43 protein-coding genes and 1 tRNA gene (1 of these 44 only partly in view) are annotated in these 47,367 nt (G+C 59.5%); 16 read left to right on the top strand and 28 right to left on the bottom strand.

What is annotated here, in order from left to right; genetic code table 11:
• Window positions 1-408: 408 nt before the first annotated feature.
• On the bottom strand, window positions 409-1,296 hold the full coding sequence (locus tag ACYVI2_RS27725; RefSeq protein WP_415819690.1) for a methylglyoxal synthase: 888 nt from the start codon (window positions 1,294-1,296) through the stop codon (window positions 409-411).
• Window positions 1,297-1,341: 45 nt separating this feature from the next.
• A complete protein-coding gene (locus tag ACYVI2_RS27720) occupies window positions 1,342-2,370 on the bottom strand; it encodes a LacI family DNA-binding transcriptional regulator (protein ID WP_415819689.1) in 1,029 nt (342 codons plus the stop codon).
• A 208-nt stretch (window positions 2,371-2,578) separates the two neighbouring features.
• On the opposite strand from ACYVI2_RS27720, the gene ACYVI2_RS27715 reads away from it, so the two are divergent.
• Both ACYVI2_RS27715 and gudD read left to right on the top strand, forming a co-directional pair.
• Window positions 2,579-3,550, top strand: a complete 972-nt coding sequence (locus ACYVI2_RS27715; RefSeq protein WP_415819688.1) for a Bug family tripartite tricarboxylate transporter substrate binding protein — start codon at window positions 2,579-2,581, stop codon at window positions 3,548-3,550.
• Between the two features lie 237 nt (window positions 3,551-3,787).
• The gene (gudD, locus tag ACYVI2_RS27710; protein WP_415819687.1) at window positions 3,788-5,137 is read left to right on the top strand and encodes a glucarate dehydratase; all 1,350 of its coding nucleotides are present in this window, start codon (window positions 3,788-3,790) and stop codon (window positions 5,135-5,137) included.
• Window positions 5,138-5,391: 254 nt separating this feature from the next.
• On the opposite strand, the gene iscX is transcribed toward gudD, so the two are convergent.
• From iscX to uvrB, 10 genes are all read right to left on the bottom strand, one after another.
• Window positions 5,392-5,586, bottom strand: coding sequence for a Fe-S cluster assembly protein IscX (gene iscX, locus ACYVI2_RS27705; RefSeq protein WP_415805914.1), 195 nt, complete (start codon window positions 5,584-5,586; stop codon window positions 5,392-5,394).
• Window positions 5,586-5,927 (bottom strand): ISC system 2Fe-2S type ferredoxin, encoded by a 342-nt coding sequence (fdx, locus tag ACYVI2_RS27700; RefSeq protein WP_415805915.1) that lies wholly within the window; start codon window positions 5,925-5,927, stop codon window positions 5,586-5,588. Before fdx ends, iscX begins: the two co-directional genes overlap by 1 nt.
• A gap of 3 nt (window positions 5,928-5,930) precedes the next feature.
• A complete protein-coding gene (gene hscA / locus ACYVI2_RS27695) occupies window positions 5,931-7,844 on the bottom strand; it encodes a Fe-S protein assembly chaperone HscA (RefSeq protein WP_415819686.1) in 1,914 nt (637 codons plus the stop codon).
• Between the two features lie 64 nt (window positions 7,845-7,908).
• Complete coding sequence (gene hscB / locus ACYVI2_RS27690) at window positions 7,909-8,421, bottom strand: Fe-S protein assembly co-chaperone HscB (protein ID WP_415819685.1); 513 nt, start codon at window positions 8,419-8,421, stop codon at window positions 7,909-7,911.
• 2 nt (window positions 8,422-8,423) lie between these two features.
• Entirely contained in the window at window positions 8,424-8,747 is a 324-nt protein-coding gene (gene iscA / locus ACYVI2_RS27685; protein WP_415819684.1) for an iron-sulfur cluster assembly protein IscA, read from the bottom strand.
• 3 nt (window positions 8,748-8,750) lie between these two features.
• Window positions 8,751-9,176: a Fe-S cluster assembly scaffold IscU gene (iscU, locus tag ACYVI2_RS27680; RefSeq protein ID WP_415819683.1), complete on the bottom strand. Its 426-nt coding sequence runs from the start codon at window positions 9,174-9,176 to the stop codon at window positions 8,751-8,753.
• A 31-nt stretch (window positions 9,177-9,207) separates the two neighbouring features.
• Complete coding sequence (locus ACYVI2_RS27675) at window positions 9,208-10,419, bottom strand: IscS subfamily cysteine desulfurase (protein WP_415819682.1); 1,212 nt, start codon at window positions 10,417-10,419, stop codon at window positions 9,208-9,210.
• Between the two features lie 16 nt (window positions 10,420-10,435).
• Window positions 10,436-10,972 carry a Fe-S cluster assembly transcriptional regulator IscR gene (iscR, locus tag ACYVI2_RS27670; protein WP_415819681.1) on the bottom strand — a complete coding sequence of 179 codons (537 nt, stop codon included), beginning with the start codon at window positions 10,970-10,972 and terminating at the stop codon, window positions 10,436-10,438.
• A gap of 246 nt (window positions 10,973-11,218) precedes the next feature.
• Window positions 11,219-11,710: a low molecular weight protein-tyrosine-phosphatase gene (locus tag ACYVI2_RS27665; RefSeq protein ID WP_415819680.1), complete on the bottom strand. Its 492-nt coding sequence runs from the start codon at window positions 11,708-11,710 to the stop codon at window positions 11,219-11,221.
• A gap of 327 nt (window positions 11,711-12,037) precedes the next feature.
• A complete protein-coding gene (gene uvrB / locus ACYVI2_RS27660; RefSeq protein ID WP_415819679.1) occupies window positions 12,038-14,065 on the bottom strand; it encodes an excinuclease ABC subunit UvrB in 2,028 nt (675 codons plus the stop codon).
• Between the two features lie 76 nt (window positions 14,066-14,141).
• On the opposite strand from uvrB, the gene ACYVI2_RS27655 reads away from it, so the two are divergent.
• Together ACYVI2_RS27655 and lexA are read left to right on the top strand one after the other, a co-directional pair.
• Window positions 14,142-15,344 (top strand): amino acid aminotransferase, encoded by a 1,203-nt coding sequence (locus ACYVI2_RS27655; protein WP_415819678.1) that lies wholly within the window; start codon window positions 14,142-14,144, stop codon window positions 15,342-15,344.
• Between the two features lie 848 nt (window positions 15,345-16,192).
• Entirely contained in the window at window positions 16,193-16,894 is a 702-nt protein-coding gene (gene lexA / locus ACYVI2_RS27650; protein ID WP_415819677.1) for a transcriptional repressor LexA, read from the top strand.
• Between the two features lie 116 nt (window positions 16,895-17,010).
• On the opposite strand, the gene lon is transcribed toward lexA, so the two are convergent.
• From lon to ACYVI2_RS27615, 7 genes are all read right to left on the bottom strand, one after another.
• Complete coding sequence (lon, locus tag ACYVI2_RS27645; protein WP_415819676.1) at window positions 17,011-19,470, bottom strand: endopeptidase La; 2,460 nt, start codon at window positions 19,468-19,470, stop codon at window positions 17,011-17,013.
• A gap of 198 nt (window positions 19,471-19,668) precedes the next feature.
• The gene (gene clpX, locus ACYVI2_RS27640; RefSeq protein ID WP_415819675.1) at window positions 19,669-20,967 is read right to left on the bottom strand and encodes an ATP-dependent Clp protease ATP-binding subunit ClpX; all 1,299 of its coding nucleotides are present in this window, start codon (window positions 20,965-20,967) and stop codon (window positions 19,669-19,671) included.
• Window positions 20,968-21,070: 103 nt separating this feature from the next.
• Window positions 21,071-21,724, bottom strand: coding sequence for an ATP-dependent Clp endopeptidase proteolytic subunit ClpP (gene clpP / locus ACYVI2_RS27635; protein WP_415805927.1), 654 nt, complete (start codon window positions 21,722-21,724; stop codon window positions 21,071-21,073).
• A 3-nt stretch (window positions 21,725-21,727) separates the two neighbouring features.
• Window positions 21,728-23,038 (bottom strand): trigger factor, encoded by a 1,311-nt coding sequence (tig, locus tag ACYVI2_RS27630; RefSeq protein WP_415819674.1) that lies wholly within the window; start codon window positions 23,036-23,038, stop codon window positions 21,728-21,730.
• Window positions 23,039-23,263: 225 nt separating this feature from the next.
• On the bottom strand, window positions 23,264-23,470 hold the full coding sequence (locus tag ACYVI2_RS27625; RefSeq protein ID WP_094821944.1) for a cold-shock protein: 207 nt from the start codon (window positions 23,468-23,470) through the stop codon (window positions 23,264-23,266).
• A 292-nt stretch (window positions 23,471-23,762) separates the two neighbouring features.
• Window positions 23,763-23,966, bottom strand: coding sequence for a cold-shock protein (locus tag ACYVI2_RS27620; RefSeq protein ID WP_012249703.1), 204 nt, complete (start codon window positions 23,964-23,966; stop codon window positions 23,763-23,765).
• 268 nt (window positions 23,967-24,234) lie between these two features.
• Window positions 24,235-24,552, bottom strand: a complete 318-nt coding sequence (locus ACYVI2_RS27615) for a hypothetical protein (protein WP_415819673.1) — start codon at window positions 24,550-24,552, stop codon at window positions 24,235-24,237.
• Window positions 24,553-24,767: 215 nt separating this feature from the next.
• Between ACYVI2_RS27615 and ACYVI2_RS27610 the strand changes: the two genes are divergently transcribed.
• On the top strand, window positions 24,768-25,091 hold the full coding sequence (locus ACYVI2_RS27610) for a DUF2513 domain-containing protein (protein WP_415819672.1): 324 nt from the start codon (window positions 24,768-24,770) through the stop codon (window positions 25,089-25,091).
• An 84-nt stretch (window positions 25,092-25,175) separates the two neighbouring features.
• Here the strand turns inward: ACYVI2_RS27610 and ACYVI2_RS27605 are convergent, their stop codons facing one another.
• Window positions 25,176-25,466: a hypothetical protein gene (locus ACYVI2_RS27605; RefSeq protein WP_415819671.1), complete on the bottom strand. Its 291-nt coding sequence runs from the start codon at window positions 25,464-25,466 to the stop codon at window positions 25,176-25,178.
• A 108-nt stretch (window positions 25,467-25,574) separates the two neighbouring features.
• On the opposite strand from ACYVI2_RS27605, the gene ACYVI2_RS27600 reads away from it, so the two are divergent.
• Window positions 25,575-26,198, top strand: a complete 624-nt coding sequence (locus tag ACYVI2_RS27600; protein WP_415819670.1) for a TetR/AcrR family transcriptional regulator — start codon at window positions 25,575-25,577, stop codon at window positions 26,196-26,198.
• Window positions 26,199-26,261: 63 nt separating this feature from the next.
• Complete coding sequence (locus ACYVI2_RS27595) at window positions 26,262-27,140, top strand: NAD(P)-dependent oxidoreductase (RefSeq protein WP_415819669.1); 879 nt, start codon at window positions 26,262-26,264, stop codon at window positions 27,138-27,140.
• A 33-nt stretch (window positions 27,141-27,173) separates the two neighbouring features.
• Here the strand turns inward: ACYVI2_RS27595 and ACYVI2_RS27590 are convergent, their stop codons facing one another.
• Window positions 27,174-27,710: a PaaI family thioesterase gene (locus ACYVI2_RS27590; RefSeq protein WP_415819668.1), complete on the bottom strand. Its 537-nt coding sequence runs from the start codon at window positions 27,708-27,710 to the stop codon at window positions 27,174-27,176.
• A gap of 172 nt (window positions 27,711-27,882) precedes the next feature.
• Between ACYVI2_RS27590 and ACYVI2_RS27585 the strand changes: the two genes are divergently transcribed.
• Entirely contained in the window at window positions 27,883-28,434 is a 552-nt protein-coding gene (locus tag ACYVI2_RS27585; RefSeq protein ID WP_415819667.1) for a TIGR00645 family protein, read from the top strand.
• Between the two features lie 252 nt (window positions 28,435-28,686).
• On the opposite strand, the gene ACYVI2_RS27580 is transcribed toward ACYVI2_RS27585, so the two are convergent.
• Window positions 28,687-28,773 (bottom strand) — tRNA-Leu (locus ACYVI2_RS27580).
• A gap of 44 nt (window positions 28,774-28,817) precedes the next feature.
• Here ACYVI2_RS27580 and dapC point away from each other — a divergent pair.
• From dapC to ACYVI2_RS27555, 5 genes are read left to right on the top strand one after another with little or no spacing between them, the layout of a single operon-like run.
• Entirely contained in the window at window positions 28,818-30,014 is a 1,197-nt protein-coding gene (gene dapC / locus ACYVI2_RS27575) for a succinyldiaminopimelate transaminase (protein ID WP_415819666.1), read from the top strand.
• Window positions 30,015-30,042: 28 nt separating this feature from the next.
• Window positions 30,043-30,864, top strand: a complete 822-nt coding sequence (gene dapD / locus ACYVI2_RS27570; protein ID WP_415819665.1) for a 2,3,4,5-tetrahydropyridine-2,6-dicarboxylate N-succinyltransferase — start codon at window positions 30,043-30,045, stop codon at window positions 30,862-30,864.
• Complete coding sequence (gene dapE, locus ACYVI2_RS27565) at window positions 30,864-32,003, top strand: succinyl-diaminopimelate desuccinylase (RefSeq protein WP_415819664.1); 1,140 nt, start codon at window positions 30,864-30,866, stop codon at window positions 32,001-32,003. The genes dapD and dapE overlap by 1 nt, the downstream gene beginning before the upstream one ends.
• A gap of 6 nt (window positions 32,004-32,009) precedes the next feature.
• A complete protein-coding gene (prmB, locus tag ACYVI2_RS27560) occupies window positions 32,010-32,900 on the top strand; it encodes a 50S ribosomal protein L3 N(5)-glutamine methyltransferase (protein ID WP_415819663.1) in 891 nt (296 codons plus the stop codon).
• On the top strand, window positions 32,897-34,852 hold the full coding sequence (locus ACYVI2_RS27555; RefSeq protein WP_415819662.1) for an ABC-F family ATP-binding cassette domain-containing protein: 1,956 nt from the start codon (window positions 32,897-32,899) through the stop codon (window positions 34,850-34,852). Before prmB ends, ACYVI2_RS27555 begins: the two co-directional genes overlap by 4 nt.
• A 133-nt stretch (window positions 34,853-34,985) precedes the next feature.
• Here ACYVI2_RS27555 and ACYVI2_RS27550 read toward each other — a convergent pair whose 3' ends face one another.
• The 4 genes from ACYVI2_RS27550 to ACYVI2_RS27535 form a co-directional block, all read right to left on the bottom strand.
• Window positions 34,986-36,962, bottom strand: coding sequence for an aconitase family protein (locus ACYVI2_RS27550; protein ID WP_415819661.1), 1,977 nt, complete (start codon window positions 36,960-36,962; stop codon window positions 34,986-34,988).
• Window position 36,963: 1 nt separating this feature from the next.
• A complete protein-coding gene (locus ACYVI2_RS27545; protein WP_415819660.1) occupies window positions 36,964-37,938 on the bottom strand; it encodes a Bug family tripartite tricarboxylate transporter substrate binding protein in 975 nt (324 codons plus the stop codon).
• Between the two features lie 117 nt (window positions 37,939-38,055).
• Window positions 38,056-38,958 carry a LysR family transcriptional regulator gene (locus ACYVI2_RS27540; RefSeq protein WP_415819659.1) on the bottom strand — a complete coding sequence of 301 codons (903 nt, stop codon included), beginning with the start codon at window positions 38,956-38,958 and terminating at the stop codon, window positions 38,056-38,058.
• Between the two features lie 73 nt (window positions 38,959-39,031).
• Window positions 39,032-42,526 (bottom strand): indolepyruvate ferredoxin oxidoreductase family protein, encoded by a 3,495-nt coding sequence (locus tag ACYVI2_RS27535; protein ID WP_415819658.1) that lies wholly within the window; start codon window positions 42,524-42,526, stop codon window positions 39,032-39,034.
• 114 nt (window positions 42,527-42,640) lie between these two features.
• On the opposite strand from ACYVI2_RS27535, the gene ACYVI2_RS27530 reads away from it, so the two are divergent.
• The gene (locus tag ACYVI2_RS27530; RefSeq protein WP_460490382.1) at window positions 42,641-43,546 is read left to right on the top strand and encodes a LysR family transcriptional regulator; all 906 of its coding nucleotides are present in this window, start codon (window positions 42,641-42,643) and stop codon (window positions 43,544-43,546) included.
• Between the two features lie 130 nt (window positions 43,547-43,676).
• Here ACYVI2_RS27530 and ACYVI2_RS27525 read toward each other — a convergent pair whose 3' ends face one another.
• Both ACYVI2_RS27525 and ACYVI2_RS27520 read right to left on the bottom strand, forming a co-directional pair.
• Window positions 43,677-44,534: a fumarylacetoacetate hydrolase family protein gene (locus tag ACYVI2_RS27525; RefSeq protein WP_415819657.1), complete on the bottom strand. Its 858-nt coding sequence runs from the start codon at window positions 44,532-44,534 to the stop codon at window positions 43,677-43,679.
• A gap of 34 nt (window positions 44,535-44,568) precedes the next feature.
• Window positions 44,569-45,315 carry an SDR family oxidoreductase gene (locus tag ACYVI2_RS27520; protein WP_415819699.1) on the bottom strand — a complete coding sequence of 249 codons (747 nt, stop codon included), beginning with the start codon at window positions 45,313-45,315 and terminating at the stop codon, window positions 44,569-44,571.
• A 263-nt stretch (window positions 45,316-45,578) separates the two neighbouring features.
• On the opposite strand from ACYVI2_RS27520, the gene ACYVI2_RS27515 reads away from it, so the two are divergent.
• Window positions 45,579-46,424 carry an IclR family transcriptional regulator gene (locus tag ACYVI2_RS27515; RefSeq protein ID WP_415819656.1) on the top strand — a complete coding sequence of 282 codons (846 nt, stop codon included), beginning with the start codon at window positions 45,579-45,581 and terminating at the stop codon, window positions 46,422-46,424.
• A 198-nt stretch (window positions 46,425-46,622) separates the two neighbouring features.
• A protein-coding gene (locus ACYVI2_RS27510) for a TAXI family TRAP transporter solute-binding subunit (RefSeq protein WP_415819655.1) crosses the window boundary here: on the top strand, window positions 46,623-47,367 show its 5' portion. The gene runs 218 nt beyond the window's last position; only the first 745 of its 963 coding nucleotides appear in the window; the start codon lies at window positions 46,623-46,625; the stop codon falls past the right edge of the window.

Genomic DNA, 47,367 nt, shown 5'->3' with positions numbered 1-47,367 from the left:
ACTGCGCCATATAAAAACCCCCGAAGGTTGGATTTTTGTCCAACTTCTGGGGGTCAGTTCACAGGGCACGCGCGAATCGCAGCCCTGCAAGATCTTTCTCTTTACAATCAGAGCAGCATAAAAACGCCAAGCAAGAGACTCGTGCCAGCGGTGTGATGAGCTTGAATTACTGCGAGTCGAGCCGAGGCAATCGGGCCGTGGGGGCGCCTCAAAGCCGAGTGGAGCGGATGCTGAAGGTAGGCCCGAAGGGGCCGGACGAAGCGAGCGAACACGGTGTCCGGCCCCCGCGGGCCGGACCGGCTTTGTGAAGCCCCCACGGCCCGATTGCCTCGGCTCGACGTCCATAAGCATGCCACCCGCCCATAAGCACACCCCCACCTATTCAACCAGAGCCAACAACGCAAACGCTCATATCCCCTGATGCTTGCGCACCGCCTCTGCCCAACGTCGCGCAACAGAAGGCGAGGTAGCGCACGTCGCGCTGGCTGTCACAACACGAACAGCACGCTCCAGCAGCTGGATATCGGCCTCGTGCTGGCGTGCCACGTGCGGGTCTTCGAAGAAGATCACGCGCTGGCATTGATGCTCCAGCACCAGCTCGGCGATCTGCGCATCGCCGCCGAGCGGGCCGCTCAGGTAACGCGTCACCCAGGGCGTGTCCTTGGGCCAGCCTCGCGACCATGCCAAGTCATTCAAGCGGCCGCCCGTTGTCCCCGTCGCCACACGGCGCGCATACTGCGACAACACTTCGAAATGCTCGTCGGCGAACGCCACCATGTCGTCTTTCAAGGCATCGTGGGCAATCAATGCCAAGGTCTGCCCCTCGAAATTGAACAACCGCGACAAGGCAGGATCCGGCGGCAAATCCGCCAACACGCGCTCGACCTCGATCCATTCAATCGCGCCAGCCAGCGTCGAAATGAACGGTCGGCCGTGCGTGATGCATTGACGCTTCAACGCCAGCGCTTCGGGGAAAATCGACGAAGGATCGACGGGATCAATCAGATAAATCGCGCCATCAAACGGCGCCTGCCCATCGCGCCCTTCGGTCACGCGGGCGACGAGTTTCATCAACCCGCCTTCGCGGCCATACGGATAGCGGATCAGCCCCCGATAGCCTTGCAACATACCCTCGCGCACGATGGCATCATGCGTGCGGCCTACCGTGTGCAGCTCGATCCCCATCTCGCGAATAGTGGCTCCCGAGGCACGCAGCCAAGTAAATAACGCCGCGTCAGGCGTCTCGTGATGAAGCCGGTTGGCCGCCAGGCCGAAGCGAAGATGAGGCACAGTCATATTGCTAGCAAAATAAGGTAGGTAGAAGAGAAATCTTAAGCCATATTACGTGCTTTCGCGCGCAACGATATGAAAGCCGATCTCCACGACCTGCTGCGCGGGCCATAGTCCATTGGCGCGAGCATCGATCATCTCGGCGGCCTGCTCGCCTATCGCTACGCCATCGACATGCACCGACGTGATCGACGGCGACATCGACGCGGCAAAATCCATGTCGCCAAATCCCACGACGGCCAAATCATCCGGCACGCTCAGCCCCTGCACGACAGCCTCTGTCAGCACACCGGCGGCCATCAGATCAGACGAGCAGAACACGGCATCGATGTCTTTCTGCAGGGCTTGCAATTGACGCAATCCCTCTCTGCCCTGCGCATGCGTGGTCGGCGCAGGCATGTGAATTACCCGCGGCTCCGGCAATCCGAGCGCCATCGCCGCACGCACGAAACTCTGCGCGCGCAATCGTGCACGCTCGTCGTCGCCGGCAAGCACCGCCTGACGCTTTTTACCGCGCTCATGCAGATACCGGCTGACTGCGGCGCCAATCGCATCGTGCGACAGGCTCAGCAGCATATCGATGGGGGTAGGCGTCGCATCCCAGGTCTCGACGATCGGGATGCCCGACGCCTTGAGCAATTGCCGCCCTTGTTCAGAATGCATCACACCCGTCAACACAATGCCATCTGGACGCCGGCCGATGATGGCGCGCAACAAGGCGTCCTCACTAGGCATGTCATAGCCGCTCTGCCCCACGATCAGTTGATAGCCCTTTGCCCCCAGAGATCGCGTCAACGCGGTAATCATCCCGCTGAACAAGGACCCCGCGATCGTCGGCACCAACACCGTCACCAAATGACTGCGCGACAACCGCAAACTGCCCGCCATCAGGTTCGGCACATAACCCAGCGACTGAATCGCCGCATTGACCTTTTCCAGCGTCTGGGGCGACACCGCCTGCGGCGTATTGATCGCCCGCGACACCGTGATCATCGCCACGCCAGCCACCCGAGCCACATCGCGCACCGTCACACTGGCACGTTCGCTGGAGCGGAGAGGATTCGGTTTCTCAGATGACATTTTCAATGTGGAAGTGACAAGGCCACCAAGCCTAACCTCTAGCTCCTCGAATGGGGAGGCGAGAGACCTAGGGTTTATACGGATATTCTGCCAGAGGCAGATATCCGTATTCTATAAAACTCAAATGACAACGTTACCAAATCACATGGCAACGTTACCATCAAATATGGTAACGTTGCCATCGATATAATACTTACCGGAGAGACACATGCATCAGCATGCACGTAAATGGCTCACAGGCCTCACCCTCATGTTGGCCGCGGGCGCCGCACAAGCCTGGCCCGACAAACCCGTCACCATGGTTGTCCCCTTCCCGCCGGGCGGCGCGACGGACTCCGTGGCCCGCGCCGTCGCCAACAAACTCGGCGAACAACTGAAGCAATCGTTTGTCGTGGAAAATAAAGCGGGCGCCACCGGCACCATCGGCGCCTCTCAAGTCGCCCGTGCCGCACCTGACGGCTACACCTTGATGGTGACCTCGCTCGCCCCCTTGGTCGTCGCCCCCCATCTGATGAAGGGCCTGAGCTACGATCCGGCAAAGGATTTCACCTACCTGACCGTTGCCGTGCAAACACCGAACGTCCTGGTCGTCAGCCCGAAACTGGCGCCCAGCATCAACTCGGTCCAGGACGTGCTCGCCCTGCTGAAGTCCAAGCCCGGTGAGATCAGTTTTGCGACCTCCGGCTCGGGCTCCTCCGATCACCTGACGGCTGAACTGTTCTGGCAAAAAACCGGTACCAAGGGCCTGCATATCCCGTACAAAGGCGGCGCACCGGCCATCTCTGATCTGCTGGGCAGCCAGGTCGACATGTCGTTCCAGAACGTAAACGCCGTGCTGCCGCACATCCAATCGGGCAAACTCAAAGCCATCGCCATCACCGGCAACAAGCGCTCACCTGTGTTGCCGAACGTGCCCACCCTTTCCGAGTTGAACGTCCCGGGTGTCGAAGTCTATGCTTGGCAAGGCATTGTCGCCCCCAAGAACCTGCCGGCAGATATCCGCGACAAGCTCTCCGCAGCGCTCACCACTGCCATCAAGGATCCAGCCGTCAGCAAACCCTTTACCGACGTCGGCCTGGAAGTCGTCGCCAACACTCCAGAGACCTTTACGAAATTCCAGCAAGACGAAAGCAAACGCTGGAAAACCGTGATCGAAACCGGCAACATTACCGTGCAATAAATCATCTTTGGTCGCGGTGAAAATAGATCGCTACCCGGGCCTGCCTCGCACGTGGCGATCTATCATCCCGCTGCTCGTTTAAATGCGCCATCCGGTCCGCTCGGGTAGCCGTCTGCAATACCCGGCCCGTGCACACCAGCATCTGCCAACGCCGTCCCACTACGCACCTCGATTACCGCTCGCCGTTATTTTCTGCCATCCCGTTTCCCGCAGCAGGCTTTGTTTCAAGAGATCACCATGTCGACCACTGCCACTCCCTCTCGCCACACCCCCGTCATCACTCACATGCGCGTCGTTCCCGTGGCGGGCCAGGACTCGATGCTGCTCAACCTGAGCGGCGCCCACGCCCCATACTTCACGCGCAATCTGATCATTCTGACCGACAGTGCAGGCAACACAGGCGCGGGCGAAGTTCCTGGCGGAGAAAAGATCCGCGAAACCCTGGAAGACGCACGTGACATCATCGTCGGCAGCGCCATTGGCGACTACAACCGAACGTTGAATAAAATGCGCCAGGCCTTCGCCAATCGCGACAGCGCGGGACGTGGGCAACAAACCTTTGATTTACGCATCGCGATTCACGCCGTGACGGCCGCAGAATCAGCGCTGCTCGACCTGCTGGGCCAACACCTGCAGGTCCCGTTGGCCGCCTTGCTGGGCGAAGGCGTACAGCGCACGTCGGTGCAAATGCTGGGCTATCTGTTCTACGTCGGCGACCGCAATGCCACGCCCCTGCCCTATCACAGCGAACCCGACGCCGCGGACGACTGGCTGCGTCTGCGTCACGAAAAGGCCCTGACACCCGAAGCCATCGTCAAACTCGCCGAGGCATCCTACCAACGCTATGGCTTTGAGGACTTCAAACTCAAAGGCGGCGTGCTGCGCGGCGAAGAAGAAGTCGAAGCCATCCGCGCCCTGCACGAACGTTTCCCGAAAGCGCGCATCACATTGGATCCCAACGGCGGCTGGCTGCTGCAAGACGCGATCCGCCTATGCCGTGACCTGCATGGCGTCATGGCCTACGCAGAAGATCCCTGCGGCGCCGAAGGCGTATTCTCCGGCCGCGAAGTGATGGCGGAATTCCGCCGCGCCACAGGCCTGCCCACCGCCACCAACATGATCGCCACCGACTGGCGCGAAATGGCGCATGCGCTTTCACTGCAATCCGTCGATATCCCGCTGGCCGATCCGCATTTCTGGACGCTGCAGGGCTCGGTGCGCGTCGCGCAGACATGCCAGGCATTTGGCCTGACCTGGGGCTCGCATTCGAACAATCATTTCGACATCTCGCTGGCCATGTTCACCCACGTAGGCGCAGCCGCCCCAGGACGCGTCACCGCGATCGACACGCACTGGATCTGGCAAGACGGCCAATACCTGACGCGCAATCCCTTGCAGATCAAACAAGGTCACATCGAGCTGCCACAGACCGGCGGATTGGGCATCGAGCTCGACATGGATGCCATCGAACGCGCACACCAACTTTACCTGCAACACGGTCTGGGCGCACGCGACGACGCCATGGCAATGCAATACCTCGTGCCGGACTGGAAGTTCAACAACAAACTGCCTTGCTTGGTACGTTGATACACCTACATGCAGCCGGCTCGCTGCTGACAAAGCACTCGAATTCGTCAGGCACCGAGCATTCAGCAAAGGCCGTGCTGCAGGTAGGCTGAGCTTTAGGCAGCCCAGCAACGGCAGGCTCCACGCTTCGCCGTGCTCCTCAAAAAGGACCTTTTCGTCTCGGAGACAGCCTACAGTAAAAACCCCGGCCACTGAGTGCATGCCTCAGTGCCGGGGTTTAATCGTCAACATGGCCTCTCAGGCCGTACAGAAACTCAATCCGCCTCTTCGATCCAGGCCATCTGGATCGCCTCGAGGATCTTTTCCCCGCTGCGGCTGGGATCATCGTCAAAGCCCGGCAAGGCTATGACCCATTCACGCAGTTGCGTAAAACGCACGGTGTTGGGATCGACGTCCGGATGCGTATCCACCAAGGCGGCGGCGATATCGTATGTATCTACCCACTTCATCAGTGTGCCTCTTTCGCGTGATTGATCGTGTATTTGGGGATTTCGACCGTCAGGTCCGTGTCTTCGACAATCGCCTGGCACGACAACCGAGAGGTCGAGCTCAATCCCCAGGCCTTGTCCAACATGTCTTCTTCGCTATCCGACGCGTCCTCCAACGAGGAAAAGCCTTCGCGCACAATCACGTGACAGGTCGTGCAGGCACACGATAATTCGCACGCATGCTCGATATCAATGTGATTGTTGAGCAAGACACGGCAGATAGACTGGCCCTTGGGCGCGTCTTCGATGACGGCTCCCTCGGGGCACAATTCCGGGTGAGGCAATACGGTGAGTTTAGGCATACGTCAGGCGAGTTCGTCTAATTTACGGCCAGCCAGCGCTGCACGGATACCACGATCCATGCGACGGGCGGCAAAGTCTTCGGTGGCATCGGACAAGGCTTGAACAGCAGCGCGCACGACATCGACATCGTCAGCACCTTGCGCAGCGGCAGCCGCCGCGACACGTTCATCCACCAACTGTCGTTCCGCTGCGTCCAGCAAATCGCCGTCGGCCGCCAGCGCTGCCTGCACGGACTCAACGAGCTGACGCGCCTCGACCTGCTGCTCACGCAGCATGCGGGCTCGCGCATCGCTGTCCGCCTGCGCCACGCTGTCGGCCAACATGCGGGTAATCTCATCATCCGACAGGCCATACGAGGGTTTGACCGACACAGAGGCCTCGACGCCCGTGCTTTGCTCGCGCGCCGTCACGCTCAACAAACCATCGGCGTCGACCTGGAACGTCACGCGAATCCGCGCCGCGCCCGCCACCATCGGGGGAATGCCCCGCAACTCAAAACGGGCCAGCGAACGGCAGTCGGACACCAGCTCACGCTCGCCCTGCACCACATGCACACTCATGGCGCCTTGACCGTCTTTGAACGTGGTGAACTCCTGGGCACGCGCCACAGGGATCGTGCTGTTGCGAGGAATGATGCGCTCGACCAGCCCGCCCATGGTTTCCAACCCCAGCGACAAGGGCGTCACATCCAATAGCAACCAGTCCTCGCCGGGCATGCGGTTGCCAGCCAGCAAGTTAGCCTGCAACGCCGCGCCCAGGGCCACCACTTGATCGGGATCCAGATCGACCAGAGGCTGCGTTCCAAACAGATCAGCCACCGCCTGGCGGATCACCGGCATACGAGTGGCCCCGCCTACCATCACCACGCCTTTGACATCGGACACGGTCAAAGCCGCATCACGCAACGCAGCACGGGCACGATCCAACGTACGGCGCACCAGCGGCTGCGCCAACTGTTCGAACTGGGCACGGCTCAATGTGACGTTCAACGCACGGCCGTCTTGCAACACCGCGCTCAGTGTCGCGCTGTCAGCGTCAGACAAGGCCTCACGCGCCGCACGGGCGGCAACGAGCAAAGCACGACGGTCGGCGGGGACCAACGATCTGAGCGACGATTGACCGTCAGATGCATCGGACACTGCTCCCGCAGCGCCCTCACCCGCCAAAGCCGCGTAGGCATACTCGCCAATGAGCCAATCGAAATCGTCGCCGCCCAATGCGGTATCGCCTCCGGTCGCAACGACCTCGAACACCCCTTTGGTCAAGCGCAGGATGGAAACATCAAACGTGCCTCCACCCAAGTCATAAACGGCGTAAGTACCCTCGGCAGCCTGATCCAGGCCATAAGCAATTGCCGCGGCGGTGGGCTCATTCAACAGGCGCAGAACATTCAGGCCCGCCAAACGGGCGGCATCGCGCGTGGCCTGACGCTGGGCATCATCGAAATATGCCGGCACCGTAATCACGGCGCCGACCAGGTCATCGCCCAATACGTCTTCGGCGCGTTGGCGCAACGTGGCCAATATCTGTGCCGAGATCTCGACCGGGCTCAGGTCGCCCTGCACCGTCCGCAGCCGCACCATACCCGGCGCGTCAACAAACTCGTATGGCGCCCCGCTGGCCACAGCCTCATCGAGCGCACGCCCCATGAAACGCTTGACCGATACGATGGTATTCAAAGGATCTGCGGCCTGCTGCACCAATGCCTGCCGGCCAATGTTGACCTTGCCATCGGCAAAATAGCGCACGGCCGACGGCAGCAAAGCCTGGCCATCGGCATCGAGCAAAACCTCTGAAGCGCTGCTGCGTACAGCGGCGACCAGGGAGTTTGTCGTCCCCAGGTCGATACCCACTGCCAGCTTGCGTTGGTGTGGCGCCGGCGATTCGCCTGGCTCGGAAATCTGCAATAAGGCCATGATTATGCTTCGAATCGAAAAGCGAAAAAGCGGCGCAAGCCGCGCGACGCTGGCACGATGACCGCTAGTGGGTCACTTGCACCGCGGCGAGTTCTTGGGCCAGTTTCTCGACGAACATCCACTCGCGCACCTTGATGCCGGCGGCCGCGTAGTCGTGGCGCTCGTCGAGCAATGTCGTGAGTGTGTCTTGCATCTGCCGGCGAGCCTGAGTCAACTCGGCCTCGAGCGCTGCGTACGCATCAGGATCGTTGCGCGCGTCGTCCAGCATTTCGCGCCATTGCATCTGCTGCGTCAGAAACGACACGTCCATCGACGTATTGCTTTCAGTTTGCAGATCGACGCCAGCCTGCTCGCACAAATAACGAGCCCGCAATAACGGATCCCGCAATTGCCGATAGGCCTCGTTGGCACGCGCCGCCCACTGCATGGCGACACGACGCTCGGCCGGACTGGCCGTCGCAAAACGATCCGGATGCACCTGTGCGGCCACAGTGCGCCAAGCGCTCTCGAGTACCTGCCCATCGATATTGAATCGCGCGGGCAAACCAAACAAACTGAAGTGATTGTCCGCGGCCAAGACTACACCGTGAACGACTCGCCGCAGCCGCAGGTCGCCTTCTCGTTGGGATTGCTGAACTTGAAGCCCTCGTTCAGGCCCTCGCGTGCGTAGTCGAGCTCGGTACCATCCAGATAGGACAGGCTCTTGGGATCGACGAACACCCTGACGCCAAAGCTTTCGAAGATCAGATCTTCGGGTGCGGGATCATCGACATATTCGAGCTTGTACGCCATGCCCGAACATCCCGTGGTACGCACGCCCAGGCGCAGGCCGACGCCCTTGCCACGCTTTTGCAGGTAGCGCCCGATATGCGAGGCCGCCTGTTGGGTCAAGGTTACAGCCATCGCTCAGCCCGCCGTCGCAACCGCCGCCGCATCGGATTGCGCAGGTGCAGCAGCGTGTTTGTCTTTGTAATCCTGGACGGCAGCCTTGATGGCGTCTTCGGCCAAGATCGAACAGTGGATCTTCACGGGCGGCAATGCCAGTTCTTCGGCAATGTGCGTATTGCGGATGTTGAGGGCCTCGTCCAGCGATTTGCCCTTGACCCATTCCGTCACCAGCGAGCTGGAGGCGATGGCCGAGCCACAGCCGTAGGTCTTGAAGCGTGCGTCTTCGATGATGCCCGAATCGTTCACCTTGATTTGCAGCTTCATCACGTCGCCGCAAGCCGGTGCGCCGACCATGCCGGTGCCGACCGAGTCGTCACCCTTTTCGAACGAGCCCACATTGCGGGGATTTTCGTAGTGATCCAGAACTTTGGTGCTGTATGCCATGATGTTTCTCCTGTATCTGTCGCGTGGCGGCTTAGTGGGCCGCCCACTGCACGCTATTCAGGTCAATGCCGTCCTGGGCCATTTCCCACAGCGGCGACATATCGCGCAATTTGCCCACGCGGCTCTTGATGAGCTCGATCGTGAAGTCGACTTCTTGTTCGGTGGTAAAGCGGCCCAGCGTAAAACGAATGGAGCTATGCGCCAGCTCATCATTGCGGCCAAGCGCGCGCAACACGTAAGACGGCTCCAGGCTGGCCGAGGTGCAAGCGGAACCGCTCGAAACCGCCAGTTCCTTGATCGCCATGATCAGCGATTCGCCTTCGACATAGTTGAAGCTGACGTTCAGATTGTGCGGAACGCGGTGCTCCATGCTGCCGTTCAGATAGGTTTCTTCGATTTGCGACAGGCCTGCCCACAAACGATCACGCAGCATGCGGATACGTTCGTTTTCAGTGCCCATCTCCTCGCGCGCCAGGCGGAATGCTTCGCCCATACCGACGATCTGGTGCGTGGCCAGGGTGCCGGAACGGAAACCACGTTCGTGACCGCCACCATGGATTTGCGCCTCGATACGCACGCGCGGTTTGCGACGCACATACAAGGCACCGATGCCCTTGGGACCGTAGGTCTTGTGTGCGGAGAACGCCATCAGATCGACTTTCACCTTTTGCAGATCGATTTCGACCTTGCCGGTGGCTTGCGCCGCATCCACGTGAAAAATAATGCCTTTTTCACGGCAGATTTCACCCAAGGTCTCGATATCCTGGATCACACCGATTTCGTTGTTAACCAGCATTACCGAAACCAGAATGGTGTCGGGACGAAGCGCTGCCTTGAAAACGTCCAGATCCAGCAGGCCGTCATCACGCACATCGAGGTAGGTGACCTCGAAGCCTTGGCGCTCCAGCTCCCGACAGGTGTCCAGCACCGCCTTGTGCTCGGTCTTGACCGTGATAATGTGCTTGCCGCGCTCGGCGTAGAAATTGGCCGCGCCCTTGATAGCCAGGTTATCCGACTCGGTCGCACCGGACGTCCAGATGATCTCGCGGGGATCGGCGTTGACGAGTTTGGCGACTTCGTTGCGGGCGTTTTCGACCGCCTCTTCGGCCTCCCAGCCAAAGGCGTGGCTACGCGACGCGGGGTTGCCAAAGTTGTCGTACAGCCAAGGCACCATTTTGTCGACCACGCGCGGATCGACTGGCGTGGTGGCAGAGTAATCGAGATAAATTGGGCGAGTGGTCATGAAGTGCTACTCCTGCTTATACGGTGGCGTCGGCGGCGACGGCGGACACAGCGGTCGCGGTTTCGCCCGCGCCTCGCTCCATCCGTACGGTGGAACACCCTTGTGCCGCCTTGGAGGCCTCCTGCAATTGGCGCAGCCGTTGCTGATCGACCAGGTCTTGCAGGGAAACGGAATCTAGATAGTCGACCATTTTGCGGTTCAGCGTGGTCCAGAGCTCGTGCGTCATGCACTTGCCGGACTTGCCGTCGCGACCGCTGGTGCAGTCGTGCTTGCCGCCACAGCTGGTGGCGTCCAGCGGCTCGTCCACCGCAAAAATGATGTCGGCAACCGTGACGTTGCGCGCCAGACGGGCCAGCGAATAACCGCCGCCGGGGCCGCGCACGCTATCGACCAGCTCGTGCCGGCGCAGTTTGCCGAAGAGCTGTTCAAGGTAAGAAAGCGAGATATTCTGGCGCTGACTGATCGCCGCGAGCGTTACCGGACCGCTGTGCTGCCGCATGGCCAGGTCGATCATCGCGGTAACCGCGAAACGCCCCTTTGTAGTGAGCCGCATGGTGGATTCCTGTGGAAACGTGCTGGCGCCCATCATCGGGCAACCAATACCTGAGTAATTGCGTCAAGTATAGCAAATTCCCGACTAAATTGCTAAGTCATCTTCAGGAATATGCATATAAGCGAGACATCGGCTAGCTCCCGCAACGCCCTACCCGGGGATGACGGACACGCGCATCCACCATAAAAAACCGCGCCAAGGCGCGGTTTTTGAGCTGATCGAGCCAGCTTAAGCTATAGCCAGTAATTAGGCTGCCTGGTATTGGGTAGCCCGCTTGCGGACCAGCTCCAACACACCCTGACAGGCATCCTCCAGGTAATCCAGGACCTTGCCGAAGCCATCGAGGCCGCCATAGTACGGATCAGGCACCGTGGCTTCTTCGAATTCATTGGCAAAGCGCATCAGCAGCATCAGCTTGTGCTGATAAATTTTCGGGCATTGCTGTTGCAGCGCGGAAAGATTGTCCCAATCCATAGCCAAAATGAGATCAAATTCGCGGAAGTCGTCCGCCGTCACCTGGCGGGCCTCGCAATGGTTGATCTCGTAGCCGCGCTTGCGAGCGGCCGCCTGGGCGCGGGCGTCAGGCGCCTCGCCAATGTGATAGGCATGCGTACCAGCGGAATCCACACGCACCACCTCCCCCAAACCGGCATCGCTCACCAAATGGCGAAAAACGCCCTCTGCGCTGGGGGAGCGGCAGATGTTACCCATGCAAACGAAAAGTACCTTGGTCATCATGGGTGTAAGTCTGCGGGAAAACCCGGAATATAGCAAGTTTTTTTTGCAATTGCGCAACTGGGCTGCCCTTTAGTGTTACTGTAATTTTTTCGTTAAAAGTCAATGATATACAACGATAATTACGAGTAACACATGAGCTATTTGAGGCATTGCCTGTAACAAACCCGTTGGATTGACCGCAGCGCAGCAGCGACCTGTAACCGCCGCTGGCCAATGTGCTGCGACACCACCTTGTTAAGGGCCCGCGGCCGCCCTATCAGCCTCACTGAACGGCATCATGAGGCCCGCGCGCTTCGCACCCAGCGACGATGTTTCCAGGCCCTTCGGTTAAGCGGCGCCATCCAACAATACGCGCTGCTTGAGCGCATTCAGCGCATCTCGCGCAGCGGCAGCTTGCTCGAACTCCAGGTTGCGGGCATGGTCTGTCATGAGCTTTTCGAGACGACGAATTTCCTTGGCCACGGCCTTTTCGTCGGTCAAGACCTCGGGACCGATAGCCGCCTCCAGCGTATCGTGACGAACCGGCGCCACGATGCCATCGATGAGCTCGCGCACCGCTTTGTTCACGCCGCGCGCGGTGATGCCGTTGTCCGCGTTGAATTGCAGTTGTTTGTTGCGCCGGCGCTCCGTTTCGTCCATGGCGCGCCGCATGGAGGCGGTGATCTGGTCAGCGTACAGAATGGCATGGCCATTGAGATTTCGCGCCGCCCGGCCGATCGTCTGGATCAAGCTGCGCTCCGAACGCAGGAAACCTTCTTTGTCGGCGTCGAGAATGGCGACCAGTGACACCTCAGGGATATCCAGCCCCTCGCGCAGCAAGTTGATCCCGACCAACACATCAAAGGTGCCCAGCCGCAGATCACGAATGATCTCGACGCGCTCGACCGTGTCGATATCGGAGTGCAAATAGCGGACACGAACACCGTGCTCGGACAGATAGTCTGTCAGGTCTTCGGCCATACGCTTGGTCAAGGTCGTCACCAGCACGCGTTCCTGCGCAGCTACACGCACCTTGATTTCGCCCAGCAAATCGTCGACCTGAGTGCGCGCGGGCCGCACCTCCACCTGCGGGTCTACCAGCCCGGTAGGCCGCACGACTTGCTCGACCACATTGTCGGCGTGTTCTTGCTCATATGCCGCAGGCGTCGCCGAAACGAACACGCACTGACGCATACGCGCCTCGAACTCCTCCAGTTTCAACGGCCGATTATCCAGGGCCGAGGGCAGCCTGAAACCGTATTGCACCAAGGTCTCTTTGCGCGCCCTATCACCCCGATACATCCCCCCCAACTGCCCTATCGTGACGTGGCTTTCGTCGATGAACATCAATGCATCGGAGGGCAGATAATCAATCAGCGTGGGTGGCGGCTCGCCCGCCGCGGCACCCGACAAGTGGCGAGAATAGTTTTCGATACCTTTGCAAAACCCGAGCTCTTGCAGCATCTCCAAATCGAAACGCGTACGCTGCTCAAGCCGCTGCGCCTCGACAAGTTTGCCGTCAGCAGTCAGGAATTTCAGGCGCTCGCGCAGCTCTTCTTTGATCGTCTCGATGGCGCGCAACACGGTATCACGCGGCGTGACATAGTGCGAACCAGGATAGACAGTAAAGCGGGGAACCTTTTGACGTACGCGCCCGGTCAGCGGATCGAACAACTCCAACGTCTCGATCTCGTCATCAAATAGCGCCAGGCGCAATGCCAATTCCGGGCTTTCCGCCGGGAAAATATCGATCGTCTCCCCGCGCACACGGAATGTGCCACGGGTGAAATCCGCGTCGTTGCGCGTGTACTGCATGGCGACCAGGCGCGCCAATATTTCGCGCCGCGAGATGCGATCGCCGGAACGCAGAATCAACACCATCGCGTGATAATCGCCCGGATTACCGATACCGTAGATACACGAGACAGTTCCCACAATCACCGTGTCGCGCCGCTCGAGCAGGCTCTTGGTTGCGGACAGGCGCATCTGCTCGATATGTTCGTTGATGGACGAATCCTTTTCAATGAACAGGTCGCGTGTGGGGACGTAGGCCTCGGGCTGATAGTAGTCGTAGTACGACACGAAATACTCGACGGCGTTCTTGGGAAAGAACTCGCGCATTTCGGCGTACAACTGCGCCGCCAAGGTCTTGTTTGGCGCCAATACCAACGCAGGCCGGCCGAGCCGGGCGATGATGTTGGCCATGGTGTAGGTCTTGCCAGAACCCGTCACACCCAGCAAGGTTTGGCACATCAAACCGTCTCGAATGCCATCGCTCAGCCCTTCGATCGCGCCAGGCTGGTCGCCAGCAGGCGGATACGGCTGATACAAATGAAAGGGGCTGTCGGGGAAATCGACGAATCCAGGAGCTGTCATGCTAGACTGTCTGAGGGTAAACCCCTCATTATCCACAGCAGTGCCTTCCGCGTCTATCTACCCTTAGCGAATCCTCATGAGCTCTCTTTTCGATTCCGTCGAACTTGCGCCGCGCGACCCCATCCTGGGTCTGAACGAACAGTACAACGCCGACACCCGCCCCGGTAAAGTCAATCTGGGCGTGGGCGTGTACTACGATGACGACGGTCGCATTCCCCTGCTGGCTGCTGTGCGCAAGGCCGAAATTGCGCGTATCGAAGCGGCCGCCGCGCGCGGCTATCTGCCTATCGAGGGCATTGCCGGCTACAACAAGGGCGCTCAAACGCTGTTGCTGGGCGCTGATTCCCCGCTGGCCGCCGAAGGCCGCGTGTTGACCACCCAGGCCCTGGGCGGCACCGGCGCACTGAAAATCGGCGCAGATTTCCTGCGTCAATTGCTGCCCCAGTCCAAAGTGCTGATCAGCAATCCCAGCTGGGAAAACCACCGCGCCCTGTTCGAACGCGCGGGCTTCCCGGTCGATACCTACGCCTATTACGACGCCGCGACGCACGGCCTGGATTTCCAGGGCATGCTGGCCTCGCTGCAGGCCGCCCCTGAACAGACCATCGTGGTGTTGCACGCTTGCTGCCACAACCCGACTGGCGTTGATCCTACGGCCGAGCAGTGGCAACAAATCGCCCAGATCGTCAAGTCTCGCAAGCTGGTGCCGTTCCTGGACATCGCTTACCAAGGCTTTGGCGCCGGCCTGCAAGAGGACGCCGCCGTCGTACGCTTGTTTGCAGATCTGGGCCTGACGATGCTGATCAGCTCGTCGTTCTCGAAATCGTTCTCGCTGTATGGCGAGCGCGTGGGCGCCCTGACGGTGGTCGCGGGCAACCAAGACGAAGCCAAGCGTGTGCTGAGCCAGCTCAAGCGCGTGATCCGCACCAACTACTCCAACCCGCCCACGCACGGCGGCACGGTGGTGTCGTCGGTGTTGAACACGCCCGAGCTGTATACGCTATGGGAACAGGAACTCGCCAGTATGCGTGACCGCATCCGTCTGATGCGCGAACAACTGGTCGACAAAATCAAGGCAGCAGGCGCCTCGCAAGACTTCAGTTTCGTACGCGAGCAGCGCGGCATGTTCTCGTATTCGGGCCTGACCTCGGCACAAGTCGACACCCTGCGCGAAGAACACGGCATCTACGCCGTGTCCAGCGGCCGCATCTGCGTCGCTGCGCTCAACAGCCACAATATCGATACAGTGGCCAAGGCTATCGCAGCGGTCATCAAATAAACAGCAGGCGCACTCTCACCTGACTGAAGGACCCGGACGCAAGAACGGGTCCTTTTCTTTTTTGTCGCCGGGCCGCCCCAAGATAAAAACGCCCCCCTCGGGGGGCAGCAAGCCGAAGGCGCAGCGTGAGGGCATTTTTATCGCTGTTCGTGTGGTGGGCGGTTGCTGCTCTTGATTGTCTCTCTGAAGGCGTCCCTGTCGCGTGCCTGAGCGTGGCGCCGGGCCTATCGCACGGACTCGGCCCATGAGCAGGGGCCTCGGTCCGCTGCGCGGACTAAATCCGTGCTCAACGGCCCGGCACCACGCCCAGGCACGCGACAGGGACTCATGATGAGGGAATGCAACGAGGGCTAATGGCCATCAGCTGTTTGTTGAAGCCGACTTTGGCAATGCGATGGGTTGAGCTAGCGCCACCCGCCTAGCCTGAACGTCACTCAACAGCGTTGATACAGCAAAGCGCATGACATCCGTCAATGGCAGACATTGCGAGCAGGAGGTCGGCGTGTAAAAGCCCCGCCGGGCCGTTGAGCCGCGATTTAGCCCGCGAAGCGGGCCGAGGCCCCTGCTCATGGGCCGAGTCGCGGCGATAGGCCCGGCGGGGCTTTTACACGCCGATCTCCTGCGCCAAAAGAACTCCACTCTACGCATGCCACAGACCGCACAACCATGACATCCAAAAAAGACGTCACGCCTTCGGCTTGCTCCCCCCCCGAGGGGGCGCTTTTTGCCGGTACATACCAATGCATATCGTTCCCGCAGTCCTATTCGTCGCCACGTGACTTGCTTTTTTATATAGGCTCGTCCAAAATCCTGCTGTATATTCATACAGTCCGAAGCGGATCATTGCCATGGCTACCAAACTCACCGAGCGCCAACAGGAAATCCTGAACCACATCCGGCAAACGGTGGCACGCACCGGCTTTCCTCCTACTCGTGCCGAAATTGCCCGAGCATTGGGTTTTCGTTCTCCCAATGCCGCCGAGGACCACCTCAAGGCTCTCGCGCGCAAGGGGGCCATCGAGTTGACGGCCGGCGCATCACGCGGTATCCGGCTGATAGAGTCCATTGACCCCGCCACCTCTTCTCATGGTCACGCCACATCGCCTGCCGGCGTTGCAGCGCCATCGAGCCTCGCCAGGTTCGCCGCGGACGCGGTGAGCCGCCTATTGCTGCCGCTGGTAGGCCGCGTGGCAGCAGGCAGCCCCATTCTGGCTGCCGAGCATGTCGAGCGCGAGGTCGGCGTGGATCCTGGACTGTTTGCCCAGACGCCCGACTACCTGCTGAAAGTACGCGGCATGAGTATGCGCGACGCAGGGATCCTCGAAGGCGATCTGCTCGCCGTCAAGCGAGCCACCGAGGCACGCAATGGCCAGATCGTCGTTGCCCGCCTGGGCGACGACGTTACGGTAAAACGCCTGCAACACCGCCAAGGACACATCGAGCTCCTGCCTGAAAATCCAGATTTCTCGCCCATCGTGGTGGATGGGACACTAGACTTTGCGCTTGAGGGCATTGCTGTTGGCCTGATCCGCACGCAGGCACTGCATTAATTAACCGCCATACTTGCTGCCCCTCCAGCAGCAAAAAGCCCCCGAACTCATGCGAGTTGCAATGAATTCGGGGGCTTTGGTGTCATACCGATGGTATGACACGAACCGCTGAAGTCTTAATGCTTGAACACAGGATCACCCGGCGCAGCGGTTTCCGCTGCTTTGGCGACCAAGGGCTCCTTGACGACTTCTTCGTCGGACAGTGGCTCGGGCTGGCGTTCCAGCGCCAGCTCAAGCACCTTGTCGATCCAACGCACCGGCACGATCTCGAGGTGGTTTTTGACGTTGTCCGGAATGTCGGCCAAGTCTTTGACGTTCTCCTCGGGAATCAGCACTGTCTTGATACCACCACGGTGCGCAGCCAGCAGTTTTTCCTTTAGGCCACCGATCGGCAAGACCTCGCCACGCAAGGTGATTTCACCCGTCATTGCCACATCAGCGCGCACCGGAATACGCGACAAAGCCGAGACCATGGCTGTGGTGATGGCGATACCCGCCGATGGGCCGTCCTTCGGCGTAGCGCCTTCGGGGACGTGAACGTGCATGTCGTGCTTTTCGAACACGCTGTCGGCAAAACCCAGACGACGCGCACGCGAGCGTACGACAGTACGAGCGGCTTCCACCGACTCTTTCATCACGTCACCCAGCGAACCGGTACGTTGAATCACGCCCTTGCCAGACATATCGGCGACTTCGATCGTGAGCAAATCGCCGCCGACTTCGGTCCAGGCCAAACCGGTGACTTGGCCGATCTGGTTTTCCTTTTCTGCCATGCCAAAGGTATAACGACGCACGCCCAGGTACTTGCTGAGGTTCTCGGCGTCGACTTTGACGGGCTCGACCGTCTGAGACACAGGCTTGCCCTCGGCCTTGGCCTTGTCTGCCTGAGCTAAGGACTCTTTCACGACCTTGCGGCAGATCTTGCCGACTTCGCGCTCGAGCGCACGCACACCGGCTTCGCGAGTGTAGTAACGCACGATATCGCGCAAGGCGGAATCGTCAACCACTAGTTCAGATTCCTTGACGCCGTTGTTCTTCATCAGCTTGGGCAGCAGATGGTCACGGGCGATATGGATTTTTTCGTCTTCGGTGTAGCCCGACAGACGAATGACTTCCATACGATCCAACAACGCGGGCGGGATGTTCAGCGTATTGCTGGTGGCCACGAACATGACGTCAGACAGATCAAAGTCGACTTCGATGTAGTGATCCTGGAACGTGTGGTTCTGTTCGGGGTCGAGCACCTCGAGCAATGCCGAGGCGGGATCGCCACGGAAATCCATACCGAGCTTGTCGATCTCATCCAGCAGGAACAAGGGGTTACGCACGCCGACCTTGCTCATGTTCTGCACGATCTTGCCGGGCATGGAACCGATGTAGGTACGGCGATGGCCACGGATTTCGGCCTCGTCGCGCACGCCGCCCAGGGCCATACGCACGAACTTGCGGTTCGTGGCACGCGCAATGGATTGTCCCAGCGAGGTTTTACCGACGCCCGGAGGGCCTACCAGGCAGAGAATCGGGGCCTTGACCTTGTCGACACGCTGCTGCACGGCCAGATACTCGACGATGCGCTCTTTGACCTTTTCCAGGCCATAGTGATCGTCATCGAGCACGTTTTCGGCGTTGCTGATGGAGTTGTTGATCTTGCTCTTTTTCTTCCAGGGAAGATTGATGAGCGTATCGATGTAGTTGCGCACCACGGTAGCTTCGGCCGACATGGGCGACATGAGCTTGAGTTTTTTGAGCTCGGCGTCGGCCTTCTTGCGCGCATCCTTGGGCATATGCGCAGCAATGATTTTCTTTTCGAGCTCTTCGATGTCGGCGCCTTCTTCGCCCTCGCCCAACTCTTTCTGAATGGCTTTGACTTGCTCGTTCAGATAATAGTCGCGCTGGCTTTTCTCCATCTGCTTTTTGACGCGGCCACGGATACGCTTTTCGACCTGAAGGATGTCGATTTCCGTTTCCAATTGCGTCAGCAGGCCCTCGAGGCGCTCGGAAGTGCCGAGGATTTCCAGCATCGTCTGCTTTTGCTCGAGCTTGAGCGGCAGATGGGCGGCGATGGTGTCGGCCAGACGGCCGGCATCGTCGATCCCAGCCAGCGAGGTCAGAATCTCGGGCGGGATCTTTTTGTTGAGTTTGACGTACTGCTCGAACTGGGCCACGATCGCGCGGCGCAGAGCCTCGGTCTCTGAGCTTTGCGCAGGATCGAGTTCGACGGGGGTGACCTGGCACACGAAATGCGTTTCGGCGTCGTCGATCGTATCGATACGCGCGCGTTGCGTGCCCTCGACCAGCACCTTGACGGTACCGTCAGGCAATTTCAGCATTTGCAGAATGCTAGCCACGCAGCCGATTTCGTAGACGTCTTCGGGCGTAGGATCGTCTTTGCCGGCGGATTTTTGCGCCACCAGCATGATGCTTTTGCCCGATTCCATGGCGACTTCGAGCGCCTTGATCGAACGGGGACGGCCCACAAACAGCGGAATAACCATGTGCGGGAACACCACCACGTCGCGCAGAGGCAGCAGCGGCAGGTCGATGGGTTCGGATGGCAGGGTCTGACTGGCAGACATATAGGATTCCTTGATTTGACTCGGCATAATGTAGATCGGATCCCAAGCGAAGCTGGTTATCCGAATCCGTTACGTCTGATATGGGAACAATAGCCGAAAATTCAAGCCGTCGTCGTCCGCATAACCCCCTAAATGCAAAAAAACCCGTTACAAAACGGGTTTTTTGCTGGATTTTGCTTTGTTTGACGAAGCAATGAATCAGGCAGCTGCGCCCCGCACCTGGGGCTGAGCCGGCTTGTCCGAGGTCCCCGTCTCGTCGGCGTAAATCAGCAAGGGCTTGCCGTCGCCGTCGATGACGTTTTCGTCCAAAACCACGCGGCTGACGTTGCCTTGAGAGGGCAAGTCATACATGGTGTCCAGCAAGGCGCCTTCGATAATGGAACGCAGGCCGCGAGCACCCGTTTTGCGCTTGAGCGCTTTGCGGGCAATGGCCTTGAGTGCACCGGGGCGTATGTCGAGCTCGGCGCCCTCCATGGCAAAGAGCTTTTGGAACTGTTTGATCAGCGAGTTCTTGGGCTCGGTCAGGATTTGAACGAGTGCCGCCTCGTCGAGCTCGTCCAGGGTCGCCACAACAGGCAGACGGCCCACCAACTCGGGAATCAGACCAAATTTGATCAGATCCTCGGGCTCGACTTCGCTGAACAACTCGCCTACGCCCCGCTCGGATTTTGCCTTGACGGAGGCGGAGAAACCGATGCCGGACTTTTCAGTACGGTCGCGGATGACTTTTTCCAGGCCGTCGAACGCACCACCCACGATGAACAGAATGTTGGTGGTATCGACCTGGACGAAATCCTGGTTGGGATGCTTGCGACCACCCTGCGGCGGTACCGAGGCGACGGTGCCCTCGATGAGCTTGAGCAACGCCTGCTGTACGCCCTCACCCGAAACATCACGGGTGATGGAGGGGTTGTCGGACTTGCGCGAGATCTTGTCGATTTCGTCGATATAGATGATGGCGCGCTGAGCCTTGTCGACCTCGTAGTTGCAGTTCTGCAGCAGCTTTTGGATGATGTTTTCGACGTCTTCACCCACGTAACCGGCTTCGGTCAGGGTGGTGGCATCGGCCATCACAAACGGGACATTCAGCATGCGGGCCAAGGTCTGGGCCAGGAGCGTCTTGCCCGAGCCGGTGGGCCCGATGAGCATGATGTTGCTCTTGGAGAGCTCGACTTCGTCGCCTTTGATTTCGCCGTGGCGAATGCGTTTGTAGTGGTTGTACACCGACACGGCCAGCATGCGCTTGGGCAGCGTCTGACCGATGACGTATTGGTCCAGAAAGGTCTTGATTTCGGTCGGCGTAGGCAGCTCAGACCGTATGGCCGCGCGCGCAGAGGCCTGCGCTTCTTCGCGGATGATGTCATTGCAGAGGTCAATGCACTCATCGCAAATGAACACCGATGGCCCTGCAATCAGCTTGCGGACTTCGTGCTGGCTCTTGTTGCAGAACGAGCAGTGCAGCACTTTTGCGTCGGCCGGTCCCTTTTTATCAGGCATATGTGTTTCGTATCTCTGGTGAAAATGCGCCGCCGGTCAAGGCCGGCGCATTCAACGCTTACTTGGACGTCACGGCACTGCTTAGGCCCGGTGTTTCGCGGGCCTAGCCCTCGGAACGGGATGCGAGAACCTTGTCCACCAAACCATACGATACCGCATCTTCGGCCGACATGAAGTTGTCACGCTCTGTGTCTACGGCAATACGGTCGACGGGCTGGCCGGTGTTATCGGCCAAAATGCGGTTCAGACGCTCGCGCAGGTCGAGGATTTCCCGGGCCTGGATCTGGATATCGGAGGCCTGACCCTGCGCACCGCCGGACGGCTGGTGAATCATGATACGCGAATTGGGCAAAGTGAAACGCTTGCCCTTTTTGCCCGCTGCGAGCAGGAAAGCACCCATGCTGGCGGCCAAGCCCGTGCACAACGTCGAAACATCGGGCTTGATGAACTGCATGGTATCGAAGATGGCCATCCCGGCATACACCGACCCGCCGGGCGAGTTGATGTACAACGAGATGTCCTTATCGGGGTTTTCCGACTCCAGGAACAGCAGCTGCGCCACGATCAGGTTGGCCGTATTGTCATTGACGGGGCCAACCAGAAAGATCAAACGCTCGCGCAGCAAGCGCGAATAGATGTCATAGGCGCGCTCGCCGCGCCCCGACTGCTCGATGACCATGGGGATATAACCCAGGCCGGTGGGCGTGACCGAAGCCCCGCCGTGCATTGCCGCATAGAAATCGGTAAACCGCTGCATGCTTTATGCCATCCCCATCAACTGATCGAAAGGTACCTGCTCTTCCGTGACCTTGGCTTTTTCGAGCACGTGCTGCACGACGTTGTCTTCGAGCACGATGGCTTCGATTTCAGCGCGGCGCTGGCGGTCGGTCAGGTAGTAGCTGATGACCTGAGCAGGCTGTTCATAGTTTTGTGCGAACTCTTCGATGCGAGCACGGACTTGTTCGGGCTTGGCTTGCAATTGGGCTTGTTTGACCAGTTCGGAAACCAGCAGGCCCAGGCGCACGCGACGCTCGGATTCGGTCGTGAAAGCTTCGGCCGGGATCGGCACGGATTCGGCATTGGGAATGCCACGCTGCTTGAGCTCTTCGCGGGCAGCTTCGACACGGCTTTGCACGTCGCTGTCGACCAGGGCTTTGGGCACGTCGAATTTGCCGGCTTCGACCAGGGCATCCATGACGCTGGCCTTGGTGCGGCCTTGCGAACGGGCTTTGACTTCGCGTTCGATGTTGGTGCGAATGTCGGCCTTGAGCTTTTCGACGTCGCCTTCGGCTTGGCCGAGGGCCTTGGCGAATTCGCCGTCGACCTCAGGCAAGACGCCTTCGGCGACTTCTTTGACGGTGATGGTGAACTCAGCCGTTTTGCCGGCGACTTCTTTGCCTTGGTAGTCTTCGGGGAAGCTCAGCGGGAACACTTTGGTTTCGCCAGCCTTCAGGCCTTTGGCAGCCGCCTCGAACTCGGGCAGCATGCGGCCTTGACCCAGGACGAAGGGGAAGTCTTCGGCTTTGCCGCCTTCGAAGGGAACGCCGTCGATGGTACCGGCGAAATCGAGCGTGACGCGGTCACCGTCTGCGGCGGCGCGGCCTTCGCGGGCCTCGTAGGTAGCGCGCTGCTTGCGCAACACGTCGAGGGTTTGCTGGACTTCGGCGTCGGAAACGGCGGTGTCGTAACGGGTAACGGCGAGTGCGGACAGATCAGGCACGGCGACTTCGGGATACACCTCGAAGGTGGCCGTAAAGGCCAGCGTGTCGTCGGCAATGCCTTCGGTCTTGGGCTCGAGCGTGGGCGCACCGGCCACACGGAGTTTGGCGCCATCGACGGCTTGTTCGAAAGCACGGCCGACCTGGCCATTGATCACGTCGTAGCGGATGCCGGGGCCGTGGCTGCGCTCGAGCATAGACAGCGGAGCCTTGCCAGGACGGAACCCGGGCACTTTGGCCGTACGGGCTACGCGCTTCAATTGCGCCTGGACTTCCTTTTCGACGTCGGCCACGGAAACCGACAGATCTACGCGGCGTTCCAGACCAGAGAGGGTTTCAACCACAGGCTGCATCAAAATTATCCGAGAAATAAGTGAGGAGTGAACAAACGGGTTAACAGGTGATTTTACCGGAAAGTTCAAGACCTCTGCCAAAGGGGGGGTCTTGCCTCGGGAAAGCCCTGACCCGGACGGGTTTTCGATAAGGAAAACGCGGATTTTACGGACCTAAGCAAAACGCTCCTGGCAGCGGCTGCCGCCAGGAGCGCAAACAGGCCGAAAAACGCCTGACCGGCTGGATCAGGCCGTGACTTTGATGTTCTTGGCGCTGGGGCCCTTGGGTCCCTGGCCCACTTCGAACGTCACGCGTTGGTTTTCCTGGAGGGATTTGTAACCGTCGCTGCGGATTTCTGAGTAATGCGCGAAAAGATCTTTACTGCCATCGTCGGGCGTAATGAAACCGTAGCCCTTTTCCGAGTTGAACCATTTGACGATACCTGTTGCCATGACTGTGTCCTTCACCTTCTAGTAGCGATTGCTCGCGGGAGCGCCAGATGATCAAGGAGGGGCAACTAACTGGGTACCATGACGGCGACAGGAATAACGACCGCGTCGCTTGAAAATCTCGCTTGCCCAGTGTATGTGGCGTCTTGCCGGACGTCAAACTTTGCAAATTGACACAACAAAACCGACAAATCGTTGCCGAAATGATGCCGCCACAGAGAGACGAACGTTACAAACGAACCTGTCCGGCAATAAAAAAAGCCCCCTGCGGGGGCTTTTTTTCATCAAGATCTGATTACAGAACTTGAATCTTCGTTGCTTGCGGACCCTTGGGACCATTAGCCGTCACGAAGCTGACGCGCTGGTTTTCTTCCAGGGACTTGAAGCCGTTGGCTTGGATTTCCGAGAAGTGCGCGAACAGATCTTTGCCACCCGCTTCCGGGGTGATGAAGCCGTAGCCTTTTTCCGAGTTGAACCACTTAACAACGCCGGTTTCCATACTGTATTTCCTAAATGTTGTGGGCAAAATGCCCGGGAGTCACGAATCAATCAAGAAGGGGACAGTAGAACAATAACGCCGGCCGGAAAGGCACTGCACTGATCGAAAATCACAACGCTTGAGATCGTGTGCCGTCACTATCGTTAGGTTCCCCTGACAAGTCAACATAATCCTCAAAAATACGTACCAATAATGCAACAAAGCGCAACTGCGAGGCCGTATTTTCGGAACTATTTGCGCATGAACAGGTCATGCGCAGAATTTGGGGTCAGTCGACCGGAAGTCCCAACAAATCCAGTGCGGCGTTGTAGGCGTCTTCGTCTGCGCACAGGAAGACGGCCACGTCGCCAGGATTGAGGTTGTCGAGCACTTGGTCGATTTGATCTTGCGCCGTGTCGATTTCGTCGACGACAGTCACGTGAATTTCCGCGCCTGCATCAACTTGTTCGTGAGGCACGATATCGGCAATGGCCTCCAGGTCGGACACCCCCGTAACGACGTAAGTGCTGATGCGCTCGCCATCTATGGTGGTCTCCAGCGCAACGCCGCCTGTGATCTCGGCGGTCTTGGTGCTGATAATGTCCATGTGCGTGCCCCTCCTTCATGCTTTGGTACGCAAGGGACGCGACTATACCAGTCTCAGGCGGACTATGTAGTCATAATCGGCCTTTATATGGGGTTCGGATTTACCCTAATTCATCGCGGAATCTGTTTTTCCTGGACCGCCTTCGCCCCATACTTGGCTGTGTTGTCGCCCAAAGGGTTGGACAGCGCGTTCAATAACTAAAAGGACTTGAGACTATGCAACGTGATTTCGATCTGGTTGTGACCATTCTGGGCGAACTGCGTGACGCCGATACAGCGGCACTGTCGCAAGAAGACATCGAGGCCGCTGTGCAAGCCAGCATGCCCGATGCGCCTCCCGCCCCGCTGATCGCGCACCATCTGGATATCTTGTCGGACGCAGGATTGATCACGCTGGTGCCGGCCACCGATGGCAGTGATGCTGAAACCTACTGGCGCCTGACCTGGAAGGGCCACGATGCGCTGGAGCAAGAAGAAGACGATGAGGATGAAGACGAGGATGACTATGAAGATGAGGACGAAGACGACGACGAAAACTGACAGCGTCCCGTATTGACCCAATCAACACGCGCTGCACGGGTCCGCCCCGGACACGTGCATGACTGGATCGGCCCTGCGGCCGAATCAATCAATACAGGCCCGCCGTTCGCGCAATACGCGGCGGGCCAGCAAGGCGGCTGCCGTGCCGATCACTAACGAAAACATGGCGGCGGCAATGGCCAGCAGCGCCACCATGCCCCCTGCCCCGGCGTCAGCCGCCAAATAAGCCACTAGCGCCAACACAACCAGGGACTGCGCGGCCACGCCCGCCAGACTGTGCGTGACGCGGGCCAACCGCCCCATCAACGCGCCGCCAGCCAATGCCAGCAGCACCACAATCGCCATTCCCCAGAAGATGGATTCGTAAGACTGCACGATGGTGACTCGCCTTGTGAACGATAGTAGCGTCCAGAATAGCATGGGCGTTGCAAACGGCGGCGATTTGAACTAATTTAGAAAACGATCGTTTTCTAAATTACCGATATGACTGCAATCCGGCAAGCATCAGACACCTCGGCTCGTTCGCGAGGCCGCCCCCGCGAATTCGACATGGACCAGGCGTTGGATCGAGCTGTGCGCGTGTTCAGCAAACGCGGCTATCACGGCGCGTCGATCAGCGACCTGACGACAGAGATGGGCTTGACGCAAGGCAGTCTCTACAAAGCATTCAAGGACAAGCAATCGCTATTTCTGGCGGCGTTTGAGCACTATCGTGCGGCGCGCGCCCGCAAGCTGCAGGGTTTTGTTGGCGAGACGGGAAATGGCTTGGCGAGACTGCGCGGGGTACTGGAGTTCTATGTCGCGTCCTCGCAGGGTGCGGCTGGCCGCCAAGGCTGCCTGGTCGTCGCCAGTGCGACGGAATTATCAGCATTTGAGCGCGATGTCGCCCGGCATATCACGGATGCGCTCAGTCGCAATGAAAGCCTGTTGATGGGCTTGATTGAACTAGGGCAAGCCGATGGTTCGATTGCCGCGCACGTCGATAGCGCCGCGGCGGCGCGCATGCTGTTGTGTCTCGCACAAGGTATGCGCGTTGTCGGCAAGACTGGACGCTCGCGCCAGGACATGCAGGCCGTTGTCGACGTGGCGTTGAAAGCACTGGGCTGATAGCTGGCTCAATGGGCTAGCGAAGCGTTGAAAAATTTCCCAACTTCCACAAGGAACCCCCTAATGAAAATCGCCTTTCTCGGCCTGGGTACCATGGGCCTGCCCATGGCGAGCAATCTGCTCAAGGCCGGCTATACGGTCTACGCCTGGAATCGATCCCCTGCCCCGGTAGCGATGCTGGCTGAACGTGGCGCCATTGCGGCGGCGAACGCACGCGAGGCGGCCACGGATGCAGATATCCTGGTTTCCATATTGGCTGACGATGATGCGGTACGCGCAACGATTCTCGACGGACAAGTCCTCTCCGCCCTCAAGGCGGGAGCGTTGCATATCAACATGGCAACTATTTCGGTCGAGTTGGCCAGCAACCTGGCACAGGAGCATCAAAACAAGGGAGTGCATTATGTCGCCGCCCCTGTGCTCGGCCGGGTGAATGTGGCCGAAGCAGGCCAACTCAATATTCTGGCAGCCGGCGATGCACAGGCGCTGGCGACGGCGCAACCGCTATTCGACGTATTAGGTCAAAAGACCTGGAAATGCGGCGCTCGCCCCGAGCAGGCCAATGCCGTCAAGCTCGCTGTGAATTTCATGATCGCCAGCGCCATCGGCACGATGGGCGAAGCCGTCGCACTGGTGCAAGGCCATGATGTGGCCAAGACGGAGTTTCTGGACCTGATCACATCCACCGTATTCGCAGCTCCCGTTTACCAAGGTTATGGCGGGGCCATCGCTCAGGATCGGTACGAACCGGCAGGTTTCAAATTGTCGCTCGGATTGAAGGATGTGCGCCTGACCTTGGCGGCAGGAGAAGGTGCGAACGTCCCCTTGCCTATCGCCAGTGCGCTGCGTGACACACATATCGAGAGCCTGGCGCATGGAGAGGGACATCTGGATTGGGCCGCGCTGTCGCGCACGGCCGCTCGGCGCGCAGGCCAGCTATGACCCAAACCGCCTCATGCCGCGGACATCAGGACGCTAGGCCGCCTCGGGCTGATCAAAAATCAAACACGTAGTCGTGGCATGGGCGTACAGCTTGCCATCGGGGCCGACTAGCCGGCCCTCGGCCGTCGCCACCTGACGCCCGGCGTGGACGACTTTGCCTTCCGCCCGCACCAGAGGCACTCGGTCGCTCAAGGCCCGCACCATGTTGACCTTGAGCTCCAACGTGGTGTAGCCCTTGCCGGCGGGCAAGATCGAATGGACGGCGCAACCGACCGCCGAATCCAGCAATGTGGCAAACCAGCCGCCGTGCACGCTGCCCATCGGGTTGTAATGTTTGCGCTGGGGCCGTCCCTGGAATACGGCAAGACCCGGCTCGATATGGATGGGCACGAAATCCAGCGTCGCACCGATGGGGGCAGGCGGCAATTCCCCGGCAAAAATCGCCTGCAGCAGCGCCATCCCGGTCTTGCCGGCTATGGCCGTGGACGGTCGGCTGTCTTCGGGCAACAGACGCGCGCGCACGGCTTGTTCTTCGGATTCCCATTGGGCGATTTGTTGTTCTATGTCCATCGGCACTCCTGTTCATCAGCATCGTTAGATTTACAAGAGCTTAATCGACCTGGACGCCAGCCCGATGGCGCTCGGTCCCGAAGTGACTTTTCGCACACGGCGATCACACTACCGACGCTCGCGCTTGGTAGAATCGCTCCCTGCCTGTTTTCTTACAGATTCCTGAAACACCATGAATTCGTCCGATCGTACGTCCCGCCCCCTGACCCCCATGGCGGCATTGATTTTCAGCTCGCGCTGGCTGCAACTCCCGCTTTATCTGGGCTTGATCATTGCCCAGGGTGTCTATGTGATGCTTTTTCTCAAAGAGCTGTGGCACCTGGTCTCACACGCCTCAAGCTTTGGGGAAATGGAGATCATGCTGATCGTGCTGGGGCTGATCGATGTGGTCATGATCTCCAACCTGCTGGTCATGGTCATCGTCGGCGGCTATGAGACTTTTGTGTCCAGGTTGCGCCTGGAGGGGCACCCCGACAGTCCTGAGTGGTTAAGCCACGTCAATGCCAGCGTGCTGAAGGTCAAGCTGGCCATGGCCATCATCGGGATCTCGTCGATCCACCTGCTGCGCACCTTTATCGAGGCGGGCAACATCGGCTCGCCCAATTCCCGATTCACCGAGACCGGAGTCATGTGGCAAACCATCATCCATGTGACGTTCATTCTGTCGGCAATCGGTATTGCCTATGTCGACAAGCTGCTGGCGGCGCCTGTCAAGGAGCATTGAGCCTGCATTGCCTCGAAGGATCAGTAGTAAAAAACCCGCCAGGGCTGTGGATGGAAGCGCAGCCCTGGCGGGTTTCTCTTTGTTTGGGGCTGGCAGGTAGCCGGCATGAATGCCGAGGCTTCTCGGAGCAATGGACGAAACGACGCGCGGCCCCATCACGAGCGCACCAAAAGAAAATCCCCCAAAGACACCGAAATGCCTGGGGGATCACCAGAAAGTCAGCACAAGGCCAACCGAGTCGTACATAATTCGTGGTGCGAAGGGGGGGACTCGAACCCCCACACCTGTTACGGCGTCAGGACCTAAACCTGGTGCGTCTACCAATTTCGCCACCTTCGCGGTACCAAGCCCGCTATTGTAGCTTGCTTGTTAAAATCTTGCTTATGAATCCCCGATTACATTCCCTGCACCCCTATCCCTTTGAAAAGTTGCGGGCTTTGCTGGCCGAGGCCGGCACCCCGCCAGAGGGGCTGACGCCAATCAATTTGTCGATCGGCGAGCCCAAGCACGCGGCGCCCGCACGCGTGGGCGAAGCCCTGTGCGGCGCTCTGCAAGGCCTGTCGGTCTATCCGGCGACCAAAGGCGACGCGGCGTTGCGTCAGGCAATCGCTCAATGGCTGGCACAGCGCTACAGCATTCCCGCGCCGGACGCCGACCGGGAAGTCCTGCCGGTGCTGGGATCTCGGGAGGCCTTGTTTGCCTTTACGCAAACCGTCGTGGACCCGAATGCAGACGCACTGGTGGTCTGCCCGAATCCGTTTTATCAGATCTATGAAGGCGCGGCGCTGCTCGCCGGCGCGACGCCGTATTACGTCAATGCCGACCCGGCGCGCGATTTCGGCTGCGATTGGGGCAGCGTGCCCGAGGATGTCTGGAAACGGACACAATTGGTTTTTGTGTGCTCGCCCGGCAACCCGGCTGGCAACGTCATGTCTCTGGACGAATGGCGTGTGCTGTTTGAGCTGTCGGATCGGCATGGTTTCGTGATTGCCTCGGATGAATGCTATTCCGAGATCTATTTCGACGAGGGCAACCCACCGCTAGGCGGCATGCAGGCGGCGCGCCGCCTGGGGCGCGATGACTATGCCAATCTGGTGGCGTTTTCCAGCCTGTCCAAACGCTCGAACGTGCCGGGCATGCGCTCGGGCTTTGTCGCGGGCGATGCCAAGCTGATCGGGCAGTTCCTGCTGTATCGCACCTATCATGGCAGCGCGATGAGCCCGGTGATTGCCACGGCCAGCGTGGCCGCCTGGACGGACGAGACTCACGTTGCCGATAATCGCCGGCAATATCGGGCGAAATTCGAGGCCGTCGTGCCGATTCTGCAGCGCGTGCTGGACGTGCGCATGCCGCAGGCGTCTTTTTATCTATGGGTGCCGACGCCGGCGTCCGACACCAGCTTTGCACGCGACCTCTACGGCCGTACTGGTGTTACCGTACTGCCCGGCAGTTTCCTCGGCCGCGAGGCGCACGGCGTCAATCCGGGTGCGGGCCGTGTCCGCATCGCGCTGGTGGCTCCTTTGGCGCAATGCGTCGAGGCGGCCGAGCGCATCGCCCATTTTGTCAAAACCTCTGTTTGATCAACCCTTTCTACGTAAATAAAGCGTCATGACTCTCGACCTGCAAACCACTATCGAACAAGCCTGGGAAGCCCGGGCCAACCTGTCGCCCTCCGACGCAAGCGCCGAAGTGCGTGATGCGGTCGAGCACACCATCGCCGCCCTGGATCAGGGCCGCCTGCGCGTGGCCGACAAATCGACCGGCGAATGGATCGTGCATCAGTGGATCAAAAAGGCCGTGCTGCTGTCGTTTCGCCTGCACGACAACGCCGTCATGGGCCAAGCTCCGTTGACGTTCTACGACAAAGTGCCGACGAAATTCGCGGACTTCGGCAATACCGCCTTTCAGGCAGGCGGCTATCGCGTCGTGCCGCCGGCAGTGGCCCGCCGTGGCGCCTTTATCGGCAAGAACGTGGTGTTGATGCCGTCGTACGTAAACATCGGCGCCTACGTTGACGAAGGCACGATGGTCGATACGTGGGCTACGGTCGGCTCGTGCGCGCAGATCGGCAAAAACGTGCACCTGTCGGGCGGCGTCGGCATCGGCGGCGTACTGGAACCCCTGCAAGCCAATCCCACCATCATCGAAGACAACTGCTTTATCGGCGCCCGTTCCGAAGTCGTCGAAGGTGTCGTGGTCGAAGAAAACTCGGTGCTGGCCATGGGCGTGTTCCTGTCGCAAAGCACCAAGATCTACGACCGCGCCACGGGCAAGGTCACCTATGGCCGCGTGCCCTCGGGTTCGGTGGTCGTGCCCGGCTCGCTGCCCTCGGAAGACGGCTCGCACAGCCTGGCTTGCGCTGTCATCGTCAAGCGTGTCGATGCGCAAACGCGCGCCAAGACCAGCATTAACGATCTGCTGAGAGCCTAATGCATCAATCCGCCGTACTGGATCTGGTCAAAGACCTGATCGCCCGCCCCTCGGTCACGCCTGTTGACGAGGATTGCCAAAGCCTGTTGGCCGAGCGCCTGTCGCGCGTCGGCTTTCATTGCGAAACCATCGCGCAAGGCGGCGTGACGAATCTCTGGGCCCGTCGCGGCACCGAAGGTCCGCTCACCGTCTTTGCCGGACACACGGATGTGGTACCGCCCGGTCCGCGCGAAAAATGGAATAGCGATCCCTTTGTGCCGACCGAGCGTGACGGGTTTCTGTACGGCCGCGGTGCCGCCGACATGAAAAGCTCGATCGCTGCCTTTGTGGTGGCGGTCGAGGAATTCGTGGCGGCCCATCCGCAGCATTCCGGCTCGATTGCTTTTCTGATCACTTCGGACGAAGAAGGCCCTGCCATCGATGGCACGGTGATCGTCTGCGAAGCCTTGAAAGCACGGGGCGAGCAGCTCGACTACTGCATCGTGGGCGAGCCCACCTCGACCGATGCGATCGGCGATGTCTGCAAGAACGGCCGCCGTGGCTCGCTGTCGGGCACGTTGACGGTCAAAGGCATCCAAGGCCATGTAGCCTATCCGCATCTGGCTCGTAATCCGGTCCATCAACTGGCGCCGGCACTGGCCGAGATCGTGAATATCGAGTGGGATCAGGGCAATGAATATTTCCCACCTACGACGTTCCAGGTGTCGAATCTGAATGCCGGCACGGGTGCGACCAATGTGGTGCCTGGTGAGGCAGTGGCGCAATTCAATTTCCGTTTTTCCACGGCCAGCACGCCGGACTCGCTCAAGGCACGCGTGCACGAGGTGCTGGATCGGCATGGTTTGGAATACGAGTTGCAGTGGAATCTGGGCGGCGAGCCGTTCCTGACGCCACGCGGCTCGCTGACCGACGCGCTGTCTGCGGCCATCGAAGCCGAAACCGGCCGTCGGACCGAACTGTCAACGACTGGCGGAACCTCGGATGGACGCTTCATCGCCAAGATCTGTCCTCAGGTCATTGAGTTTGGTCCCTGCAATGCCACGATCCACAAGGTCAACGAGTGCATCGCACTCGATAGCCTGGATCCCTTGAAGAATATTTACCGGCGCACGTTGGAAAACCTGCTGCTGGCTCACTGAGGCGCTATGTCGTCATCTGATCGCCAAGAATTGCAGACCCTGCGTGACTTGATCCGCTATGGCGTGTCGCGCTTTAACGAAGCGCAAGTCGCGCTGGGCCATGGTTCCGATAACGCGTGGGACGAGGCCGTCTATCTGGTGTTGCACGGACTGCATTTGCCGCCCGACACGCTGGATCCGTTTCTGGATGCCCGTGTCACCAGCGACGAGCGTGCGAAAGTACTGCAATTGATTGATCGGCGCGTGACTGAACGCCTGCCTGCCGCCTACCTGACTCAGGAGGCCTGGCTGCGCGGCCATCGTTTTTATGTCGACCAACGCGTCATCGTGCCCCGCTCACCCATTGCAGAATTGCTGGATCAGGGGTTGTCGCCCTGGTTGCGAGATCCGTTTGAGGTCACGCGTGCATTGGATATGTGTACCGGCTCCGGGTGTCTGGCAATTCTGACGGCTCTGGCCTTTCCGAATGCCGACGTGGACGCTGTCGATGTCTCAACGGACGCGTTGGAAGTGGCCCGCCGTAACGTGGATGAATATGGCTTGCAGGATCGTTTGACACTGCATCACAGCAATCTGTTTGATGCGCTGCCCCACGCGGCCTACGACGTCATCGTCTGCAATCCGCCTTATGTGAATAGCCAATCGATGGATGAACTGCCTCACGAGTATCGGCATGAACCATCACTCGCGTTGGCAGGTGGCACGGATGGCATGGACTTGGTGCGCCGCATTTTGCAGGCCGCACCGAAATACCTGTCGCCCGAGGGTGTGCTGGTATTGGAAATCGGCTACGAGCGCGATCATTTCGAAGCCGCGTTCCCCGAGCTTGAACCCGTTTGGCTGGATACCGAAGAGGCGTCGGACCAGATCTTGCTACTGACCCGCGAGCAGTTGTGATACGAGCATCAGGATTGACGCTGCGACGCGGTACCAAGGTACTGCTCGATGGCGCGGAATTTGTAGTGAACCCCGGCGAGCGGGTGGGTTTTGTCGGCAAGAACGGGGCGGGAAAGTCCTCGTTGTTTGCTTTATTGACCGGTACTCTGGATCAGGATGCGGGCACGCTGGACGTGCCCGCAGGCTGGCGCATCGCCAGCGTGCAGCAGGAAATCGCCGCCGATGACCGCCCTGCCCGCGAATTCGTAATCGATGGCGACACGCATCTGCGTGCGCTGCAGGCCGAGCGCGCAGCGGTGCATGATGATCACGGCACCCGCATTGCCGAACTCGAGGCAGCACTGGCCGAGGCTGGCGTGTGGAGCGCGAATTCCCGTGCAGAACAGTTGCTGGCAGGCCTGGGGTTTGCGCCGGATGAATGGATGAAACCGGTCGCCAGTTTTTCGGGTGGCTGGCGTATGCGCCTGGCCTTGGCCCGGGCGCTGATGGCCCCATCGGAATTACTGCTGCTGGACGAGCCGACCAACCACCTGGATCTGGACGCCATGTTGTGGCTGGAAAAGTGGCTGGCGGCGTATCCCGGCACGGTGCTGTTGATCTCGCACGATACCGAGTTCCTGGATGCCGTGGCGCGGATCATTTTGCATTTTGATCATGGCAAGCTGGTGCGCTATCGCGGCGGCTATCAGGATTTCCTGACGCAACGCGCCGAGCGTCTGCGCCTGGTCAGCATCGCGCATGAACGCCAGTCTCGCGAAGCAGCACGGCTGCAGAGTTTTATTGATCGCTTCAAGGCTAAAGCGTCCAAGGCTAAACAAGCGCAAAGCCGGGTCAAGGCTCTGGCGCGCATGGAAACGCTGGCGCCGCTGCATGCCGAGGCCGGCATCGACATACGTATTCCTTCGCCTGAACATACGCCGGATCCATTATTGGTGTTGGAAAAGGTCGCGGCGGGCTATACGAGCACGGATGGGCAGCAAGTTTCCATTCTGAAAGATGTCACGCTGATGGTACGCGCAGGCGCTCGTGTCGGCGTACTGGGCGCAAACGGCGCGGGCAAAAGTACGCTGATCAAGACCTTGGCCGAGGAAATTCCGGTACAAGCCGGAGAGCGTCGCGCCTCCAAAGGTCTGGCAATTGGCTATTTCCACCAGCATCAATTGGATATGCTGGACCTGGACGGCACGCCGCTGGAGCATCTGGCCAGATTGGCGCCTGACGCACGCGAACAGGAACTGCGCAATTATCTGGGGGGCTTTGGTTTTTCCGGCGACACCGTCAATGGCAAGGTCGGCCCCATGTCGGGCGGCGAAAAAGCACGCCTGGCGCTCTCGTTGATCGTATGGCAAAAGCCCAATCTGCTGCTGCTGGACGAACCCAGCAACCACTTGGATGTGGAAACACGCGAAGCGCTGGCCGCAGCATTGGCCGAGTTTTCGGGCAGCATGCTATTGGTCTCGCACGATCGTCATTTGTTGCGCACGACCGTAGATAGTTTCTGGATCGTTGCCGATGGGCAGATGCGCGAGTTCGATGGTGATCTGGAGGATTATCGGGACTGGTTGAACGCACGTCAGGCCGAATCACGCGCGGAAACTCGGGCGCAAGCGCGCGGGGAGGCCGCATCGAGCGGCGCAGACAATGCAAATGTAGACCGTAAAACCCAGCGCCGCCTGGAAGCCGAACAACGCCAGAGACTGGCCGCGTTACGCAAACCCCTGCAGGGCAAGCTGACGAAAGTGGAAAGCGAGATGGACAAGCTGCGGGCACGGTTGCAGGTGTTGGATGCACTGATTGCCGATGCAGACCTGTATTCCGACGCGCGCCGTACCGAGCGCCAACAGGTGATGGCCGAGCACGGCGAGCTGGGCAAACGGATGGACACTCTCGAAGAACAATGGCTGGAGATCCAGACGGAGCTCGAAGAGATTGAGCAGGGAACGAGCGACTAGGCAGGCTCAACCTGTCCGAGACCGCATCGACCTAGGACCATATCATGCTCGTGTCGATAGCCAACTGCGGTGAGGGCGTCTAGATTGACGCACTCGATCTGATGGATTTTTCATCAATCGCAGTTGCTGCAGCTCAAGCCGCCTGGTAACGTGCCTTGATCTCGTCAAAGGATACCAATTCCCCAGCCAACGCACTGGCGATCACCGTCGGCGGGCTAGCCAGCCATACGCTGCCGGGTCCCGAGCGGCCCGGAAAGTTGCGATTGATCGCACTGACGGTGATTTGGTTCGCATCGGTGGATGAGCCTGGACCACAGTTGGCACACGCGCCACAGGATGGCTGCAGAATGCGCGCCCCCATGCGGGCAAAAGTCTGGTCATAGCCTTTTGCCTGGCAGTAATCGCGTACGGCCGTCGTCCCGTACTGCAAAAAAAGCGTCACGCCCTCGGCGATACGTACGTTGTTTTCCAAGGCCCACGCCAGCACTTCGTGATAGTGGTCGAAATCCTCGCGTTTTCCGGCCGTGCATGAGCCACCATACGCGATATCCACGTGCGGGCGTTCTCTGAGTTCGGTCAATGGCACGCCATTGCCGGGATCACCGGGCGCGGCAACATAGGGCGATAGCGCCGCACAATCGACGGTGAACGTCGCAGCATACTCGGCGCCCTCGTCGCTATGCATCCACGATTCGAGCTCTGTTTGCACGCCTCGACGCTCACGCAGAAAGGCACAGGTCACCTCATCGGGGGCAACGATTCCAGTCAGACCGCCCAACTCTGCCGTCATATTGGTCAACGTCGCACGTTCATCGATCGACATGGCCCGGACAGCAGGCCCTGTGAACTCGAATACTTTCCCTACCCCTGCCCCGGTCCGGATTTCCGGCAGCGCCAATAGATGCAGTACGACATCCTTTGCCGTCACACCGGCTGGCAAACGGCCGCGCAAGTCGATCTTCAGACTCGCCGGCATCGTCAATCGGATGGTGCCGGTCATAAAAGCGTTGGCCATATCCGTCGTACCGACCCCAAACGCGACGCAACCCAGCGCCCCGCTATGCGGCGTATGCGAATCGGTCCCCACGACTACTTGCCCCGGCGAGGCGTAATGCTCGGCCATCATCGCGTGCGAAATACCGGCAACATTCGTGCCCGGATCCAGGGCGGCCTCGGCATCAGTCAAGGTGCGATGCTGTCGCAAACCATAGTCATGGATGAAGTCACGTTGTGCCTGGCACATGAAGCGCACCTTGGGCACAAAACCCATACGCACGTGATTCGGGCTCTCGTCGACATACGAGGTGTGGTCTTCGAATACGACGATGCTGTCGGTATCGATGAGCGTCAATGGACGGCCGAAACGCGCGTGCAACATATGCGCGGCCATCCCGGTGTAGTACTCGTGGATGAATCGCCAATCCGCACGAACGAAGACGCCTTCGCCGGTCGACAATGCCGTCGACGTCACGGGCGTACTCAACAAGTGGCGTCGAATGATTTTTTCGAACAGGGTTTGTGGCGCCGGATCTATCGAATCCACCCGCGCTGCTGTCCGCAGATGCTGTTGCCCAAAGGCCAGCAATCCACCCTCGCGCACAATCGCTGCCGCCAACTGGTCGCGATCCGCGACGATGTCATCGACAGTAATGCGCTCACCGCGTTGCAGGCGTTCCACCAGACTCATATCGGTGCTGGTGTACAGGCCTATGTTGTCGGCGTTCTGCCGATAGATACGCTCGAAACTCTCGGCAATGACCAGACGTACCCCCGCTGACTTTTCTGCCATGGGGCTGTGTTCGCGGGATGAGCCCTTGCCGTAGCGGTTGCCTCCGACGACGACGTTGACGCCTGACTCCCGAACCGCATTCTCTGCAATGGGGCGCTGGCCCGCGACCTGCAGCCCGGTGTACGGAAACTGTCCCAGGCTCTCGTCAAAGTGCGTGAGGATAGTCACCGGCGTGATCTCGTCGGTGGACACATCGTCGCGCAAAGGGCTCGCCTGACTCAGGGCCACGGCATTCCCCGCGAGCTGCGCGGTAATTAACGCAGGGTCGCGCGACAGAAATAGAAACCGCGCAGGACGATCTAGTACCAGAGTTTCAGACATACTATTCAACAGAGATCCCCGCGGCGGATACCAGCCCTTGGGTCTTACTGATTTCATCGACCAGGACTTTACGAGCCTGCTCTGTCGTGCTGCCTTGTGACACGAATCCGAGGGGTTGCAAGGCTTTCAATACGGCGGGGTCTTTCATCACACGCGCCGTGGCGGATTGCAGTTGACTGACTTGCTCTGGCGCCATGCCCGCGGGGCCGATCAAGGCGATCCAGGCATCATACGAATAATTTTTCACCCCGGATTCGGCCAATGTCGGCACATTTGGCAGTACCTCCAAGCGCTCAGGTGTGCTGACCGCCAAGGCACGGAGCTTGCCCGCTTGAATCTGTGCCAATACCGAGGGCACAGCCAGGAACGCCGTTTGAATCTGGCCGGACATCACATCGGTAATCAAGGCGTTACCGCCGCGATATGGGATGTGGGTCATATCGACGTTCGCGTGTGACTTGAGCAGTTCACCGGCCAGCTGCAAAACGCTGCCCGTGCCCGATGAACCGTAGTTGATCTCTTTGGGATGGGCTCGGGCAGCCGAGAGCAGAGCCCCGATATCGCGATACGGCGAGGTGTCTGATACGACAACGACGAGCGGCGTGGTGCCGATCATCGAGATAGGCGTGATGTCGCGCACGCTGTCGTAAGGCATGTCTTTGTACAAGCTGGGATTGATGGCGTGATTCGACGACACAATCGCCAGGGTATAGCCATCGGGTTTGGCGGACACCAGTTGTCGGGTACCTGGAATACCGGCAGCGCCTGACAGGTTTTCAACGATCAGGGGCTGGGCCAACGCCTTGCCCAGATTTTCCGCTACCACCCGCGCAACGACATCCGCCGTGGAACCAGGCGAGGTCGGTACGATCAGCCGTATCGGGTGATCGGGATAGTTCGCGGCCTGCGCGGCGGGCACGTGAAACAACGTGGTGGCGATGGCGAGCGTACAGGCCGCCAAAGTTCGAGCGATCATCAAGCGAGTCTCCTCATTTGGTGCAAACGGGGTCTATTGCCCTGTGGCTGAGACTATAAGGAGACGATGAGGGGATCCGAAGTGCCGTCTCGGCATGACCGACATCTTGAACCGAGATTACGCGTCCTGCGCCAGGAACCGCAGCAATACCGAGGCGCTGGCCGATAATTGCTCTGGATCGATACAGACGATGCGCATTTCGCGCCGCGCCCAGGGATCGGACAAGGGCTTTACCACCACATCCAACGCGGAGAGATATAGCTCTGCCACCTGCTGCGGCATGATGGCGATGCCCAATCCGGCATGCGCCATCCGGCACAATGCATCCAGGCTGGTGACGCGGATCTTGACTGCCAAAGTCGTGCCCATGGCTTGCGCTCGAGCGGTCAACATCTGCGTCAATGCGCTGTCGGGCCCCAGGCCCACAAAGGGTTCTCCCGCAATATCCTGCAAACTCAGTTGCCGGGCCGCGGCCTTGGGATGCGAGGCTGGCAACATGACGGACAGTCTGTCGCGACGGTACGGCAACGAATGCAGGCCCTCGATATCGGCCGTCTTATTACAGATACCGAAATCGACGTCACGCTCTCGTACGCGCCGCAACACATCGGGACTGTGGCGTTCCTCGAGCTCTATATCGATGTCGGGAAACAGCCGCTGAAAGGCAGCGACGTCCTCAGGCAAAAATTGCACGATGGCCGACAGGTTGGCTGCGATGTGCACATGCCCCTTGGCGCCGGAGTACAACCGCGAGAGGTCCGCCCCCATGGCCTCGACGTCACCGATGAGCTTGCCGGCATGGCGCAGGACCGTCTGCCCTGCCTGTGTAATGGTCACACCGCGCGTATGCCGTTGAATGAGCGGCAGGCCGATGAGGGATTCGAGTTCTGCGATGCGGCGGCTGACCGCCGAGGGCGCGATGAACTCACGCTCAGCCGCTCGCGCGATGCTGTGTTCTTGGCAAACGGCTACGAAGAGCCGCAACGACGTCAGGTCGAGTTTGCGTAGTAAATTTTCCATGCCGTTGCCAGGCGTGCGCCGTCCTCGTCAGAGGAGATGATCGTACTACACAGGCAGCGGCTTTCTCGATGACCTATGCCGCCTTTGCGACGCTTGAACCCTCTCGATATTGCCTCAGCAAGGTCTCGCGCTGCGCAGCGGCCCGCTCTGCGTTGCGCGCCTTGACATGGCCATAGCCGCGGATGCTATCGGGCAGTTCAGCCAACTGGACAGCGGCATCACGATTCAGCGCATCGAGGCTCTGGGCGAACTCATTGACCAGGTCGAAATAATCGCGCACTAATGCTTGTTCCATGCGGCGCTCGGCCGTTTTGCCAAAAAAGTCCAGGCCTGTTCCGCGCAAGCGCTTCATTGGCGCCAACGCACGAAACACCCATTCCACCCAGGGCCCGAAAGCCCGTTTCTTGCCGCCGGAGAGTGCGGGGGGAGCCAAGTGGTAAATCACACGGTAGTCCTTGCCCGGCTCACCCTCGAACTGTTCCCGCAAACGTTGCTTGAATGTGGGATCGGTGTGCAGGCGCGCGACTTCGTATTCGTCTTTGTAGGCCATCAATTTGGCCAGGTTCTTTGCCACTGCGCGCGTCAATATCGCCTCGCCCGGCAAACGGGACTCGCGATCACGAAGCGCGGCTACGGCATTCATATAGCGTTGTGCATAGGCCTCGTCCTGATAGGCACGCAAATGATCGGCCAGACGGCGAATCGTGGTGTCCAGCGACTCGGGCAATACCGCTACCGGCTGGGCGGGACGCAGTGCCGCTACGCCATGATGCGCTGCCTGACGGCCGAGCTCAAAGGCTGCGAGGTTCTTTTCTACCGATACCCCATTGAGTTTGATGGCCTGGTGCAGACTGTCGCGCGATAGCGGGATGCTGCCCTTTTGCCATGCATAGCCCAACAACAGAGGATTTGCATAGATGCCGTCGCCCAGCAAAGCCTCTGCCAGGGGACCCGCCTCGATGAAATCGCATTGCCCCGAGGTGCTGCGGCGCAAAGCGGCCTCGGCCTGGCCACCAGGGAATGTCCACGCGGGCTGAGAAAGCAGCGAGGCCGTCGGTGCAGCCGTGCTGTTGACCACGGCTCGGCCGCCATCTGGGCGTAAACGGGACAAGACCTCGGGCGAGGCCGCGACCAAAGCATCACAACCGATCACCAAATCCGCTTCGCCCAAGGCAACACGCGTGGCCTGCAGGTCCTCGGGTGTTGAGGCCAACTGTACATGACTGAGCACGGCGCCACCCTTTTGGGCGAGCCCGGCCATGTCCAGTACGGTGACGCCCTTGCCTTCGATATGAGCGGCCACGCCCAGCAATGCGCCGATGGTGACCACGCCTGTACCGCCAACGCCAGCCACCACCAGGCGATGCGCATGGCCGGCTTTCAGCGGCACGATGGCAGGCTCGGGGGCCTCGGCCAACGCCGTCGCCGTCTTTACCGGACGGGGCTTGCGCACCGTGGCACCCTCTGCGGTGATAAAGCTCGGGCAGAACCCCTGTACACAGGAAAAATCCTTGTTGCAGGACGACTGGTTGATGCGCCGTTTACTGCCCATCGGCGTCTCCAGGGGCTCGACCGACAGACAGTTGGATTGCACGGAACAATCGCCACAGCCCTCGCATACGGCCTCGTTGATAAAGGCGCGGCGCAGCGGATCAGGATAATCGCCACGCTTGCGGCGGCGGCGTTTCTCAGTAGCGCACGTCTGATCGTAGATCAACACCGTCGTGGCCAAGATGTCGCGCAATTCGCGCTGCACGGCGTCGAGTTCCTGGCGATGGTGGACCGCCACATTGGCGGGCAGTTGCAGCGCGCCATGATATTTACCGGGCTCGTCGCTGACGACCACGACACGGTTGACCCCCTCGGCCAGGACCTGCGCGGCAATCTGAGGCACGGTCAATGTGCCATCCACGGGTTGGCCGCCCGTCATCGCAACGGCATCGTTGTACAGGATCTTGTAGGTGATGGGTGCGTTGGCCGCCACTGCGGCGCGAATGGCCAACAGCCCCGAATGGAAATACGTGCCGTCCCCCAGATTGGCAAAGATATGGCGCTCGCTGGTGAAGTCTTTTTGCCCTAGCCAGGCGACGCCCTCGCCGCCCATCTGGCTGAAGGTATCAGTATTGCGATCCATCCATATCGCCATGTAGTGGCAACCAATGCCGGCCACGGCGCGCGAGCCCTCGGGAACGCGCGTCGAGGTATTGTGCGGGCAGCCCGAGCAGAACCAGGGCTTGCGCTCCTCGACCATGATGGGCTTGGCAGCCTCGCGCTCTTTGGCATCGATGATGGCCAGGCGTGCGGCGATGCGAGCTTTGAGTTCATCGGGCAAGGTTGCCTTGTCCAGGCGCGCAGCAATCGCGCGGGCGATCAATGCGGGGGAAAGCTCGTATTCCGTGGGCAATAGCGGTGTGCCGCGCGGCATGGACCACTCGCCGCCGCCATTGTCGCGCTCATCGAATTTGCCGAATATGCGGGGCCGCACATCATCGCGCCAGTTGTAGAGTTCTTCTTTTAGTGCGTATTCGAGGATCTGGCGTTTTTCTTCGACCACCAGGATTTCTTTCAGGCCTGTCGCAAACGCGCGCGCGCCCTGGGCATCGAGAGGCCAGACACAGCCGACCTTCATCAAGCGAATGCCCGCGATCTGACAGGCCTCGTCGTCCAGCCCCAGGTCGGTCAGCGCCTGACGCACGTCGAGATAGGCCTTGCCCGCAGTCATGATGCCAAAGTGTGCATCCGGCGCGTCCAGCACTACCCGGTTCAGTCCATTGGCGCGCACGTAATCCAACGCGGCATACCATTTGTGATTCAACAAGCGGGCTTCTTGGGCCACCGGGGTATCCGGCCAACGAATGTTCAGGCCGCCGGCTGGTAACTCGGTATCAGGCAACACCACGCGCACACGTGCCGGATCGAGTTCGACCGAAGCGCTGGATTCAACCACGTCCGTGACACATTTCATCGCCACCCACAAACCGGTATAGCGGCTCATCGCCCAACCGTGCAGGCCGTAGTCGAGATATTCCTGCACGTTCGACGGATACAGCACGGGAATGCCTGCAGCGATCAAGACATGTTCGGATTGGTGCGCCACGGTGGACGATTTGGCGGCATGATCATCGCCCGCCAACAGCAGCACGCCTCCATGGGCTGCGGTACCCGCGGAATTGGCGTGCTTGAGCACATCAATAGAGCGATCGACGCCCGGCCCTTTGCCGTACCACATGCCGAATACCCCATCTCGCGTCGCGTTGGGGAATAGATTCAACTGCTGCGTTCCCCAGACGGCCGTCGCGGCCAGGTCTTCGTTCAGGCCAGGCTGGAACACGATGTCGTTCGACTGTAAATGGCCTTTGGCCTTCCAGAGCGCCAGGTCCAGTCCACCCAATGGCGAACCACGGTATCCAGAGATATAACCTGCCGTGTTCAATCCCATCGCCTGGTCGCGAGCCCGTTGCAGCATGGGCAGCCGTACCAGGGCCTGGGTGCCGCTCAGATAGATGCGGCCGCTTTCTTGCGTGTATTTATCGTCCAGCGTGACATGGGTGGGCAATGGGGCGTTCACTGTGTCTCCTGATGCCTATTGATTGGCTTGATAGGAGTGTAGAAAGCCCGCTGGTTATCGTATATTCATATATTCAGTTAGCTGGTATATATAAAATTAATACCCGGAGACCGCATGACTAAAGACGTCACCGTACGGCAATTGCGCTATTTCACCGCGGCGGCCCGCACGGGCCGCCTGTCGATGGCGGCGACTGACGAACATGTGTCGCAGTCGGCCGTGACCAACGCCATTCTGGCGCTGGAGGCTCAATTGGGTATTCGGCTGTTTGATCGTCATCCTCACGGCGTCACGCTGACACCCGAGGGTCATCATTTTCATCAGCGCGCGCGGGAAATCCTGGACGCCCTGGATGATGCCCTGCGTGAGCCTGGATTCCAGCGTTATACCCTGCGCGGCTCGGTACGCATCGCCGCGTCCTATACGGTGCTGGGCTATTTTCTGCCCGAGTTGCTGGCGCGCTTTCGCCGCCGCTATCCGGATATTGTGCTGGACCTCGTAGACATGGACCGGCCCGAGATCGAGACTGCCATTGCCAGCGGCGATGTGGAGCTCGGCGTGACACTGCTGTCGAATTCGGATACGCGCAACACGCTGAGCAAACATGTATTGGTCAAATCGCGCCGGCAATTGTGGGTGCCGGCAGGCCATCCGTTATTGGAACAAGCCGCACCGTCGCTGGCCGATGTGTCCAAGCTACCGTATATTTTGCTCGAGATGGATGAGGGCGAACGCTCTACGCTTGGGTATTGGCGGGCCCATGGCCTGCAGCCCGATATCGCGTTTCGCACGCGATCCATGGAGGCATTGCGAGGCTTGGTGGCGCATGGATTTGGCGTCACGATTTTGTCGGATATGGTTTATCGGCCCTGGTCGCTAGAGGGCAAGAAGATCGAAGCGATTCCGTTGACCGATGCGGTGCCGCCAATGGATGCCGGGCTGCTCTGGCATCCTCGCGCGGCCATGGCCCGGCCGGCCAGCGCGTTTCGGGATTTCATGATTCATGCGGCGGGCAGTTGACCGGCGTGCGCACGCATCAATGAAATCAACAACCATCCTGGAAAACGCCAGGGCACGAAGCAACGCGAGCGGCATTGCTTCGTGCCGTACAGCTTTCACCACAGACACATGCCTGCGGTGAAAACATCCATCAATCCAGCAACTCGGCGTTCCACGCATGGACGCGTTGCGTTTGCTCGCCCAGCCCTTCGATTCCCAGCCGGACCACGTCGCCGTCCTTGAGATACACCGGCGGCTTTTGACCCAGGCCGACACCAGGCGGCGTTCCGGTCGAAATCAGATCACCGGGGTACAAGGTGATGAATTGGCTGACGTAGTGAATGAGATACGCCACGTCGAAAATCATGGTCTTGGTGCTGCCGTTCTGGAAGCGCTTGCCATTGACCTCGAGCCACATGGCCAGGTTTTGCGGATCGGCAATCTCATCGGACGTCACGAGCCACGGACCGATCGGGCCGAACGTATCGCAGCCTTTGCCCTTGTCCCAGGTACCGCCACGCTCGATCTGATATTCACGCTCGGACACGTCGTTGATCACGCAGTAGCCGGCCACGTGTTTGAGCGCATCCTCTAGCGTGACGTACCGCGCCTTGGTGCCGATCACCACGCCCAACTCGACTTCCCAGTCCGTTTTCACGGAACCTTTGGGCAGCACGATGGGATCGTTGGCGCCCGACGCTCGCGACCATTTGTTGAACAGGATGGGCTCGGCCGGCGGCTCGGCGCCAGTCTCGGCGGCGTGATCGCTGTAGTTCAAGCCTATGCAGACAAACTTGCCGGGATCGGCATAGGGCGTCCCGATGCGACCGGGCTGAGCCACAACGGGCAGATTGGCCGGATCGACCTTGCGCAACGTGTCCAGCGCCTGGGGGGACAAGGTCTGGGCCGTGATATCCAGCAGCACGCCCGACAGATCACGGACGGCGCCCTGAGCATCCAACAGACCGGGCTTTTCCTGGCCCACAGGGCCGTATCGCAACAGTTTCAACACAAACTCCTTATCAAGATGCAGGACTATCTACTCAGTTCGACCAGCCGCCGTCAATGATCTGCGTCGTGCCGGTCGTGAAGCTGGACTCGTCTGACGCAAGATACAACGCCAAGGCGGCAATCTCTTGCGGCTTGCCTACTCGCCCAATGGGTTGGCGGGACACGAAATCTGCCCGCACCTGTTCTACGGATTTTCCATATTTGTCCGCCTGCCCGGCAATGCGCTCTTGCAAGGACGGGGACTCGACCGTACCGGGACAAATACTATTGCAGCGGATACCCTGCCCGACAAAATCCGCGGCGATGGATTTGGTCAGGCCGACCACAGCGGCCTTGCTCGCGCCGTATGCGAATCGATTGGGCACCCCTTTGACGCTGGATGCGGCTGAGGCCATGTTGATGATAGAGCCACGGCCCTGGCGCAGCATACCCGGTAAAAATGCACGGATCGTCTCGTACATGGCAGTGACGTTTAACGTAAAAGAAAAATCCCAAGCCTGGCGATCGCAACTCAGAATGTTGCCGTCATGCACATAGCCCGCGCAATTGAACAGCACGTCGATATCGCCCAACTCGGCCGCCAACGCGCTAATCGCCTGGGAATCCATCACATCCAGCTGCCGTGTTTCGCAACCGCGGAGATCACTTAACAACGCTGGCTTGATATCGGTGGCGATGACGCGTGCCCCCTCAGCAATGAACAACTCCGCCGTCGCGCGGCCGATACCCCGCCCCGCAGCCGTCACCAAAGCAATTTTTCCTGCCAAACGATCAGCCATCATGTCTCCGGTCTATTGATTGAATAGATTTTATTTTTATATATGAAAAATGCTTTCTATCATATATTGCGTGTTATCACGTTATTACTATAGTATTTTTTTGTTTTCCTTGGGAGAAAAACGCATGTCCTCCATCAAAATTTCCCTCTATTATTTTTACATATAAGATATATTTTTAAATATAAAATATCGTTCCAGACTCACATCCGCACATCGATAAAGCAGTGCCGTTTTCCGCTCCCCTGCCACTTCGTTCCCCACAGATGAATACCTCCATCCCTTCCGCAGAGACCTTGCCGACGCACCACGCCGCAGATGAAGCGCTGGCCGAAAAGGCCGCACGCTACAGCGCGCCCGCGCTGGAAAAAGGCCTGGACATCCTGGAAGCGCTCAGCGCCAGTGCGCAGGGCTATACGTTGAATCAGCTCAGCCAGGTCCTCGGACGCAACGTCAACGAGATTTTCCGCATGGTCGTGACACTGCAGCATCGCGGCTATATCCAGGCCGACGAAAACGACCGCTACACGCTGACGCTGAAAATGTTCACCCTGGCAAACCGCCAACCGCCACTCAAATCGCTCGTGAGTGCGGCATTGCCGTTGCTGCAAGAGTTGGCCGAGCGCACACGTCAATCCGCCCATCTGGCCATCTATCAAAACGGCCGCGTCGTCGTCGTGGCGCAGGCCGACAGCCCGGAACGCTGGTCGTTCGGCCTGAAGGTCGGTGTCGTGATGGGGCTGACCGATACGTCCTCCGGCCACGTCCTGTTGGCCCATCAAGACGAGGTGACGCGCACGCGCATGCTGAGCAGCCACATCCATGTTGAAGGCGAGCTCGACATGGATCCGGGGCAATTGTTCTCATTGCTGGAGACGGTGCGCCAGACGGGCTACGCCATGATGCCCAGCATCCAGATCCAAGGCGTGACGAATATCGCTCATCCTGTGTGGGGCCAAGGGCAACGCGTGGTCGCCGCCATCAATATCCCGCATATTGCCCGCATCGACGGTACGCCTACACCGAATACCGAGCAGATCAAACAGATGCTGGCTGAGATTTGCACGCGCCTGTCTCAGCGGATCAGCGACGCGTCGGCTCCTCAGTCCTGAAGCAGGCTGCAAAAATGCGGCGCTCGGGGATATCTCCGCGTTGTTGTGACACCCTTCGGCGAGAAAGTCCCGATTGACGCTTCGCTTGCACGCGAGTTAAACAGGGGCAGGACTCGCCCGAGTCCACACAAGCAAAAAGCGCAAACAGGCAGGCATTCCTCTCGCGACGATGCCTGACCCAGCGCACGAGGAGACCACATGAAGCTTTCAGTAAAGAGGTTTGCATGTATCCTGGGTTTCTCGTTGCTGGCCGTGCAGACGGCCGGGGCCGAGAACCTCTCCATTGCAACAGGCGGCACGGGCGGGGTTTATTACCCGATCGGCGGCGGCATGGCGTCCATCCTGTCCAAGAAGGTCCCAGGCCTGGAGGCGACGGCAGAAGTCACCGGCGGATCGGTGGACAATCTCAAATTGGTGGGCTCAGACGACAGCTATATCGGCATGACCATGTCCGATGCCGCACTGGACGCCTACCAGGGCAAAGACAAATTCAAGGGCAATAAACAAGCACTGCGCACACTGATGATCATGTACCCCAACAGCATGCACGTCGTCACGCTGCAGGGTAAGAACATAGAAAAATTCGCGGATCTGAAAGGCAAGCGCATATCGACGGGATCGCCCGGCAGCGCAACCGAAGTGATGGCGTTTCGCGAGCTGGAGGCCGCTGGACTGGATCGCGACAAAGATGTCCAACGCGAACGCCTGAGCGTGGCCGAATCGGTCAATGCCTTGAAAGACAACAAGATCGACGCGTTCTTCTGGGTGGGCGGCCTGCCCACTGCAGCAGTGACAGACCTGGCCAACACGCCGGGGACAACGTTGCTGATGATAGACAACGCCGATCTGGTGCCGGCCATGAACGAGAAGTACGGCAAACTCTACGTGCAATCGGTCATCGGCAAAGACGTCTACCGCGGCATGAAGACCGACAACAAGAATG

The sequence above is a fragment of the Bordetella tumbae genome (assembly GCF_054780995.1).
This window is presented reverse-complemented; position numbering and strand designations above follow the sequence as displayed.

Bases quoted from the DNA above. Each gene is read 5' to 3' on its own strand.
- ACYVI2_RS27725 (WP_415819690.1), bottom strand. From the start codon at position 1,296: ATGACTGTGCCTCATCTTCGCTTCGGCCTGGCGGCCAACCGGCTTCAT.
- ACYVI2_RS27720 (WP_415819689.1), bottom strand. From the start codon at position 2,370: ATGTCATCTGAGAAACCGAATCCTCTCCGCTCCAGCGAACGTGCCAGT.
- ACYVI2_RS27715 (WP_415819688.1), top strand. From the start codon at position 2,579: ATGCATCAGCATGCACGTAAATGGCTCACAGGCCTCACCCTCATGTTG.
- gudD (WP_415819687.1), top strand. From the start codon at position 3,788: ATGTCGACCACTGCCACTCCCTCTCGCCACACCCCCGTCATCACTCAC.
- iscX (WP_415805914.1), bottom strand. From the start codon at position 5,586: ATGAAGTGGGTAGATACATACGATATCGCCGCCGCCTTGGTGGATACG.
- fdx (WP_415805915.1), bottom strand. From the start codon at position 5,927: ATGCCTAAACTCACCGTATTGCCTCACCCGGAATTGTGCCCCGAGGGA.
- hscA (WP_415819686.1), bottom strand. From the start codon at position 7,844: ATGGCCTTATTGCAGATTTCCGAGCCAGGCGAATCGCCGGCGCCACAC.
- iscA (WP_415819684.1), bottom strand. From the start codon at position 8,747: ATGGCTGTAACCTTGACCCAACAGGCGGCCTCGCATATCGGGCGCTAC.
- iscU (WP_415819683.1), bottom strand. From the start codon at position 9,176: ATGGCATACAGCACCAAAGTTCTGGATCACTACGAAAATCCCCGCAAT.
- ACYVI2_RS27675 (WP_415819682.1), bottom strand. From the start codon at position 10,419: ATGACCACTCGCCCAATTTATCTCGATTACTCTGCCACCACGCCAGTC.
- iscR (WP_415819681.1), bottom strand. From the start codon at position 10,972: ATGCGGCTCACTACAAAGGGGCGTTTCGCGGTTACCGCGATGATCGAC.
- ACYVI2_RS27665 (WP_415819680.1), bottom strand. From the start codon at position 11,710: ATGATGACCAAGGTACTTTTCGTTTGCATGGGTAACATCTGCCGCTCC.
- uvrB (WP_415819679.1), bottom strand. From the start codon at position 14,065: ATGACAGCTCCTGGATTCGTCGATTTCCCCGACAGCCCCTTTCATTTG.
- ACYVI2_RS27655 (WP_415819678.1), top strand. From the start codon at position 14,142: ATGAGCTCTCTTTTCGATTCCGTCGAACTTGCGCCGCGCGACCCCATC.
- lexA (WP_415819677.1), top strand. From the start codon at position 16,193: ATGGCTACCAAACTCACCGAGCGCCAACAGGAAATCCTGAACCACATC.
- lon (WP_415819676.1), bottom strand. From the start codon at position 19,470: ATGTCTGCCAGTCAGACCCTGCCATCCGAACCCATCGACCTGCCGCTG.
- clpX (WP_415819675.1), bottom strand. From the start codon at position 20,967: ATGCCTGATAAAAAGGGACCGGCCGACGCAAAAGTGCTGCACTGCTCG.
- clpP (WP_415805927.1), bottom strand. From the start codon at position 21,724: ATGCAGCGGTTTACCGATTTCTATGCGGCAATGCACGGCGGGGCTTCG.
- tig (WP_415819674.1), bottom strand. From the start codon at position 23,038: ATGCAGCCTGTGGTTGAAACCCTCTCTGGTCTGGAACGCCGCGTAGAT.
- ACYVI2_RS27625 (WP_094821944.1), bottom strand. From the start codon at position 23,470: ATGGCAACAGGTATCGTCAAATGGTTCAACTCGGAAAAGGGCTACGGT.
- ACYVI2_RS27620 (WP_012249703.1), bottom strand. From the start codon at position 23,966: ATGGAAACCGGCGTTGTTAAGTGGTTCAACTCGGAAAAAGGCTACGGC.
- ACYVI2_RS27615 (WP_415819673.1), bottom strand. From the start codon at position 24,552: ATGGACATTATCAGCACCAAGACCGCCGAGATCACAGGCGGCGTTGCG.
- ACYVI2_RS27610 (WP_415819672.1), top strand. From the start codon at position 24,768: ATGCAACGTGATTTCGATCTGGTTGTGACCATTCTGGGCGAACTGCGT.
- ACYVI2_RS27600 (WP_415819670.1), top strand. From the start codon at position 25,575: ATGACTGCAATCCGGCAAGCATCAGACACCTCGGCTCGTTCGCGAGGC.
- ACYVI2_RS27595 (WP_415819669.1), top strand. From the start codon at position 26,262: ATGAAAATCGCCTTTCTCGGCCTGGGTACCATGGGCCTGCCCATGGCG.
- ACYVI2_RS27590 (WP_415819668.1), bottom strand. From the start codon at position 27,710: ATGGACATAGAACAACAAATCGCCCAATGGGAATCCGAAGAACAAGCC.
- ACYVI2_RS27585 (WP_415819667.1), top strand. From the start codon at position 27,883: ATGAATTCGTCCGATCGTACGTCCCGCCCCCTGACCCCCATGGCGGCA.
- dapC (WP_415819666.1), top strand. From the start codon at position 28,818: ATGAATCCCCGATTACATTCCCTGCACCCCTATCCCTTTGAAAAGTTG.
- dapD (WP_415819665.1), top strand. From the start codon at position 30,043: ATGACTCTCGACCTGCAAACCACTATCGAACAAGCCTGGGAAGCCCGG.
- dapE (WP_415819664.1), top strand. From the start codon at position 30,864: ATGCATCAATCCGCCGTACTGGATCTGGTCAAAGACCTGATCGCCCGC.
- prmB (WP_415819663.1), top strand. From the start codon at position 32,010: ATGTCGTCATCTGATCGCCAAGAATTGCAGACCCTGCGTGACTTGATC.
- ACYVI2_RS27550 (WP_415819661.1), bottom strand. From the start codon at position 36,962: ATGTCTGAAACTCTGGTACTAGATCGTCCTGCGCGGTTTCTATTTCTG.
- ACYVI2_RS27545 (WP_415819660.1), bottom strand. From the start codon at position 37,938: ATGATCGCTCGAACTTTGGCGGCCTGTACGCTCGCCATCGCCACCACG.
- ACYVI2_RS27540 (WP_415819659.1), bottom strand. From the start codon at position 38,958: ATGGAAAATTTACTACGCAAACTCGACCTGACGTCGTTGCGGCTCTTC.
- ACYVI2_RS27530 (WP_460490382.1), top strand. From the start codon at position 42,641: ATGACTAAAGACGTCACCGTACGGCAATTGCGCTATTTCACCGCGGCG.
- ACYVI2_RS27520 (WP_415819699.1), bottom strand. From the start codon at position 45,315: ATGGCTGATCGTTTGGCAGGAAAAATTGCTTTGGTGACGGCTGCGGGG.
- ACYVI2_RS27515 (WP_415819656.1), top strand. From the start codon at position 45,579: ATGAATACCTCCATCCCTTCCGCAGAGACCTTGCCGACGCACCACGCC.